At 64.0% G+C, this 57671-nt stretch carries 44 protein-coding genes and 1 tRNA gene (2 of these 45 cut by a window edge); 22 read left to right on the top strand and 23 right to left on the bottom strand.

Features of this window, described 5'->3' with window-relative positions; genetic code table 11:
- Both DWV00_RS07345 and DWV00_RS07350 read right to left on the bottom strand, forming a co-directional pair.
- Positions 1-602, bottom strand: partial view of an ATP-binding protein gene (locus tag DWV00_RS07345; protein ID WP_115532924.1) — the start only. Its footprint begins 820 nt before the window's first position; the window shows 602 of its 1422 coding nt (coding positions 1-602); it begins with the start codon at positions 600-602; the stop codon falls past the left edge of the window.
- Positions 602-1267, bottom strand: a complete 666-nt coding sequence (locus tag DWV00_RS07350) for a response regulator (protein WP_115532925.1) — start codon at positions 1265-1267, stop codon at positions 602-604. Before DWV00_RS07350 ends, DWV00_RS07345 begins: the two co-directional genes overlap by 1 nt.
- A gap of 141 nt (positions 1268-1408) precedes the next feature.
- On the opposite strand from DWV00_RS07350, the gene dsbG reads away from it, so the two are divergent.
- Positions 1409-2062, top strand: a complete 654-nt coding sequence (gene dsbG / locus DWV00_RS07355; RefSeq protein WP_115532926.1) for a thiol:disulfide interchange protein DsbG — start codon at positions 1409-1411, stop codon at positions 2060-2062.
- Between the two features lie 77 nt (positions 2063-2139).
- Here the strand turns inward: dsbG and DWV00_RS07360 are convergent, their stop codons facing one another.
- Complete coding sequence (locus DWV00_RS07360) at positions 2140-5058, bottom strand: bifunctional diguanylate cyclase/phosphodiesterase (protein WP_115532927.1); 2919 nt, start codon at positions 5056-5058, stop codon at positions 2140-2142.
- The gene (locus DWV00_RS07365; RefSeq protein WP_115532928.1) at positions 5055-6371 is read right to left on the bottom strand and encodes an ABC transporter substrate-binding protein; all 1317 of its coding nucleotides are present in this window, start codon (positions 6369-6371) and stop codon (positions 5055-5057) included. Before DWV00_RS07365 ends, DWV00_RS07360 begins: the two co-directional genes overlap by 4 nt.
- Positions 6372-6819: 448 nt before the next feature.
- On the opposite strand from DWV00_RS07365, the gene DWV00_RS07370 reads away from it, so the two are divergent.
- The 3 genes from DWV00_RS07370 to DWV00_RS07380 all read left to right on the top strand — a co-directional run bounded on the left by DWV00_RS07370 (position 6820) and on the right by DWV00_RS07380 (position 10449).
- On the top strand, positions 6820-7773 hold the full coding sequence (locus DWV00_RS07370) for a LysR family transcriptional regulator (RefSeq protein ID WP_115532929.1): 954 nt from the start codon (positions 6820-6822) through the stop codon (positions 7771-7773).
- Positions 7774-8086: 313 nt separating this feature from the next.
- Positions 8087-9586 carry an aminotransferase class V-fold PLP-dependent enzyme gene (locus tag DWV00_RS07375; RefSeq protein ID WP_115532930.1) on the top strand — a complete coding sequence of 500 codons (1500 nt, stop codon included), beginning with the start codon at positions 8087-8089 and terminating at the stop codon, positions 9584-9586.
- Positions 9583-10449: an MBL fold metallo-hydrolase gene (locus DWV00_RS07380; protein ID WP_115532931.1), complete on the top strand. Its 867-nt coding sequence runs from the start codon at positions 9583-9585 to the stop codon at positions 10447-10449. The genes DWV00_RS07375 and DWV00_RS07380 overlap by 4 nt, the downstream gene beginning before the upstream one ends.
- Positions 10450-10510: 61 nt before the next feature.
- On the opposite strand, the gene DWV00_RS07385 is transcribed toward DWV00_RS07380, so the two are convergent.
- The 3 genes from DWV00_RS07385 to DWV00_RS07395 are packed head-to-tail and all read right to left on the bottom strand — an operon-like array spanning position 10511 to position 12497.
- Entirely contained in the window at positions 10511-11119 is a 609-nt protein-coding gene (locus tag DWV00_RS07385; RefSeq protein WP_115532932.1) for a hypothetical protein, read from the bottom strand.
- 58 nt (positions 11120-11177) lie between these two features.
- On the bottom strand, positions 11178-11951 hold the full coding sequence (locus DWV00_RS07390; RefSeq protein WP_115532933.1) for a molybdopterin-dependent oxidoreductase: 774 nt from the start codon (positions 11949-11951) through the stop codon (positions 11178-11180).
- 24 nt (positions 11952-11975) lie between these two features.
- Entirely contained in the window at positions 11976-12497 is a 522-nt protein-coding gene (locus DWV00_RS07395; protein WP_245964778.1) for a cytochrome b/b6 domain-containing protein, read from the bottom strand.
- A gap of 234 nt (positions 12498-12731) precedes the next feature.
- Here DWV00_RS07395 and DWV00_RS07400 point away from each other — a divergent pair, with 234 nt between their 5' ends.
- Together DWV00_RS07400 and DWV00_RS07405 are read left to right on the top strand one after the other, a co-directional pair.
- On the top strand, positions 12732-13403 hold the full coding sequence (locus DWV00_RS07400; RefSeq protein WP_115532935.1) for a heavy metal response regulator transcription factor: 672 nt from the start codon (positions 12732-12734) through the stop codon (positions 13401-13403).
- On the top strand, positions 13400-14821 hold the full coding sequence (locus DWV00_RS07405) for a heavy metal sensor histidine kinase (protein ID WP_115532936.1): 1422 nt from the start codon (positions 13400-13402) through the stop codon (positions 14819-14821). The genes DWV00_RS07400 and DWV00_RS07405 overlap by 4 nt, the downstream gene beginning before the upstream one ends.
- A 37-nt stretch (positions 14822-14858) precedes the next feature.
- Here the strand turns inward: DWV00_RS07405 and DWV00_RS07410 are convergent, their stop codons facing one another.
- The 10 genes from DWV00_RS07410 to DWV00_RS07460 form a co-directional block, all read right to left on the bottom strand.
- Positions 14859-15017 carry a VOC family protein gene (locus DWV00_RS07410; protein WP_220274665.1) on the bottom strand — a complete coding sequence of 53 codons (159 nt, stop codon included), beginning with the start codon at positions 15015-15017 and terminating at the stop codon, positions 14859-14861.
- Positions 15018-15176: 159 nt separating this feature from the next.
- Entirely contained in the window at positions 15177-15860 is a 684-nt protein-coding gene (locus DWV00_RS07420) for an SDR family NAD(P)-dependent oxidoreductase (RefSeq protein WP_115532937.1), read from the bottom strand.
- A gap of 46 nt (positions 15861-15906) precedes the next feature.
- Positions 15907-16695 (bottom strand): DeoR/GlpR family DNA-binding transcription regulator, encoded by a 789-nt coding sequence (locus DWV00_RS07425; RefSeq protein WP_115532938.1) that lies wholly within the window; start codon positions 16693-16695, stop codon positions 15907-15909.
- Between the two features lie 146 nt (positions 16696-16841).
- Positions 16842-18011, bottom strand: a complete 1170-nt coding sequence (locus tag DWV00_RS07430) for a sialidase family protein (protein ID WP_245964779.1) — start codon at positions 18009-18011, stop codon at positions 16842-16844.
- Positions 18012-18146: 135 nt separating this feature from the next.
- Positions 18147-19559, bottom strand: coding sequence for a sodium:solute symporter family protein (locus DWV00_RS07435; protein ID WP_115532940.1), 1413 nt, complete (start codon positions 19557-19559; stop codon positions 18147-18149).
- Positions 19560-19655: 96 nt separating this feature from the next.
- Complete coding sequence (gene pdxA, locus DWV00_RS07440; RefSeq protein ID WP_115532941.1) at positions 19656-22064, bottom strand: 4-hydroxythreonine-4-phosphate dehydrogenase PdxA; 2409 nt, start codon at positions 22062-22064, stop codon at positions 19656-19658.
- Positions 22061-23230 (bottom strand): iron-containing alcohol dehydrogenase, encoded by a 1170-nt coding sequence (locus DWV00_RS07445; protein WP_115532942.1) that lies wholly within the window; start codon positions 23228-23230, stop codon positions 22061-22063. Before DWV00_RS07445 ends, pdxA begins: the two co-directional genes overlap by 4 nt.
- Positions 23231-23356: 126 nt before the next feature.
- Positions 23357-24244, bottom strand: a complete 888-nt coding sequence (gene dapA, locus DWV00_RS07450) for a 4-hydroxy-tetrahydrodipicolinate synthase (protein ID WP_115532943.1) — start codon at positions 24242-24244, stop codon at positions 23357-23359.
- 96 nt (positions 24245-24340) lie between these two features.
- A complete protein-coding gene (locus tag DWV00_RS07455; protein ID WP_115533054.1) occupies positions 24341-25492 on the bottom strand; it encodes a porin in 1152 nt (383 codons plus the stop codon).
- A 364-nt stretch (positions 25493-25856) separates the two neighbouring features.
- Positions 25857-26318 (bottom strand): Tautomerase enzyme, encoded by a 462-nt coding sequence (locus DWV00_RS07460; RefSeq protein WP_115532944.1) that lies wholly within the window; start codon positions 26316-26318, stop codon positions 25857-25859.
- 96 nt (positions 26319-26414) lie between these two features.
- On the opposite strand from DWV00_RS07460, the gene DWV00_RS07465 reads away from it, so the two are divergent.
- The 3 genes from DWV00_RS07465 to DWV00_RS07475 all read left to right on the top strand — a co-directional run bounded on the left by DWV00_RS07465 (position 26415) and on the right by DWV00_RS07475 (position 28679).
- Positions 26415-27023 (top strand): TetR/AcrR family transcriptional regulator, encoded by a 609-nt coding sequence (locus tag DWV00_RS07465; protein WP_245964767.1) that lies wholly within the window; start codon positions 26415-26417, stop codon positions 27021-27023.
- Positions 27024-27053: 30 nt separating this feature from the next.
- Positions 27054-28229 carry a DUF1176 domain-containing protein gene (locus DWV00_RS07470; protein WP_115532945.1) on the top strand — a complete coding sequence of 392 codons (1176 nt, stop codon included), beginning with the start codon at positions 27054-27056 and terminating at the stop codon, positions 28227-28229.
- 111 nt (positions 28230-28340) lie between these two features.
- Positions 28341-28679, top strand: coding sequence for a hypothetical protein (locus DWV00_RS07475; protein ID WP_115532946.1), 339 nt, complete (start codon positions 28341-28343; stop codon positions 28677-28679).
- A gap of 213 nt (positions 28680-28892) precedes the next feature.
- Here DWV00_RS07475 and fabI read toward each other — a convergent pair whose 3' ends face one another.
- Positions 28893-29687 (bottom strand): enoyl-ACP reductase FabI, encoded by a 795-nt coding sequence (fabI, locus tag DWV00_RS07480; RefSeq protein WP_115532947.1) that lies wholly within the window; start codon positions 29685-29687, stop codon positions 28893-28895.
- A 118-nt stretch (positions 29688-29805) separates the two neighbouring features.
- Between fabI and DWV00_RS07485 the strand changes: the two genes are divergently transcribed.
- The 5 genes from DWV00_RS07485 (at position 29806) to DWV00_RS07505 (ending at position 36438) form a co-directional block, all read left to right on the top strand.
- Positions 29806-31713 carry an extracellular solute-binding protein gene (locus tag DWV00_RS07485; protein ID WP_115532948.1) on the top strand — a complete coding sequence of 636 codons (1908 nt, stop codon included), beginning with the start codon at positions 29806-29808 and terminating at the stop codon, positions 31711-31713.
- A 60-nt stretch (positions 31714-31773) separates the two neighbouring features.
- Positions 31774-32820, top strand: coding sequence for a microcin C ABC transporter permease YejB (locus DWV00_RS07490; RefSeq protein ID WP_115532949.1), 1047 nt, complete (start codon positions 31774-31776; stop codon positions 32818-32820).
- Between the two features lie 83 nt (positions 32821-32903).
- Entirely contained in the window at positions 32904-33935 is a 1032-nt protein-coding gene (locus DWV00_RS07495; RefSeq protein WP_115533056.1) for an ABC transporter permease, read from the top strand.
- The gene (locus DWV00_RS07500; RefSeq protein WP_115532950.1) at positions 33932-35569 is read left to right on the top strand and encodes an ABC transporter ATP-binding protein; all 1638 of its coding nucleotides are present in this window, start codon (positions 33932-33934) and stop codon (positions 35567-35569) included. Before DWV00_RS07495 ends, DWV00_RS07500 begins: the two co-directional genes overlap by 4 nt.
- Before the next feature lie 125 nt (positions 35570-35694).
- Entirely contained in the window at positions 35695-36438 is a 744-nt protein-coding gene (locus DWV00_RS07505) for a C40 family peptidase (RefSeq protein ID WP_115532951.1), read from the top strand.
- Positions 36439-36550: 112 nt separating this feature from the next.
- Here DWV00_RS07505 and DWV00_RS07510 read toward each other — a convergent pair whose 3' ends face one another.
- Entirely contained in the window at positions 36551-37534 is a 984-nt protein-coding gene (locus tag DWV00_RS07510; protein WP_115532952.1) for a patatin-like phospholipase family protein, read from the bottom strand.
- A 249-nt stretch (positions 37535-37783) separates the two neighbouring features.
- Here DWV00_RS07510 and gltX point away from each other — a divergent pair, with 249 nt between their 5' ends.
- The 3 genes from gltX to DWV00_RS07525 all read left to right on the top strand — a co-directional run bounded on the left by gltX (position 37784) and on the right by DWV00_RS07525 (position 39886).
- Complete coding sequence (gene gltX, locus DWV00_RS07515; protein ID WP_115533057.1) at positions 37784-39193, top strand: glutamate--tRNA ligase; 1410 nt, start codon at positions 37784-37786, stop codon at positions 39191-39193.
- Positions 39194-39299: 106 nt separating this feature from the next.
- Positions 39300-39375, top strand: a tRNA-Ala gene (locus DWV00_RS07520).
- Between the two features lie 220 nt (positions 39376-39595).
- Positions 39596-39886, top strand: coding sequence for a nucleotidyltransferase family protein (locus DWV00_RS07525; protein WP_115532953.1), 291 nt, complete (start codon positions 39596-39598; stop codon positions 39884-39886).
- Positions 39887-39946: 60 nt separating this feature from the next.
- On the opposite strand, the gene DWV00_RS07530 is transcribed toward DWV00_RS07525, so the two are convergent.
- A complete protein-coding gene (locus tag DWV00_RS07530; RefSeq protein WP_115532954.1) occupies positions 39947-40672 on the bottom strand; it encodes a TetR/AcrR family transcriptional regulator in 726 nt (241 codons plus the stop codon).
- 144 nt (positions 40673-40816) lie between these two features.
- On the opposite strand from DWV00_RS07530, the gene DWV00_RS07535 reads away from it, so the two are divergent.
- Positions 40817-42346: an MDR family MFS transporter gene (locus DWV00_RS07535; RefSeq protein ID WP_115532955.1), complete on the top strand. Its 1530-nt coding sequence runs from the start codon at positions 40817-40819 to the stop codon at positions 42344-42346.
- A 129-nt stretch (positions 42347-42475) separates the two neighbouring features.
- On the top strand, positions 42476-43333 hold the full coding sequence (locus tag DWV00_RS07540) for an FkbM family methyltransferase (RefSeq protein WP_220274666.1): 858 nt from the start codon (positions 42476-42478) through the stop codon (positions 43331-43333).
- 68 nt (positions 43334-43401) lie between these two features.
- On the opposite strand, the gene DWV00_RS07545 is transcribed toward DWV00_RS07540, so the two are convergent.
- Positions 43402-44688, bottom strand: a complete 1287-nt coding sequence (locus tag DWV00_RS07545; protein WP_245964768.1) for an autotransporter strand-loop-strand O-heptosyltransferase — start codon at positions 44686-44688, stop codon at positions 43402-43404.
- Positions 44689-45220: 532 nt separating this feature from the next.
- Between DWV00_RS07545 and DWV00_RS07550 the strand changes: the two genes are divergently transcribed.
- Positions 45221-53353 carry an AIDA repeat-containing protein gene (locus DWV00_RS07550; RefSeq protein WP_115532957.1) on the top strand — a complete coding sequence of 2711 codons (8133 nt, stop codon included), beginning with the start codon at positions 45221-45223 and terminating at the stop codon, positions 53351-53353.
- A gap of 30 nt (positions 53354-53383) precedes the next feature.
- Here DWV00_RS07550 and DWV00_RS07555 read toward each other — a convergent pair whose 3' ends face one another.
- Complete coding sequence (locus DWV00_RS07555) at positions 53384-54175, bottom strand: helix-turn-helix domain-containing protein (RefSeq protein ID WP_181885386.1); 792 nt, start codon at positions 54173-54175, stop codon at positions 53384-53386.
- 70 nt (positions 54176-54245) lie between these two features.
- Here DWV00_RS07555 and DWV00_RS07560 point away from each other — a divergent pair, with 70 nt between their 5' ends.
- Positions 54246-55232, top strand: coding sequence for a threonine dehydratase (locus DWV00_RS07560; RefSeq protein ID WP_115532959.1), 987 nt, complete (start codon positions 54246-54248; stop codon positions 55230-55232).
- A gap of 98 nt (positions 55233-55330) precedes the next feature.
- On the opposite strand, the gene DWV00_RS07565 is transcribed toward DWV00_RS07560, so the two are convergent.
- Entirely contained in the window at positions 55331-56761 is a 1431-nt protein-coding gene (locus DWV00_RS07565; RefSeq protein ID WP_115532960.1) for an aminotransferase-like domain-containing protein, read from the bottom strand.
- A gap of 160 nt (positions 56762-56921) precedes the next feature.
- Between DWV00_RS07565 and DWV00_RS07570 the strand changes: the two genes are divergently transcribed.
- Positions 56922-57671, top strand: the start of a protein-coding gene (locus DWV00_RS07570; RefSeq protein ID WP_115532961.1) for an FdhF/YdeP family oxidoreductase. Its footprint extends 1587 nt past the window's final position; 750 of the gene's 2337 nt are visible here — the first part of the coding sequence; the start codon lies at positions 56922-56924; the stop codon falls past the right edge of the window.

Raw genomic sequence — 57671 nt, forward strand, 5'->3', positions numbered from 1 at the left:
TCGTCGCCTGGAGCACGTGCGGCCACGATCTTTCGGATGCGCTCGAGCGGCGCCAGCCCGCGAGACACGCCGATCCAGATCATTGCTATAACGCCGAGAATGGCTATCGAGAACGGCACGAGCGCGGTGAACGCCAGATCGCGTATCAGCATCGAGCGAACCGACATGCGATCCGCAGTCGTGACGCGCAGGTTGCCGACGACGAGCGAATAGGCGCGCCAGCGTTCGCCGGCGACCGCTTGGGTGGACAGGCCCGGCGCGAGGTCGCCCCAGTGAGGGCTGTCGGCGGAGCGGGCGATGGTCCGGACGACCTTCCCGGCGCTCAGCAAACTGATCTCGCACGACTCGCTATCGGTGCGGCTTGCGTGAGCCTGCGGGGCCGCCACCGCCTTGCTCGCGAAGTCTTCACGCGCGCTTTCCGATTGCCTAGCCAGCATGCCGGCAACCATATGGGCCGATGCGGTAAGGCGCCGATCCAACGTGCGGGTCAGTTCGGTTTGGACGGCATGGAACAACCATAGGCTCATCGCACCGGTCAGCAGCACGGTGGAGATTCCGATAATGGCGAACAGCCTGAACCGGAGACTTCGGAGATCGGGCATCACTCGGCTTTCCCCAGACGGTAACCGATGCCTCGGACCGTTTCGACGATCTGCGCGCCGAACTTGCGCCGCAGGTGATGGATGTGAACGCTGAGCGCGTTGCTTTCGACACCGTCATCCGAGCCGTATAGATAGGCACGCAATTGATCGGCGCTGAATACCGCTTGCGGCTGTCGGAGCAGCACACCCAGCAGCACGGTCTCGCGGCGCGAGAGCACGACGGGTTCTTCATCGAGCCAGGCGGCACTGTCCGAAAGAGAAAAGCGTAGCCGCCCATGCTGCAACATGTTCTTGCTGACGGCGGTGGCTCGCCGAATGAGCGCGTGCACGCGGGCAATCAATTCGCCGAGATCGAATGGCTTGATCAGGTAGTCGTCGGCGCCGGAAGTCAATCCTTCAATCCGATGTTCAATAGCATCTCGCGCCGTTACGACCAGAATCGGCGTGGCGATTTCCTGTGCGCGCCAATCCTTCAGCACCTCCAGTCCATCCTGGTCCGGCAACCCGAGATCCAGTAGCACGAGGTCGAAGTGCTTTTCGCTCATGGCGATGTGCGAGCGTGCGGCCGAACTCACGCGCTCGACGGTCAATCCCGCCATGCGTAAGCCGGCGCTCATGCCGATGGCGAGCGAATGGTCGTCTTCGACGAGAAGAATGCGGAACATCGGATGCGTCTTGGTCAATTTCCGGATATGAGGTGCTTGCCATGGTAGCGGATCGCGCGTTAACCCACCGTTAACGCGGTCGCCTTATCGTCGGCGCTACTCGAACCCGCAGCGTTTCAATAAACAAAATGGAGGAAAGCAATGACTTTTCGAATCGGGCGCATCGCGTATGCGGTGGGGGCATTCACGCTGGTCGCGGGAGCATCGGCGTTGGTCGCGATGGCAGCGGAGCAGGGCGGCGATATGACGAAGCCTCCGCTCGAAATGGCCGGCGCAGGGCAGGTGAGCGCAGGCGTATTAGGGCAACTCGAACGAAGTCATTGGATCGCGGAGGGTAACCCCGACGCGAAGCGCATCGTCTACGTCTTCACGGATCCCAATTGTCCGTATTGCAACCGCTTGTGGGTGGATATGCAGCCATGGGTAAAAACGGGCAAGGTTCAGGTGCGCAATATCGTCGTCGGCATTTTGACGCCGACCAGCTATGGAAAGGCTGCCGCGCTATTGGAGGCTCAGCATCCGCGGCAAGCGCTTCATGACCACGAAGTGACCCAGTGCAAGGTCAATGCGCACAGTGAGCCGGGGCATATGAAGTCGCTCGATGCGACCGGCATCGCGCCGCTCACGACCATCGATGCAGCGACGAAGCAAAAGCTCGATGAAAACGCGAAGCTGATGACGGCACTCGGTATCGAAGGGACGCCCGCGATCTATTGGGAAGATGCAAACGGTCGGCTGCGGAGGTCGTTAGGTGCCCAATCTTCGCAACTGCCCGCTATTCTGGGTCCACAGTAGGAGTGGGAAACGACGAGGCTCGCCGCGACCGGCACGACCTTGAAGGCGCACGGTCATTTCGCGGCGCCTTTCTCCCCTCAAGCCACCAGCACAGTAGCAAACCGAGCCTCGAACCTCTCCGGCGGAATCGGCTGCGAATACAAGAATCCTTGTGCAAAATCGCAGCCGATCCCCCGCAGGAAATCGCGCTGTTCCGTCGTCTCGACCCCTTCCGCGATGACCTCCAGCCCGAGCTTGTGCGCGAGAACGACCATCGCCTCGCACAGCGCCTGATTGTCGGCGTCGAACCCGAGGTTGTGCACGAACGACCGGTCGATCTTGAGGTAATCGATGTCGAACCGCTTCAAATAAGCCAATGACGAGTACCCGGTGCCGAAGTCGTCGATCGACACACGGACCCCGGCGTCACGGAACGTCAGCAGCTTCTCGTTCAACTCTGCGTCGAGCAGCAGCCCCTCGGTGATTTCGACCGCGATGGCCTGCCCGGGCATTCCTTCCTGCGCGAGATGCTCCGACCAGTGGGCGCACACGAGGCTGTCCTGCCGGATCTGCACGGGCGACATGTTCACGCTGATCTGAAACGCCGGCCCGAACAGCGTCCGCCACCGCCGCGCCTGCTGCACCGCCTGCCGGAACACCCAATCGCCGATCGGCACGATGAGTCCCGTTTCTTCCGCCAACGGAATGAACTCGGTTGGGTTGATCATGCCGCGCTCGGGGTGCATCCAGCGAATCAGCGCCTCGGCTTTCCGAATCTCACCGGTCGCGAGTGCGACGATCGGCTGGTAGTAAAGCTCGAACTGCTTGCCGATGATGGCGGAGCGCAAGTCGCTCGTGAGCCGCAGCCGCTTTTCCGCCACCACGCGCAGATCTTGCGTGAAATACCCGACGCGGTTGCGCCCGGCGTTCTTTGCCGCGTACATCGCCTGATCGACGTTCTTGAAAAGCACGTCGAGTTCGGTCGCATCGTCGGGATAGATCGTGATCCCGACGCTGGCCGAGATGAACGCTTCGTCGGTACCGAGCGTGAAGGGTTCGGCCAGCTTTTCGACGATGGCGCCCGCGATCCGTCTCACGCCATCGGTCCCCTCGAGCATCGGAAGAATGACCGTGAATTCATCGCCGCCGAGGCGAGCGACCGTGTCCGATTCACGCACGCAAGAGCGGATGCGCTTCGCGGCCTCCACGAGTAGAACGTCCCCCTGGTCGTGCCCAAGCGAGTCGTTCACCTCCTTGAAGCGATCCAGGTCGATCAGCATCAATGCCATGCGCTTGCCGTCGGCACCCGACATCCGGGCTTCGTGTTCCAGACGATCATGAAACATCTGCCGGTTCGGCAGATTGGTCAGTGTGTCGAAGTTGGCCTGCTTCCAGATCGTTTCCTCGAACGCCATGCGATCCGACAGATCGCGCCCGGTCGCCAACACGGAGTTGATTTTGCCGGACGGGTCGATCTCGGGCGTCAGTGAAATATGGGTGCACTGTTCCCGCTTGTTCGAGCCGACCCATTTCAACTCGAGGTGCGCGCTCTTTCCGGTCGCAATCGCTTCGGTGATCTTTTGCTCGTAGGCGAGGGTGCTCTCGCCGCCAGGCACTTCCGACGGCCGCTTGCCGAGCACGTCCTTCAAACTGCGCCCGGCAAGCAAGCAGAACGCCGGATTCGCATAAGTGCGGCGCAAGTCGCGGTCGTAGCGCGCAATCGTGTCCGGGGAATTCTCGATCAGCGTACGGAAATCTTGCTCGCTCCTGGCGAGTTCGGCTGTTCGTTCCGTTACGGTCTCTTCGAGGCGCGCGTTGATTTCGTTGATCTTCTGGATCTTCTGGCCGATCGCCGCGCTCATGCGGTCGAACCGCCGGGCCAATCTTCCGAGTTCATCGCTGCGATGCGCGCCGCAGGGTACCTCGTCAGGCACGTCGGCTTCCGCGCCCGCGTCGTTGCCCGTGTCGTCCATCTTCTGCACGAGCCGCTTCAGCGGAACGGTAATGCTGTGCGAAATGAAGTAGGCCAGAAAGATCGAAAGCAGAAAGCCCGCGATGCCGACCAGCACGATCTGGTTGCGCGCGGACTGCGCCTGCGCCGTCAGTGCCTTTTCCGATGTCGTGCTCACGACGAACCAGGTCGTGCCGGGAATCGGGTCGTAGGCCGCGAGATAGCGTCCGCCGCGCCGGCTCTCGAACTCGACGATGCCGCCCGTGTCGCTCGCGGCCTGCGCATGAGCGATCTGTTCCATCAACTTCGGTTCGGCCACGCGGTCGGCGTCGAGCGCGGTGCCGTTGGCGCGCACGATCACCTGGCGATTGCCGGCGTCGAGCACGTAGATATTGGCGCCGCTCCCCGAGGCGAAATCGCGGAAGACGGTAGAGAAATGCTCGGGCCGAACGACGAGCACGAGGCTGCCGATTTGCCGGTTGGCGCTTTTGCCGATGATGGCGCGGACCATGCCGAGATCGCGTTGGCCGAAGCCGCTGTCGTAGCTGCCCCAATAAGGCCGGCCGTCTTGGCGATGCGCCTGTTCGACCAGCTTGACCACGCCATGCGTCAGCCGCGCGAACGCCTGCGTGTCCATGACTCGGTTGTCGCCATCGAGCAGATACTTCTGATTGACGTAGTCGATCGATCCGTAGTGGTCGAGCAGCAGCCGCGTCATGTCCTCGCGCGCCTCGATCTGCTCTTTCGCGTTGCCGTTCGTGACTTGCGTGAGATCGCCTTGCACGCGATCGGACAGAACGAGCAGGCTACTGTCGATCTCGATCTGCTCCATGCGCAGCGCGATGTTGCGCGAGACCTGCTTGACCGCCCCCCGCGAAAAGATCTCCGCCTTCTCCTTGATCGCCGCGGTCGACTTCGCATAGGCGATAAAGCCCGAACTCACGAGCGGCAGCAGCGAAAGCAAGACGAACGCGGTGATCAGCCGATATCGGATTTCAACGCGGCGTAAGACGTCGAGCGAAAGGTAGGCGAACACGCGTCGCAGTGGGGCAATGATCGCGCTCATTTGTAGTGCATCGTTGCCTGATTCTTGATCGACTCGTCAAGCAGCTTGGCGGCTTGACGAGGCGAAATCTTCTGGAGCAGCACGTCTTGCATCAACCGGTGCAATTGCTCGATGGAGTTCGAAGGCAGCACCGAATAGTACGGGCTCGACGTGACACGGTAACGACTGACCGCGTTCGTGTAGTCGACCATCGCCTGATCCGTGACGACCGTGCCCTCGACGTGCTTGAAAGGCGGAATGTTCCGGCGTTTGTGCTGAAGAATCGGGAAGCCCTTGCCGGCGATGAACTCGAGAAAGCGCATGGCCGCCGCCTTATTCGGCGTATCGCAGACGGCGAACCCCGTTTCGCTGCCGATAACGGGAACCACTTGCTGTCCGGGTGCGTTCCAAGGCGGGATGAAGATGCCTACTTTGAAACGATTGCCGTGCAGCAAGAGACCGGCGGCCCAACTGCCGTGGAAAGCCATGGCGACCTTTCCATCCTTGAACAATTGGATCCCGCCGTCGTAGTCGGTCGCCATGAACCCTTTCTGCACGTATCCGCGCTCGGGTATCAACGCGATCTTTTCAAAGATATCGGCACCCGCGGGCGTGTCGAGTTTCAACGAACCATCGGCGATCTTGCGCTTCCAGTCGGGCTCTCGTGCCACGATGTCGTTGGCGAAGCCGGAGGCGAACGGCCCGTTTCCGAGCATGTTCGGGAAGCCGCCGTTCCACATGATCGGCACGAAGCCCGCCCGTTTCAACTGCTCGCAAACACGGAGGAAGTCTCGGAAGTTGGTCGGCAGTGTCTTGATCCCTGCCTTCGCGAACATGGCCTCGTTGTAATAGATCAGCGTCGTGGCTACGCCGCCGGAGATCCCGAATTTCTTGCCTTGCCGGCTTGTCCAATCGCTCTTGAGCGCGCCCAGCATGTTCTGCCACGCGGATGTCCCGCCCACGTCGGCGAGGACGCCCTGATCCGCCAGTTCCGCCGCATACGCATTGGGGTTCACACTGACGAGATCGGGCAGGTTGCCGGATGCGACACGAGGTTTGATGTTCTCTTCGACCGAATTGCCGATCATGAACTGCACGTTCACGTGGATATCGGGATTGAGCTTGCCGAATTCCTCGGCGATCTGGAGCATCTGTTCGGGCCAATCGGGCGCCCAGATCAACGCGGTGATCGTGGTGCGGGCCGGCGCCGATGCGTCGCTCGCGGTAGAACGGTCGTACTGGTCTTGCCGGTCATGGTGCCGGCAGCCGCACAGCGACACCAGCGCCAGTGCGGCAATGCCTGCCAAGAGGAGGGCGCGGTGGAGGTATCGCACGTCAGTTCGCTCCTCGATTCGAGGCGAGATCGATCGGAGCCGGCGGCGTCACGCAAGCAGTCGCAATCGGCAAATGCCGGCACGGGTCGAAGCGCGTGAGTGTGTCCATGGCGGCGGATAGTGCGAGCGAATCGGTATCTGCATAACGGCATCGCGCGATCAACCTTTAGCGGCGATTCGGTGTGCCGAATCGGGTGCCGAGGCGGTCTTGCAGGCGCCGTGGGCGTCGCGTGGGGCGCTACGCACAACACCTTACGGAAAACTCCCTAGGCGGTCAGCGCGCTTATTCAAGCTTTATGCGGCCGGCGGCGCGTCACGATGCCGGGGAACGCGTGCGGCGCGGGCATCGGCGTGCTTCATAGCCGCCCTTCGATGGATGGCGGCTTTCCTGGTATGACGATATAGTTCGCCCTAGACCAAGGCAGCTTAATGTTTAGAGGCGACGCATATGTATTCGCTAATAGGTAAGACGGCGACGTTCCGGCAACTGAGGGCGCTGGACATGGTGGCGCGGCTCGGCAGTGTCTCGCGTGCCGCGGAAGAACTGAATCTGACCCAGCCCGCCGTTTCGCTGCAGATCCGGCTGTTGGAAGAGGCCGTCGGCGCGGCTTTGCTTCAGCGCGTCGGACGGGGCGTGCAGCCGACCGCCGCGGGCGAAATCGTCGGCCGCTATGCGCGCGAAATTCTGCATTTGTGGAGCGAGGCCGGTGACGAAGTCGCGGCGCTGACGGGCGACCTAGGCGGCACGCTTCGAATCGGCGCGATCACGACGGCCGAATATCTGATCCCGCCGCTGCTCGTGAAATTCACGGCGACGCGTCCTCACGTCAAGAGCTACTTCAAGGTTGGAAACCGCGATGAGATCATCCGCATGCTGGCCGCGCACGAGATCGATCTCGCGGTCATGGGAAGTGCGCCGAAGGAGTTGCGCACCCATGCCGTCGAGTTCGCGAAGCACCCCATGGTGTTCGTCGCCGCGCCGTCGCACCCGCTCATGCGGCGCAAGCGGGTGAGCTTGACGGATCTCGAGGCGGCGCATTTGCTTGTGCGCGAGCGCGGCGCCGGCACGAGAACGACCGTCGAAAACCTGTTCAAGTCCTCGGGCCACAAGTTTCATATCGGTTCGGAGCTGTCGAGCAACGAGGCGATCAAGCAGATGGCCGAGGCCGGTCTCGGCGTGGCGTTCCTATCGCTGCATGCGTGCGCGCTCGAATTGCGGACCGGGTTGTTGGGGCAATTGCGTTTCCCCGGAAGCCCGATCGAGCGTGAGTGGTATGTGGTCACGCTTGCCGACCGGCGTATCTCGCAGGTCACGGCGCTGTTTCGGGACTTTCTCATCAAGCAAGGCGCGCCCGTGATGGACGGTGTGATCGCGAAACCGCCGGAGCGGCATCGCGCCTGAGGGAGCTGCGACTGCTGGCGTTCCTTGACGTGCATCTACTCGTCGCGCTTAAAAGCCCCGCTATCCATCTTGCCTTCGATTCGAGCACACGCTTGCCCGAGCTTCGTTTCGGCCCAGGTAACGGCTTCCGCGCCCGTCGTCAGGTTTCGAGACGACGGGGATTTGCAGTCGCGGGCGTGGATTCGTGTCGCCGCTCAGGGAGGGGTGAGTAAAAAATTTTTCTACGAACGATCCAACTCTCAGCTAATTTTGGAGACTTTTTCCTTCTGGGCCACCGTATCATTTCCCCATACCTGAGTGGCGAAGAAGGATCATGAGCGAACACGATACGTTGCATTACCTCGACTATGCGGCAACCACACCGGCAGATGCGCGGGTGATCGAATCGATGACGGTGTGTCTCGGTGTGGACGGCGTATTCGGCAATCCCGCGTCTACTTCGCATGCGGCCGGCACGCAGGCGCGGGCCAAGGTGGAACGGGCGCGAGAGCAGGTCGCCGCCCTCATCGGCGCGAGCGCCGACGAAATCATCTGGACGTCAGGCGCGACCGAGTCGAACAATCTCGCGCTCAAAGGCTATGCGGATGCCGCAACCGGCAAGCGTCACCTGATTACGAGCTGCATTGAGCACAAGGCCATTCTGGATACGATGGCGAGCCTCTCGAAGCGCGGCTTTTCGGTTTCCTATCTGTCGCCGACGCCTAACGGCGAAATCACCGCCGGCGCCGTGGCCGCCGCGATCGGCCCGGAAACGGGGCTCGTGTCGCTCATGCTCGTGAACAACGAACTCGGCACGCTGACGGACATTGCCGCGATCGCTCGGATCGTGCACGCAGCCGGCGCGCTGCTCCACGTCGACGCGGCGCAGGCGCTCGGCAAAACGCCGATCGACGTGCAGGCGCTTGGAATCGACATGTTGTCGATGTCCGCGCACAAGGTCTATGGACCCAAAGGTATCGGCGCGCTATTCGTCCGCCGCGACATCACCGCCCGTATCGCGCCGCAGATGCACGGCGGCGGACACGAGCGCGGCTTGCGCTCGGGTACGCTCGCGACGCACCAGATCGTCGGGATGGGAACGGCGTGTGAGGTGGCAGCGTCGGAACTCGACAGCGACGCGGCACGGATCGCCACGCTGAGTACTCGGTTGGTGGATGCCGTTCTCGCACTGGGAGACGTCACCCAAAACGCCGCCACGGCGCGCCGTATTCCTCATACCTTGAGCTTGACCGTGGGTGTGCCCGGCTTCTACCCGTTCATGCTCGGCGACGCGCTTGCCGTGTCGTCCACGTCCGCATGCAATTCGGCGGCCGGTAAGCCATCCCACGTGCTGACGGCGAGCGGCCTGGATGCCGATGCGGCGGGCCGGACCGTACGCGTGAGCTTGGGCCGCTTTACGACGGAGCAGGACGTCGACTTCGCCGTTTCCTGTTTCCGCCGCGCCCTCGAGCAATGCCGGTCGACTGCTTCGAGCGGTTTTTGCGCCTCGCGGCAAATCACGCCCGCCGATCTGAAGGCCATTCACGACGCGGGCTTCCGCTCCGTGATCTGCAATCGGCCCGACGGGGAAGGCGCCGATCAACCGGCCTTCGAGGAAATCGCCGCGGCCGCGCGTGAACTGGGCATGGATGCGCGCTATCTGCCGATCGTGCCCGGCCGCATCGGCGATGCGGAAGTCGATGCATTCGGCGCCTTGGTCGACGCTTTACCCAAGCCCGTTCTCGCGTATTGCCGAACCGGAAACCGATCGGGCGCGCTCTGGAGCCGTTTGGCGACGCGCGTCCATGCTTCGACGGGAGCGTCCAGCCTATGATGATCGAAGGCCATTTCGATTCGCGCACGTCGACCGTCAGCTACCTCCTGTGCGACAGCCGGACGCGCGAGTGCGCGATCGTCGATAGCGTGCTCGACTATGACGCGAAATCGGGGCGCACGTGGACGGAAAGCGCGGATAAACTCGTGGCCCGTGTGAATGAACTCGGCGCGAAGGTGCGATGGCTCTTGGAAACGCACGTGCATGCCGACCACCTCTCGGCCGCCCAGTATCTGCGTGAAAAAATCGGCGGAAGCATCGCGATCGGCGCGGGGGTTGTCCAAGTGCAGGAGATTTTCGGGCCGGTCTTCAACTTGACCTCCGACTCGACCTGCGACGGAAGAGAATTCGATCGGCTTTTGGACGACAACGACACCCTGCAGCTCGGGACGCTCGAGATCAAAGCCGTTCATACGCCCGGCCATACACCGGCCTGCATCACCTACGTGGTGACGGACGGCCCGGATACGGCGGCTTTCGTGGGCGATACGCTGTTTGCGCCCGACTACGGCACGTCGCGCTGCGATTTCCCCGGCGGCAATGCCGGAGCACTGTACCGCTCGATCGAAAAAATTCTCGGCTTGCCCAAGGACACGAAACTCTTCACGTGCCATGACTACCAACCGGGCGGCCGCAGCGTCGAGTTCATGAGCACGGTCGCACAGCAGCGAGAGGAAAACATTCACGTTCGCGAGGGAATCGACGAATCGACGTTCGTGGCAATGCGCACGGCGCGGGACAAGACGCTGGATATGCCGGCGCTGCTGCTTCCGTCCGTTCAGGTGAACATGCGCGCCGGCCGCATGCCGGACGCGGAGAGCAACGGCGTGAGATACATCAAGATTCCCCTCAATGGCATCTAGATAGACGTCGCCCGCCGGCATGACCCGGCGGGCGTATCGGCTTCATCCGATGCGCGCTCGCTTACATCGGTGGCTTGACACCATCCTTCTCCACCACGATGCGTTGCGCCGTATAGTCTGCGCCTGCCGGAGCCGCGACCACGAACACTTGCTTGCCGGGCTTCAGGTCGGCATGCGTGGCCGGTGCGAAGGTCACGATGGGCACATTCTCCGGCACGGTCACCGCATTCGAACCGCCTTTGTACGAAAGCTTCAGGTTGCGGCCGTCGGTACCCTGGACCACCTGATCGACGTTTGCGTTGGTCATCGTGCTGCTCGGGCCCATGTCCCACGCGTAGTGGCCTTCACCCGTGCCGCGCGCAGCTTCGGGGAACACCAGCACTTCGGTCGCGGTGAGCTTGCCGTCGACGCCGGTCATCGCGGCCGTGCCGACGAACGAGCCCGGCTTGATGTCCTGCAGCTTGATGTTCTTGAGCGCGGTGACGGGCGTGTCGGCCTTCACGGCGATTTTCACGGTGTCGCCGCTGCGGCGATGGACGGTGAGCGTGTCGCCGGACAGCGAAACGATGTCGCCGCGGATCCGTGCCGGTTTTGCCGGGGCTTGAGCGAAAGCCGCGGACGCGAGCGAAAGCGTGAGTGCACTGACGGCCAGCTTGATTCGAGTCGACATGGAATCTCCTTGTGGTGTCGAACGTGAGTGAATGGTGAGTAAATGCGAGGCGATGGCCTCATGAACCGCCGAACCAGTTGTAGCCCTGGTTCTCCCAATAGCCGCCCGGGTATTCGTTGGTGACGGTGATCGCGACGATATGCTTGGGGTTCTTGTAGCCGAGCTTGGTCGGCATGCGCAGCTTCATCGGGAAGCCGTATTTCGGCGGCAGGATCTGGCCGTCGTAAGTGAGCGTGAGCAGCGTCTGCGCATGGAGTGCCGTCGGCATGTCGATGCTCGTGGAGTAGTTGTCCGCGCAGTGAAAGGCCACATACTTCGCGCTTGTGTCCGCACCGGCGAGAGCCAGGAAACGCGCGAAACGCACGCCGCCCCATTTGCCGATCGCGCTCCAGCCCTCGATGCAAATGTGCCGGGTGATCTGGCTTTCCTGCGGCATCGCATGCAGCTCGTCGAGCGTCCACACGCGTTTGCCGATCGCTCGGCCGCCCACCGTCAGCTTGTAGGTCGACGGATCGACTTCGGGCACTTCATCGATGTCGTAGAACGCGTTGAACGGAAACGGCCGCGTGATCATCGACTCGGGGTAGGTCGGCGCGAGTTTGTTCGGATCGAACAGGAATGCCTGTGCCTCGTCGTTGAACGAGGAGATCTTGCGCAGCATGGCGTTGACGGACTTGTCGTCGCTGATGCTGCAGCCCGACAACATGGCAAGCCCCCCGAGCGACAGGATGCGCTTGCCGAATAGGCGGCGGGCGGGCGCTTTCAATTCCTTCGCCGCGTCCTTGATGATGAGGTCGGCGTCCGGTCTGGCGTTGAATAGTTTGAGCGACATGGTCGAAAGTTCCTTGGAGAGGCGCTAGCGCCCGCGGATCATCAGCACGAGCGAGCGCGGCACGAGGGCAACCATGGCCACATGCACGACGAAGAAGGCGACTAGAAAGCTCATGCCGAAGAAGTGCACGACGCGGGCGTTGTCGTAGCCGCCCATCAGCGTGCGAAGCGCAGGGAATTGCACCGATTTCCAGACGACGAGGCCCGAGAGGATGACGACCACAAGATCCAACACCACGGCCAGATAAGCAAACTTCTGAACGGCGTTGTAATGCGAGAGATCGTCGTGGCCGAGTTTGCCGCGCAGCGCGGCATAGGCATCGCCGAATACGCGCTTGATGCTCAGCGGGAACATACGGCGCCGGAAGCGTCCGGTTGCGATGTTCATGGCGAGATAGACGATGAAGTTCGCCACCAGCAGCCACATTGCCGCGAAATGCCACTGGATCGCGCCGCCGAGCCAGCCGCCCAGCGTGACCGCAGGCGGAAATGTCAGCGACTTGAAGATCGGGGAGGCATCGTAGATCTGCCAGCCGCTCGTCACCATGATCAGAATGGCGAGCGCATTGAGCCAATGCGTGATGCGCAGCCACAGGGGTTGGACGGGTTGAAGCGTTTGCCTTTGCACGTCATGCCTCGCGTTCGATCGAGCCTAAACGCTTCGCATGGTAGAGAGCGGCCGCTGATCGATCGATGACCCGTCCATGACTTTTTTGTCATTTTTCGCGGGAATCGCGTGCCGTCGCTAGAATGTCGCCAATGCAATCAGGGTTGCGCCAGCATGACCATTCTCGTTATCGAAGACGACCGCAAGACCGGCGATTATCTGAAGAAAGGCCTCACCGAGTCCGGCTATCAGGTCGATCTCGCGCGCAACGGCACGGACGGTCTGCATCAGGCATTGGCCAACCCGTACGAGTTGATCGTGCTCGATGTGATGCTGCCGGGCATCGACGGATGGCAAGTCATGTCGGCATTGCGCGCGAAACGTGACTTGCCTGTCATTTTTCTGACCGCGCGCGATCATGTGACCGATCGTATCCATGGTCTAGAACTCGGCGCCGACGATTACCTCGTCAAACCGTTTTCGTTCACCGAACTCGTCCTGCGTATCCGCACGCTGCTCAGGCGCGGCGTGATGCGCGAGTCGGATACGTTCACGATCGCGGATCTGCACGTCGACGTCCTGCGCCGCAAGGTCATGCGAAAGGGGCTCGACATCACGCTGACCAACAAGGAATTTGCGCTGCTGCATTTGTTTTGCAAACGGAAGGGCGAGGCGCTGTCGCGCACGCTGATCGCCTCGGAAGTTTGGGACATGAACTTCGACAGCGATACCAACGTTGTCGACGTCGCCGTGAAGCGGCTGCGCGCGAAGATCGACAATCCGTTCGATCTGAAGCTGATTCACACGGTGCGCAGCATTGGCTATTCATTCGGGGAAGATTCGTGAGACGGCCTTCTCGTTCGCTTGCGGTACGTATCGCACTTTCGTTTGCCGCGATCGTATGCGTGGTGGTGGGCATGGTGGGGGCGGCGCTGTACCATGCCACGAACCTGGCATTGTCCACGCGAGCCGACTATCAACTGATCGGCCGCGTCGAGCATTTTCGCTCGCTGCTGCACGATCTCTACACGATCAAGGAAATCGAAGCGCGCCCCAAGCTCTTCGAGACGATGCTCGGCGACAGCCAGGACGTCATTATTTTCCGGCGCCCTGGCATGGCCCCGATCATCGACGTGAACCCCGATCATATGGCGCTGCCGCCGTTCCATATCGTGCCCGTTGCGCGCAGCGTCGGGCTCGACGCATTGTACGAGGGCAAGCGTCCGGACGGCGTGCGTATGCGCTGGGTCGCCGCGCAGGCGCAAATCGGCGACAGCGGCGAGGTGGTGCAGATTATCGCCGCGCACGTGATGACGCAGGAGGCGCGCGTGCTGCATGTCTATCTCATCCGGGTGTGGATCAACGTCATTTGCGCGGTGCTGGTCACGCTAGCGCTGGCCTATTGGGTCACGAGCCGCGGGTTGATGCCGCTCAGGCTGATGGCGGACAAGGCCGCGGAGATTTCACCGAACCGCATGTCTGCTCGCCTCGAAGTGGCTCGTGCGCCCGCTGAACTGCAAAGCCTGGCGGCGTCGTTCAATGCGATGCTCGATCGTCTCGAGCACGGCTACGAACGTTTGCTGCAGTTCTCCGCGGATCTCGCGCACGAGTTGCGCACACCGATCGGCGTGCTGATCGGCGAGACGCAGGTCGCTCTAGCGCATGAGCGAAGCGTCGCGGAATACCGAGGCGTGCTCGAGTCGAATCTCGAGGAACTCGAGCGGATTGCGCGTATCGCGCAAAACATTCTGTTTCTCGCGCAGGCAGATCACGGGCAGCAGCGTATCGATCGCGAGCGGATCGATATTCGCGATGAACTCGAGTCGATAGTCGAGTACTTCGACGGCATTGCGGACGAGCGAGGCGTTACGTTTCAGGTCGATGCCAGCGGCGAAATTGTTGCGAACGCGATCATGTGCCGGCGTGCGATCAGCAATGTGGCCGTCAACGCCGTGCGTTACGCGGAGCCGGGCACGGTGGTGCGGATGCGCGGGAAAGAGGACGAGACCGGCGCGTGCATCGTGATCGGCAATCGCGGGCCGCGAATCGAGCGCGACGAACTCGCGCGCTTGTTCGACCGCTTCTATCGCGGCGACACGGCCCGCAGCAATTCCACCGAATCGAGCGGGCTCGGTTTGTCGATCGTGCAGGCCATCATGCGCCTGCACGACGGCAGCGTGTCGGCGGATTGCACTCAGGACGGATGGGTCGAATTTACGCTGCGCTTTCCGCGGGAGACGGAAAGCGCGGTGGTGCAGGCGTAGCCAGGTGGCCGGACCTAGCGGTGTCGGCAGCGCGCTTCTAATGCCCGCTATACGGGCGCGTCAGTATTTCAAGCAGATGTCCGTTCGGATCCTCGAAATACGCTCCACGCCCGCCGTCGCGCGTGTTGATCTCGCCCTCGCGGTGCTGTGCCGGATCGGCCCAGTACCGAACTTTGCGGGCCTCCATGCGGCCCATGATTTCCGTGAATTCGGCCTCGCTGACAAGAAACGCGTAATATTGGCGTGCCGCCTTGCCCGAGCCTGGTCCTCGAGAACGCGTCTCACGTCGATTTTTCTGCCCCTGATGCCGCACACGCCGACGCAAGGAAGTATTTGCCATCGCTGCAACACTTGCTCACAACGAACTCCCCCCACAAACCATAATCTGCTGCCCGGTAATCGCCGCGGCGGCATCGCCGATCAAGAACGCCACGAGCGCTGCGACTTCCTCCGCCTTCACATAACGCCCGATCGGCGGCACTACCGGCGCGCTCGACGCGCGATTCCCATCCTTCAGCATCGGCGTCTCAGTCGCAGCCGGCGATACGACATTCACCGTGATCCCGCGCGGCGCCAGTTCACGCGCCCACGAGCGCGCCATCCCGACCATTGCGGCTTTCGCCGCCGCATATTGACTGCGCCCAGCCGCGCCGTCCGACACCCGGCTGCCGATCAGCACGATTCGGCCGCCGTCGGGCATGGCCGGCAGCAACGCGTCTGCGAGCGCCGCGCTCGCACCGACGTGCAGCCGCCACATCGCTTCGCCGCTCGCCGCATCCAGTTGCCCGAGCGGCGCGGTCTTCATGAAACCCGCCGCATGCACGAGCCCATCGACTGCGCCGAGTTCAAAAGCGAGCGGTGAGATCGATCCAAGATCCCCAAGATCCACCGCCCGATGCTCGAAGCGCGGATCCGCCAGATCCGGCGCGGTGCGGCTCAGCCCAACCACGCGATAGCCGTCCGAGAGCAGACGCTGCGCGATCGCATGCCCGATTCCCGAGCTCGCGCCCGTCACGACGATTCGTTTTTCCGATTCCACTTGCAGTCCCGCCGTTCAACGCGAAGCCGCTTGAGGCGGCTTCGATTCAATTCAACGCGACGTCGTCCGCCGCGACCGATTCGATCGCGACACCCGCGAGCGTCTCGAACGCATGCAGGCTCGGGTGCGACGGCGTCGCGTCCGTAATCAGCGTCCACGGTTTTTCGATGGGCGCCCAGTGTTGCTGGCTGTCGCGGTTGAGCTTGTCGGCCGTCACCAGCACGAATACGCTCGCGGCCTGCCGGATCACGCACTCCTTCAGGTAGGCCTGCTCGGGCGTCGCCTCGCACAATCCGCGCCCCGGTACGACACCGTCGGCACCGAGAAACGCCTTGTCGACCGTAATCCGCGTCAGCGCAAGTTGGGCCAGCGCACCGAGCGTGCTCATGCTCGACTCGCGCACCTCTCCACCGATCAGCGTCAGCGGCACATGGCTGCCGGCCAAGCTCTGCACTGCAAGCAGGTTGTTCGTGATCACGTGAATATCGCGCCGGCCGGCAAGCGCAAGTGCTCGCGCCAGCGCCGCCGTCGTCGTGCCGCCGTCGAGGAACACCGTGTCGCCGTCGGCCACATGCCGCGCCGCCGCGATGCCGATGGCGTCCTTCTCCGCCTGAAAGCTATGGCGCCGTTCTTCGAGCGACTCTTCCGGCGCATGCGCGCTGACCGAGGCCGCGCCGCCGTACGTGCGCAGGATCAGTCCTTCATCGGCGAGCGCGCGCAAATCGCGGCGGACGGTAGCTTCCGACATCCCGAAGTGGTCGCACAACGCGGCCACCTCGGTCATGCCGGACAGGACGGCCTGGAGCATCGCTTCGCGGCGGCGGGCAACTTTCATGATCGAATCGGCGGAGGGTAGGGAGCACCGCGCATCGGCGCGGCGGGCTGCGGCGCCGATGCGCCGGCGCCGACGTAGTGTATCCATTTTCTCCACACTATCCCGCGCGCGCCGCATCCGAGCCACCCGCCACCCGCCGCCCGTTGCTATGCGGCGGCGACGCGTTCGCCTGCCGCCACCCAATCCTCCGTAACGCTCACGTACTTGATCCGTTGCCGGAAATAGGTGAACGCGACATGCAGGCGGCCGTCGGCCGACTGCACGATCGTCGGATACGAGAACTCGCGGTTCAGCTTGTCCGTCGAATTGTTCGTCATGCAATAGCCGTCGCCGGTTTCGAGGTTTCGCATCAGCGGCCAGGTGCGGCCGCCGTCCTTCGAGATGGCGACGGTCATCGGCGCTCGGGGCGCACCCCAAAATGCCGTCCCGTGCGCCGAGGCAGCCTGTGTCGCCAGCTCGCCGCTGTCTTCGGAGTCCTCGATGTCGTCGTACAGCGATGCACGGCGGCCGGTGCTCTGCGCGGCGCTGCTCGGATTGAATACGAGCGCCAGATGCCCGTTCGAAAGCGTGACGCATTGAATCGACGAGTTGTTGTTCGGCAGATCGAGCGGCTTCGGCACGTCCCATTCGATGCCGTCGCGCGACCGGCTCAAGTAGACATGATCGGCCCAGCGGCTACGGAATAGGGCGACGAGCGAACCGTCGGCAAGCGGCTGGATGCTCATGTGCACGCAGCCGACGCTGCCCGGCACCTCATGCCGGTGCCACGTCGCGCCGTTGTCAAGCGAGCGCATCACGACGCTGATATCGTCGTTGCCGGACCAGCGCTCGCCCGGCGCGACACGGCACAGAAACACGGGACACAGCCACGCGCCGTCCGGCGCAACGACGATCGGCTGCCGCACGAACGTGCCCGGCGTATCGAACAGCGTTTCGATCGGCCCCCACGTGCGGCCGTTATCCGACGAGATGCGGCGGCGCACGATCGACGTGTTCTGATGGCCGGACAACTGCGCGGTGTAGATCAGCCAAAGCTTGCCCTCAGGCGCTTCGAACAGGATCGGATTTTGCTCGGAGCGAGTCGGATCGTCCGACAGCCGCACCGGGGCGGTCCATGCGCTCGAGCCTGCGTCGAGGCGCGAGAGGTAGACGGAGATGTCGGGCACGCCTTCCTGCGTGCCGCCGAACCAGACGCACAGAAGGTCGCCGTTTGTCAGCGAGATGAGATTGGCCGCGTGATTCTGCACGGTGGCGGCGGGCAGGTAGGCGTCGATGCGAATATCGTCGCCTGCCGCAGGATGCAGGCGCCCGGGCATCGTCGTCGCCTCGTCGGGCAACACGGAAGAACTTGTCATGATCGAACCTCGTTTGCTTTCCACCAACCGCCGGTGCCATTGCCCACGCATGCGGACATGCGGGCGGGCAGGCCCCGGCGGGTCATTCGATTGGGATTACGCGTCGGACTGAGTCGCGTGGCGCACGCTGCTGCCACCCCCTTGAGAGCCGAACAGGCGCTCGAGACACATCACGATCGCCGGCACGACGAGCGCGACATACATGTTGTCGATGCCGAGGGGGTTGTGCAGCAGGTACCAGACCGTGGTCGCGATCGTCGCGACCACGAGCGCCCAAATCGCACCGCGGCTGCTGTTGAACAGCGGCAGATAAATGCCCATCAGCGCGACGACGGTGACCGTCAGACGCAATGCGCGGGTGAAGAACGACAGCGCGAGGATCTGCGGCACGAACAGCACGAAGATCAGCGGCACGAATCCGACGGCGAGCGAGATGAGCCGCGTCGCGCGCAATTCGCGTTCAGGCGTGGGCCGGTAGCGCGGCACGTAGAAGTCCTTGACGACCAGCGACGCGATGGCGAGCGCAACCGTGCTGACGCTCACGAAGATCGATGCAACCAGCGACACGGTCACGAGACCCGACAGCAGCGGGTGCATATGCTGCAGGAACACGGGCAGCGCATACAGGCCGTTCATGTTCGGAAACAGGAACTTCGCGGCAACCCCGAGCAGGCCGAGCGCGATCCCGATCGGCACGCAAAGCGCGGCGGCGATCAGCGTCGCATTGCGGGCATCGTTGGCGGATTTCGCGCCGCAAATTGCCTGGATGATGAACTGTGTCGAGAAGATCGCGCCGGCAGTGCCGATGATCCACGCGCCGATCGTTCCGCCGCCGAGCGAGCCGTTCCAGGTGAAGTAGTGCGCGGGCATCGCCTTGACCATCGGCGCGATGCCGCCCGTCATCGACAGCGCAACCCAGACGAGCACCGCAATACCGACGAGCTTGACCGCGCTATGGAAGATCGTCACGTACGCAACGCTTTTCAGGCCGCCGTATGCGAAGTAAATGGTGCTGACGATCGCGGTGATCAGCGCGGCGGTGGGCAGGTTGACCTTCAGCACGGTCGAGATCGCCGCTGCGCCGCTGACGTAGTTGCCCACGTTTACGATCAGCAGCGCGTAGATCATGACGGCCGACACGACGAGCTTCGCCGTGTTGCCGTACTTCTGGGCGATGAAACCCGAGATCGTGAATTCACCGGATTGATAGAGCCGCTTCGCCATGAACAGGCCGAACAGCAGGAAGCCGATCGAGGCGGCGAACACCGACCACGCGGCCGATACGCCGACCTTGAACGCTTCCTGCGACGTGCCGATCGTCGACTTGGCGCCGATGAATTCGGACATCAGCAGGATGGCGACCACGATCGCCGGCGTGGCGCGGCCGGCCACCATGAACTGCTCGGTCGTGCGACTGCGTAGCCGGATGCTGACCCACGCGGTGACGACGATATAGACCACGACGATCGCGACGATGATCGCGGTATCCCAGTCGTTGAACGTATTCATTCATGTCTCCGAATATTGGAAGAGTCGGACGCGCACGTCGTGCGCGTCTCGGCGGTACGGCCGCGCCTTGGGCCTTGAGCCCAGGCCTTAGGCCGCCTAGACCGTTTGAACCGCGCGCCGCGTCGCCAGGTCTCGTGCCTGTTTCAACGCTTCGAGCATGCTGCGTTCGTCGGCGATGCCTTTGCCCGCGATGTCGAACGCGGTGCCGTGATCGACCGAGGTCCGGATCACGGGCAGCCCGACTGTCACGTTCACGCCGGCCTCGAGGCCCATCACCTTGACGGGGCCGTGACCCTGGTCGTGATACATCGCGACGACGACGTCGAAATCGCCGCGCCCCGCGCGGAAAAACAGCGTGTCGGCCGGCAGCGGCCCTTCGACGTCGAGGCCGCGCTCGCGCAGCACCTTGACGGCCGGGATGATCTTTTCTTCTTCCTCGCCATAGCCGAACAGGCCGTTCTCGCCCGCATGCGGGTTGATCCCGCAGACGCCGATGCGCGGCTTTTCGATCCCTGCGCGAACGAGGGTTTCCTGCGCGCGCTCGATCGTCCGCTGCACGAGACCGGGCTCGATCTTGCGGATGGCATCGATGAGGCCGATGTGCGTCGTCACGTGGATCACGCGCAGCTTCGGCGCGACGAGCATCATCGACACCTCGGGGATGCCGGTCAGATGCGCGAGCATTTCGGTGTGGCCGGGGAAGATGTGGCCGCCGGCGTGCAGCGCTTCCTTGTTCAGCGGCGCGGTGCAGATGGCGTCGAGTTCGCCCTTCGAGGTCAGCTCGACAGTGCGCGCAATGTATTGGTACGCGGCATCTCCGGCAATCGAGGAGAGCTTGCCGTAGGGCAGGTCGTCCGGGATCAGGGCGAGATCGATGCAGTCGACTTCGCCGCATCGGAACTGGGCTTCGGCAGGCGAGGCGATCGAACGAATCGTCAGCGATACGCCCGCGCGGCGGCCGGCATCGACGAGACGCTTCGCATCGCCGATCACGAGCGGACGGCATGTCTCGTACACGGATTCGTGCGCGAGACTCTTCATGATGATTTCCGGGCCCACGCCGGCGGCATCGCCCATCGTGATGCCGATTACGGGACGATATGTCATGGTTGTTTCTCCGAGGGGTTCTTGCGGTACGGACGTATCCGCTGCGCGCGTCGCGGCAAGCGCTCGCCATGCGCGGCTGAGTGAGTCGGGCCGGCCGAATCCGCCGGCCTTCGTGACGACGGGCAGCAGGCGGCCCGCGTCGAGGGCGGCCATGCGCGGCACGCCGGTTTCGATTTCGTCGATGACGCGCAGCGACGTGACGCCGAGCGCGGACAGCAAGGCGCGCGCGGTTTCGCCGCCCGTGGCCACGAGGCCCGCTGCGTTGCGCGCGGCGGGCGCGAGATGGTCGGCCAGGCGCCGTGCGAGCAGCGCGCCGTCCGCGAGCGGCGCGCGTTGCGCCTGGCTCAGCGCGACGATCACGTGGCGGCCGCGCAGCAGTGCGTTCGATACGCGGGCCGTCAATGTCAGCGCGGCCGCGCTGACCGGGTCGAGCAGCGTCGCGGCGTCGATGTCCACGCGCTCGAGCGTTTCGCCGGCATCGCGCTGCAACGCGTCGATTTGGCCGTGGGAGACACTCGACATGCTGCCGACGACGACGAGCACGCCACGCGGATGCGCGGAAGTGCTGCCTTCGATTTCGCGTAACGTCGCAGTAGGGGCTTGTGCGATTGCCGTGCTGCTCGCATCCGCGTGTCCGCCCGTCGAAATGGATTTGGCCGACTCGACAAGGCGATTCCCGCCTCGGTCGTCGTCGTCGAAGCCCGCGAGCGTCGCGACGAGCGGCGCCGCGAGTCCGGCCGATCCGACCCAGTACACGTGTTCGAGCCGTGCCGATGCATCGGCGACGGCTCGCAGATCCTCATCGCTTTCGCTGTCGCAAACGACGGCATCGATGCCGTCGGTGAACCAGGCTTGCAACCGTGCGTTCAGTGCGTCCGCGCCGCCGCGCACCAATGTCAGATCCGCATGGGCGACGCGCAGGCTCGCCGAGGCCAGCATCGCGATCAAATCCGCCTTCCCGTCGAGGGCCTCGTTGCGCCACACTTCGGACGCTTCGACCGGCACGCCGAATACGAACTGCCGGCCGCCCACCGTCGTGCGGCCGGCGGCGGGGAACGCGGGCGCGACGATTGCCATGCCGGCACCGACCAGCGCGGCGATTTCGGCGGTGACATTGCCGCGCAGCGTCGAATCGATTTTTTTGTACAGCTTGCGCCCGGCGCCATGTGCGTGCCAGACCGCGACCGTCGCTCGTGCGGCGTCGGCCGCCGCGGCGCGGCGCGTATCGGTGTCGATGGCGAGCACTGCGGCGTCGGTGGATCCGCCGGCTGCCTGCACGCCAAGTCCGACGACACTCGCCAGGCCGATGGCGGCGCAGGTCACCGCGCAGTCGGCGGTGCCCGACAAGTCATCGCCGATCATCAGCAGCGATACGGGGGCGTTCGAGCGGGAAGTCATGGCAGCAGGCGCGCGTAGATCGATTTGATGTCGTCGTGCGTCAGCGTCTTCGGATTGTTGCCGAGCAGGCGCTTGACCTTCAGCGCGGCAACCGAGAGCGCGTCGAGATCCTGCTCGCCGACGCCGAATTGACGCAAATCCTGCGGGATGGCCAGCGCGGAGGTCCATTGGCGCAGGCGTTCGAGGAACGCTTCGGCGGCTGCCTGATCGGTGTCGTCATGCCGGGCGATGCCGAGCGCGTGAGCGACGTTCGCGAGGCGGCCGACGATCGCGTCGAGATTGAACGCCATGACGTGCGGCAGCAGCATCGAGTTGGCGACGCCATGCGTGATGTTGAACATCCCGCCGAGCGGATAGGCGAGCGCATGGACGGCAGCGGTGCCGGCCGCGGTCAGCGCGAGGCCGCCGTACATCGACCCGAGCAGCATCGCCTCGCGCGCCGCGAGCGAATGGCCGTTCTCGTAGGCTTGCACGAGATTCGCGCCGATGAGCCGCATCGATTCCATCGCGAACATGTCGCTGATCGGGTTCGCCTTCGTCGAAATGTACGATTCGAGCGCATGGATGAACGCGTCCATCCCGGTTGCCGCCGTGATCGGCTTCGGCAGATCGAGTGTCAGCGTCGCGTCGAGGATGACCAGTTGCGGCAGCAGATGGCGGCTCACGATGCCGACTTTGAGTGCTTCGTCCGGCAGGGTGACGATCGCGTTCGGCGTGACTTCGGAGCCGGTGCCCGACGTTGTCGGCACGAGGATCAGCGGCACGCCCGGCGCGGCGATCAGATCGATGCCGAGCCACTCGCGCAGCGGTTGGCTGTTCGTCAGCCGCACGGCGAATAGTTTCGCCGCGTCGAGCACGCTGCCGCCGCCGATCGACAGCACGGCGTCGGGGGCGAACGGTTCGATCTGCTCGTGAAACACGGTTTCGACGTTTTCGATCGTCGGCTCGGGTTGCACGTCGCGGACGATCAGCGTTTCGACGTCACGGCTGCGCAGTGCATCGACAACGCGCGCGATGACGCCGTTCGCTTCCATCACCGGCTGCGTGATCAGCGCGATGCGGCGCACCGGGCGGTCGAGCAAGGCAAGGCGCTCGGGCAGTTGATCGAGGCTGTTGGGCCCGTGCACGACGTGCTTGATGGTTTGGAAATGGTAAACGGTGCTCATGATTGCGGTCAGTCGATAGGGGACGAGGGGTGGCCGGGAGGGAGACTCGAGCGTGCGATTCGCCGCGTCGCTTGCGATGGATACGGTCGCTGCGGTTGCTGCGGTCGCTGCGGTCGCCGTGGTCGCTCAAGCTACGCGCGGGTAGTTCGCGAGCGCCTTCGCCAACCGCTCGCGAGCGGCTGCGTCGAGCGGCTGCGCCGGCGAACGAGCGGGGCCGGCCGGCATGCCGAGCATCTCGGCCGCCGTCTTCAGCACGACCGGCAGCGTGCCCATCGCGAAGGCGTCGCGCAGCGGCCGCAACGCTTCCTGCGCCGCGCGCGCGCCGGCGACGTCGCCAGCCTGGAAGCGCTGCCAGATCGACATCACGACGGACGGCACGGCATTGGTGGTCGCGGCCACCGCGCCGTCGCCGCCGGCGATCAACGTCCACAGAATCATCGAATCGGTGCCGGTGAAGACCGCGAAGTCGTCGCGACGCAGGTTGATGAGTTGCAGCAGACGATCGAAATCTCCGCCGCTGTCTTTGATGCCGCGGATGTTCGGAATCTCCGCCAAGCGGCGGACCGTGTCGATGTTCAGCGTCACGCCGGCTTTCGCGGGGATCGTATAGAGCATCACCGGCAGCGGCGTGGACGCCGCGATCCGTTCGTAGTGCGTGAACAGTTCCTGCTGCGTCGCACCGTTGAAATACGGCGTGATGACCGACACCGCATCGACGCCGGCGTCGTGCATCTTCGCGTTCAGCGCGATCACGTCGCGCGTGGCATACGCGCCGGTGCCGGCGATGACCGGCACGCGCCCGCGCGCTTGATCAACGGCGATCCGCGCGACGCGCAGTTTCTCGTCCTCGGTCATGCCGATGAACTCGCCGTTCGTCCCGAGTACGAACACGCCATGCACCCCCGCGTCGATCAGCCGGTCGACGAGCATGCGCAATCCGTTCTCGTCGATCTCCTCGTCGCGCGTCATCGGCGTGATCAGCGCCGGCACGATGCCTTTGAAAGTGATGGTCATGCTCGATACTCCGTGTTTGCCCGAGCGCCTCATCGCGACCGGGCGAATTCATCCTGCGCATCCGGCGCAACGAGCGCGCCGAGATGCGTCAAAACATCAGAACTTATGCCGCAGGCCGAGCGCGGCGACGATCTGATGCGAATTGCTCGACGCGGCGATCGGCCACAATTCGGCCACCGCCGTTTTGCCCGTCGAGTCGATACCGCTCGCCCGCTGGTAGGCGGCCGTCAAGTAGACGTCGGTGCGCTTCGACAGAAAGTAGTCGGCGCCCGCGTTGACTTGGTTGTAGTGTGCGTCGCTCGCGCCGTGACTGCGCGTGTATTCGTAGGCGAGACCCGCGAGGAGTGCCGGCGAGAGCTGGTAGCTGAAGCTCGCCTCGACGTTGTCGAACACGGGGCTCGCGCCGGCGAAGCGTGCGATCGGCGCGGCGGCGGCTGCCGATCCGAGGTCGTCGAACCGCGAATTCGAGTACACGAGGCCCACTTTCGCGGCGCCGAACGTGTAGTTGCCGCCGACCGTCACGACGCGCTGCGTCCGCGCCGAGGTGTATCCGGAAAAGATCGGCGTGTTGTTCGGCGAGATGGGCGCGGCGCCCGCTGTGCCGTCCCACAGCGCGGTGTTCGGGCGCGACGTGTCGATGTAGGAGGCGCCGAGCGCGAGCGGGCCGCGGTTATAGCCTGCGGCAAAGCTCCAGATGCGATTGTTGTTGAAATCGCCGGCCGTGCCGCCGAGGCTGAACAGTGCCGCGAAGCGCAAGCCGCTGTAATCCTGGCTCATGTACTTGATGCTGTTGCTGATCCGCGAATTCACGTACAGGTTGTCGGTGTCGCCAGGATGCGCGCCGATCCCGCCCGCCCATTGATTCGCGATGACGAGCGGGCCGACGAAATCGGCGGACGGCTCGTTCTGGCGGCCGAGCGTGACCGTGCCGAACGGCGACGCGAGACCGATCCAGGCGGCGCGGCCGAATTCGCGGCCGTTCTGGCCGAGCGTGCCCGTCGTGCCGCTGAAGCCGTTTTCGAGCTGGAAGATGGCCTTCAGCCCGCCGCCGAGATCCTCGGATCCCTTCATGCCCCAGCGGCTGCCGGACAGGGTACCGCTCGACATCTGATAGTTGCTGCCGCCTTTCTGGTTGTTCGTGTACACCAGCGACGTGTCGATCAGGCCGTACAGCGTCACGCTGCTTTGCGCGTGCGCCGCGGTGGCCGCTCCGATCAGGCTTAGCAGCACTAACGATGCCTTCTTCATCCGAGTCTCCATTGTTCTGTGTGAGGATTGAGCGATTCGATCATTGTTTCAGTGATTTCCCGACCATCTCGCGCTGCGTTCTGATCGGTGTAGTCATTATATGGGCTTGAATGATCGATTGGCTCAGTGTTTACCCTTTTGTTTGATTGAATCGATCAGAAATGATAGATCCTCTTGATCGGAGCGATCGAAGTGCGCAAGACACTGAGTCCGTTCTTGGAGAAAGGGCGGGGCGAGGAAGCGAGCGGGAATCGATGCGCGGGTATGACAAAGGCAAAGACAAAGCCCCGCGGGCCTTGAAGCTCGCGGGACTTTGCGCAGTCAGCCCGTCACCGGCCGGTGAGTTCGGGCAATGGTGTACTACCTAAAGCTTGTTTACAGCTTGTCGCGACGATTGGCCCCGTGACCGCGCGGCAGCCTGAATCGCGTTGCCCAAGGCGGCGTTGTCGTATCCGCGCCCGCCGATTCCCCACGCACCGTCCTCGGCGTACACGACGTTCACCCAGATCCGTTCCTGTACGAGTTTGCCGCTCGACTCGCGCGCGACGATCTCGGTAGCCTGCTCGATGAAGCGCCGCTTGGCTTCAGACGATGCGAGCGCCACGGCCGGCAGCTTCAGTTCGACGAACGCCGCGGCCGCCGCGGCACCGCCTGAGAAGATCCGGTTTCGGGGTAGAACGTTCAGCGTGCCCACGACGTTCGGCACCATGAACGCATTGTCTTGCAGCCCCTCGATTTCAAGCAGGGCGTTGGTCAGTTCGGAAAATACCTTCGCTTCGGCGTCGGAATTGAAGACGCCTTCGGGTACGGTCAATGTGATGGGCATGGCAATACCTCCAGATGGGTTGACTGGGACGTGTTATAAATAGCGATCGCTCTCTATAGAATACATACCAACCGCTCTCTATGCAATAGAGAGCAGATGCTCTATAAAATTTTTATGCGTTACTCGATCGAACACAAGCATGAGACCCGCGAGCGGATCCTCGACGCGGCCGCCCGCCTATTCCGGCGTGAAGGGTATGGCGGCTCCGGTATCGGGCCGCTGACGAAGGAAGCCGGCGTGACCAACGGCGCGTTCTACGGCCATTTCAAGTCGAAGGGCGAGGCGTTTCGTGCCGTCGTGCTGGCGGGCATGGAGCAAGTGAAGCAGGCGATCGCGATGCTGAAGGGCGAGCAGGGCGCGACGTGGCGCCGGTCGTTCATCGCGTTCTATCTCGGTCAGCGGCGCACTTGCGATCTCGGTGAAAGCTGCGCGCTCGCGAGCCTATCGCCGGAGGTGATGCGCGCCGACGACGAGACGCGCGAAGCCTATGAGCAGGTGCTGTCGTCGATCTTCGAGGAGGTCTCCTCGGGCTTGCGCGATTTGCCGGGCGACGACCACGACGATCGGGCGATCGCGCTGATGTCGCTGCTGGCCGGCGGTGTTACGCTGGCGCGCGCGGTGCGCGATCCCGCCATGTCGGAACGGATCGCGAGTGCGGTCGCACGCTATGCGACCGCGCTGACGGAGCCGGAGAAAGGGGATTGATGGGTGATTGACGATTGACGGGGGATTGACATGACCATGACCATGCTTGTGGCGCGCCTCGTCCGGCGCTCGAGCGCGGCACTCGCCGCGGGCGCTTTATGCGTGTTCTGCACATCGGTGGCGATGACACCCGCGCAGGCCGCCGGCGCGAAGCGCGAAGGCACCTATGTCGGCGATTTCAAGGGCTGGGAGGTCGTCTGCGACAACATCGAGCGTTGCACGGCAGAGGGCACCGATGACAGTGGAAACGGCGATGCGCTGGTCGTCTGGCTGCGGCGCGATGCGGGCGCCGACGGCGCGGCGAGGTTGCAAATCGCAAACGATAAGCCGTTCGATGGAAGCCACATGCACCTGGACGGTCATCCGTTCGCCGTCGATCGATCGAAATGGACCGAGTGGAAAGACAAGGACGCGCAGACATACGCGTACCGTCTCGCGACCGAGGATCCCGGCGTCATTGCCGCATGGGTGGCGGCCGCGCGAGATGCGAGCACGCTGAGCTTCGGCGGCACTTCCTCGGCCTCCGTACCCAAGCTATCCCTTGCAGGCTTGAGCGCGGCGCTGCTCGCCGTCGACGACAAGCAGGGCCGAGTCGGGACCGTGACGGCTTGGCGGCGCGCGGGCAACGCACCCGCATCGACGGTGCCGGCAGCCAAGCCCATTTCCATCATCGGCCCGGCGAAGCCGGTGCCCGATCTCTCGCCGGCCGAGCAGCACCGGTTGATCGCGGCGACGTTCGCGCGTTTTCATACCGACGTCAAACGTTGCATCGACGATGAAGGCAATGCCGACGACGGCAAGGCCGGACCTCCCGATGGCAGCACGGCCTCCGCGCTGACTGCCGACGAGGCGCTCGTCTCGCTCGGATGCGGGGATAGCGAGGCCTACAACCCCACGAGTCTCTGGTATCGCGTGACGCGTCATGAGCCGTTTTCGGCGAAGCCGTTCGATTTCGGCGCGCAGGCCCGCAACGGTAATGGCGACGACAACGACGTACCGCCGAACGAACTGACGAGCGCCGGCTACGAATCGAGCAAAGCCGAACTGAGCGTTTTCGACAGAGCACGAGGGATGGGCGATTGCGGGGCGATGACGACGTGGATCTTCGACGGCGCGAAGTTCGTGATGGCGCGGGAACGCTTCCAAGGAGAATGCGTCGGTCTCTTCTCCGACGATTGGCCATGGCTCTATCGAACGAAGCCATGAGCCTCGGCTGTCAAGACGTTCTGCAGCAACAGTTACAAGTTTGAAATACGACTATCGGACACGCCGCGCTATAGTTCCACCCAACCACGCTACGTATTCGAAGGTGAAACCATGAAATCACTCACAAGCATCGTTTCGTTGGCCGTCGGCGTACTCGCCGTCGGCGTCTCTACCTCGGCAATGGCACGGGTGGATATCGGCGTCAACATCGGCATTCCCGCTCCGGTGTACGTCGCGCCCGCGCCCGTTTATGCGCCGCCGCCTCCGCCCGTCGTGTATCAACCGGCTCCCGTCTATGCGGCGCCCGTGGTCGTGATCGGCTGGCATGGCGACCGCTACTGGGATGGCCGCCGCTGGTGGGGGCGCGATGAATGGCGCCATCATGGCGGCTGGGATCGCGATCATGGCCGCGGGTACGACCACGATCACGGCCATGGCTGGGGTCACTGACCGACAACGGGCCGATCGTAGGCAATCCTAAGCAGCAGGCAATCAGGGAAGACGTTCGGCGCATGCCTCGCGGCACGCGCCGGCACAAAAGAGAAACCGCCTTCGGCGTCACGCCGCAGGCGGTTTTTATTTGCAGCGTGCTCAGCGGTTCGCGCGCCCACCGAAAGCCGAATACAAGGCGAGGCGCGAGCGCGGCGTCGAACGAGCCGCGCGTTACTCGGCCGCTTCGGGTGCCATCCCGCCGACGACCGTGCTGAAACCGCTGTCGACGTGCATGATCTCGGCAGTCACACCGCTCGAGAGATCCGACAGCAGGAACGCGGCGACGTTGCCCACTTGCTCGAGCGTCACGTTGCGCTTGAGCGGCGCGTTCGTCGCGACGAAGTCGAGGATCTTGCCGAAGCCCTTGATGCCGCTTGCCGCAAGGGTCTTGATCGGGCCGGCCGAGATCGCGTTCACGCGCATGCCCTTCGAGCCGACCGAGGTGGCCATGTAGCGCACGCAGGCCTCGAGCGAAGCTTTCGCGACACCCATCGTGTTGTAGTTCGGGATGACCTTCTCGGCGCCGAGGTACGAGAGCGTCAGCAGCGAGGCGTTCGCCGACAGCAGCGGCAGCGCGGCCTTGGCCATGGCGGCGAAGCTGTACGCGGAGATGTCGTGCGCGATGCGGAAGTTCTCGCGCGTCATGCCTTCGAGAAAATCCCCGGCAATGGCTTCGCGCGGCGCGAAGCCGATCGAATGCACGAGGCCGTCGAACGAGGGCCAATGCTGGCCGAGCGAGGCGAACAGCGCTTCGATCTGCGAATCTTCGGCGACGTCGCACGGAAACACGAGTTCGCTGCCGAATTCGGCGGCGAATTCGGTGATGCGGTCCTTGAAGCGATCGCCGACATACGTGAAAGCGAGTTCGGCGCCTTCGCGCTTGCAGGCCTGAGCGATGCCATACGCGATCGAGCGGTTCGAGAGCAGACCGGTCAGCAAAATGCGTTTTCCAGCGAGAAAGCCCATGAATTCTCCTAGTCCTAGTGTTGTCGGTGCCTAGTGCCGCGTGCGTGCAGGCACGGCGCGGCAGTGGCGGATACAGGTTTGGGTAGAATTCTCTCACATTGCCACTTCCGATCTTCCGATGAAGGCGACAACGACGATTGGCCGACGCTCCTATTCACCGCGCGGCGCCCGCAAGTTTTGCACTCGGCATCTGCTGCTCGCCTGCTGTTTCGCCTGGTTGTTCGGCGCGGCCGCGCCCGCCCACGCCGTCTATGCGATCGCGCAATTCGGAGAGCCCAAGTACCCGCAGGGGTTCAAGCACTTCGACTATGTGAACCCCGACGCGCCGAAAGGCGGCACGCTCGTGCTGGCCAATCCGAACCGGCTCACGAGTTTCGACAAGTTCAATCCGTTCACGCTGCGCGGCAATCCGGCACCCGGCATCGAGATGTTGTTCGAGAGCTTGACGACCGGCAGCAGCGACGAGGTGGCATCCGCCTACGGCCTGCTCGCCGACGACATCCGCGTTGCCCCCGATCGCCTTTCGGTCACGTTTCATATCAATCCGCTCGCGCGATTTTCGAACGGGGATCCCGTGACGGCCGAGGACGTCAAGTACTCGTTCGACACGTTGAAGAGCCCGCAGGCGGCGCCGCAGTTCTCCGTCTTCTACGGCGATATCACGAAGGCGGTCGTCGTCGATCCGGCCACGATCCGCTTCGAATTTCGCCAGCCGAACCGCGAGTTGCCGCTGATCGCGGGCGCGATTCCGATCTTCTCGCACAAGTGGGGGCTCAAGAAGGACGGTACGCACGTGCCGTTCGATCAACTCGCGTTTCAGCAGCCGATCGGCAGTGGCCCGTACGTCATCGATCATTACGACGGCGGCCATACGATTACGTATCGGCGCGATCCGTCGTATTGGGGCGCGTCGCTGCCCGTGCGCGTCGGCACGAACAACTTCGACCACATTACCTACAAGCTCTACGCCGACCCCACCGCGCGGCTCGAGGCTTTCAAAGCTGGGGAATACGATGCGCTCGTGGAGTACATCTCGCGCAATTGGGCCCGGCGTGACGTCGGCAAGCGCTTCGACAACGGTGAACTGGTCAAGCACGAGTTTCGCCAGCACAACGGCGCCGGCATGCAAGGTTTCGTGATGAACCTGCGGCGGCCTTTGTTCAAAGACGTGCGCGTGCGCAAGGCGCTCGATCTGGCATTCGACTTCGAGTGGCTGAACCGGCAGCTTTTTTACGGCGCGTACACGCGGCTCGACAGCTACTTCGCCGACAGCCCGCAGCAGGCGTCCGGCATGCCGACCGCCGGCGAACTCGCCATTCTCGATCCGCTGCGGGCTCAACTCGACCCTGCCGTGTTCGGGCCGATGACGGTGCAGCCCAATACCGATCCGCCGGGCTCGCTGCGCGCCAACTTGCTCAAGGCGCGCGCGTTGCTGGCCGACGCAGGCTGGCACTATCGCGACGGGGCGCTGCGCAACGCGCAAGGGGAGCCGTTCAAGTTCGAGATTCTCGACGATTCGGGCGCGGCGATGGAGCCGGTGGCGCTGGCCTACATCCGCAACTTGAGCAAGCTCGGCATCCAGGCGAGCTTCCGCACGGTCGATTTCGCGCTGATCCAAAAGCGCTACGACTCGTTCGAATTCGACATGACCTCGCTGCGCTATCCCGACGTGCAGGTGCCGGGGACGGAGGAGGTCTCGCGCTTCGGCAGCAAGTCGGCCGACGAGCACGGTTCGGACAATCTGATGGGCCTGAAGTCGCCTGCCGTCGACGCGATCTTGCAGAAGCTCGTGCATGCGCAAACGAAGGATCAGCTCGTCGACGCGGCGCGCGCGCTCGATCGCGTGCTCATGCAGGGCTACTACGTCGTGCCGCAGTGGTTCAATACGACGCACCGCATCGCTTTCAAGCGCACGCTGCGTTACCCCGCGACGCTGCCGCTGTACTATTCGGCGGAAGACTGGATCGTGTCGACGTGGTGGCTCGCGCCGCCCGCGTCCGGCGGGAATGCCGCCGTGTCACACTGAATGCGGATCGCGATCCGCGCGTTTGCTTAGCTCGCTTAGCTCATCCACGGGTGCTCGATTATGTGGGGCTACATTCTCAAACGATTGCTGCTGATGATTCCGACGCTGCTCGGCGTGCTGACCGTGACGTTTGCCGTCATCCAGTTCGTGCCGGGCGGTCCCGTCGAGCAAGCGGCCTACGAGTTGCGCAAGGGCACGACCCAAGAGGGGCAGGCGCCGCCGTTCGGCCTGCGCGCGCACTCGGGCGTCGACGCGCAGCAGCTCGCGCAATTGAAAGCGCTGTACGGCTTCGACAAGCCGCCGCTCACGCGCTACTGGCTCATGCTCCAGCGCTTCGCCCGCTTCGATCTGGGGCAGAGCTACTTTCACCATCAGAGCGTCTGGTCGCTCGTCGTCTCGAAGCTGCCCGTGTCGATCAGCATCGGCTTATGGACGTTCTTCCTGACCTATCTGATATCGGTGCCGCTCGGCATCGCCAAGGCGATTCGCAACGGCTCGCCGTTCGACGTCGCCACGAGCCTCGTCGTGCTCGTCGGCTACGCGATCCCAGGCTTCGTGCTCGGCGTGCTGCTGCTCGTGCTGTTCGGTGGCGGCTCGTTCCTGCAGATCTTCCCGCTGCGCGGGCTGGTGTCCGACAACTTCTCGCAGTTGAGCCTGCTCGGCAAGGTCGCCGATTACCTCTGGCACATCGCGCTGCCCGTGACCGCATCGGTCGTCGGCAGCTTCGCCGTCGTCACGATGCTGACCAAGAACGCCTTTCTCGACGAGATCAAGAAGCAATACGTGCTGACGGCGCGCGCCAAAGGGCTGAACGAAAAGCGCGTGCTCTGGAAGCACGTGTTCCGCAACGCGATGCTGCCGCTCGTGGTCGGTTTTCCGGCGGCGTTCATCGGCGCGTTCTTCACGGGCAGCCTGCTGATCGAGACGCTGTTCTCGCTCGACGGTCTCGGGCTGCTCTCGTATGAATCGGTCGTGCGCCGTGACTATCCCGTCGTGCTCGGCACGCTGTACCTGTTCACGCTGATCGGATTGGCCACGAAGCTGATCTCGGACCTTTGCTACGTCTGGGTCGATCCGCGCATTCAATTCGAACGACTGGAGCGCTAACGTTGAGTCAAGTTCGCCCCCGTACCGGCGCCGATGCCGTGGCGCGCAGTGGGTTGCCGAGCGTGCTCGCTTCGCCGTCGCCGATGCGTCGCGTCTGGCTGCGCTTCAAGGCGCAGCGCCTCGGCTATTGGAGCCTCGTGGTATTCGTTGTCGCGTTCGCCGCGAGTCTGGCCGGGCCGCTCTGGTCGAACGACAAGCCGCTCGTCGTCCGCTACGACGGCCATTACTACTTTCCCATCGTCAAGACGTACGCGGAGACCACCTTCGGCGGCGATTTCCCGACGCCCGCCGATTACCTCGATCCCTATGTTCAGCATCGCTTGGCGTTGCCGGGCAATTTCGCGATCTACCCGCCGAACCGCTATTACTACGACACGCTGAACTACTTCTCGCGCGAGCCGAACCCGGCACCGCCGTCGCACGCGAACTGGCTCGGCACCGATGCCCAAGGGCGCGACGTCTTCGCTCGGCTTTTGTACGGCTTTCGCGTGTCGGTCGAGTTCGCCTTGGTGCTGACGCTGATCGGCAGTGTGCTCGGCATCCTTGCCGGTGCCGTGCAAGGGTATTTCGGCGGCCGCATCGACATCGTCGGCCAACGTCTGATCGAAATCTGGAGCGCGTTGCCCGAGCTATATCTGCTGATCATCTTCGCGTCGATTTTCGAACCGAGCTTCGTGCTGCTCGTGGTGCTGCTGTCGCTGTTCGGGTGGATCGGCTTGTCCGACTATGTCCGCGCCGAATGCCTGCGCAATCGGACGCAAGACTATGTGCGTGCCGCGCGTGCGATCGGGCTTTCGAACTGGCAGATCATTTGGCGCCATGTGCTGCCCAACAGCATGACGCCCGTCATCACGTTCCTGCCGTTCCGGATGAGCGGGTCGATTCTCGCGTTGACGAGCCTCGACTTCCTCGGCCTGGGCGTACCCGCGCCGACGCCGAGCCTCGGCGAGCTGCTCTCCGAGGGCAAGGCCAATCTCGATGCCTGGTGGATTTCGCTGTCGACGTTCGGGGTGCTCGTCGTCACGCTGCTGCTGTTGACGTTCATGGGGGATGCGCTGCGCAACGCGCTCGATACGCGCATCGCCGACGCGATGCGCGCGGGAGGCAATCAATGAGCGCACCGGTCATCGCACCAGGCGTTCCCGACGTGGCCGGCGAGCCGCTGCTCGAAATGGAGCATCTAGGTATCGCATTCGGCGACACCGTGGCCGTCGACGATCTGACGTTTGCGATCGGGCAGGGCGAGCGCGTCGCGCTCGTCGGCGAATCGGGGTCGGGCAAGACGGTTACGGCATTGGCGATCCTGCGGCTGCTGGGCGATGCGCGCGTCACCGGCGCGGTCCGCTTCGAAGGAGACGATCTGCTCGGCAAGAGCGAGCGGGCGATGCAGGGCCTGCGCGGCTCGAAAATCGCCATGATCTTCCAGGAGCCGATGACGGCGCTCAATCCGCTGTTTACGATCGGCGAGCAGATTGCCGAGACCATCGTCGCGCACGAGGGCGTGTCGGCGCAGCAGGGACGGGTGCGCGCCGTCGAGCTGCTCGCGCGCACGGGCGTGACCGACCCCGGAAAGCGCGTGCTCAGCTATCCGCATCAGCTGTCGGGCGGCCAGCGGCAGCGCGCGATGATCGCGATGGCGCTGGCGTGCCGTCCGCGCCTGTTGCTGGCCGACGAGCCGACGACGGCGCTCGACGTCACGATCCGCGCGCAGATCGTCGATCTGCTGCTCGAAATCCAGCGCGACGAGGCGCAGCGGCGCGGGATGGCCGTCCTCTTGATCACGCACGACCTGAATCTCGTGCGGCGCTTCGCCCAGCGCGTGGCGGTGATGGAAAAGGGCGTGCTCGTCGAAAGCGGCCCCGTCGAACGCATCTTCGAAGCGCCGCAGCATCCTTATACGCAGCGGCTGATTGCGAGCCGTCCGCAGCGGCACGTGACGCCGGTATTGCCGATCGCGCCCGTGCTGCTCGACGCGCAGGCCGTGTCGGTATCGTTCGCGACGAAGGCGGCCGGCCTGCGCGGGTGGTTCCGAGCGGGCCGCTTCGATGCCGTGTCGGACGCGACCTTGAACGTGCGTCAGGGAGAAACGCTCGGAATCGTCGGCGAATCGGGGTCGGGCAAATCGACGCTGGCGATGGCGCTGCTCGGCTTGCAGCGCACGGCGGCAGGCGCGATCGAATTCCAAGGGCGGCCGCTCTCGAGCTACCGCGGGCGCGAGCAAACGGATCTGCGCTCGAACATGCAGGTCGTGTTTCAAGATCCCTTCAGTTCGCTTTCGCCGCGGCAAACCATCGAGCGTATCGTCGGCGAGGGGCTGGCGCTGCATCGACCGCAACTGGACGCCGGCGCGCGTCGCGAAAAGGTGATCGCGGCGCTCCGTGAAGTGGGGATCGATCGAACGGCGCTCGCGCGCTACCCGCACGAGTTCTCTGGGGGGCAGCGGCAACGGATTGCAATTGCGCGGGCGCTGGTGCTCGAACCTCGCTTACTGGTGCTCGACGAGCCGACGAGCGCGCTCGACGTCTCCATTCAGCAGCAGGTGCTGACCCTGCTGACGACGCTCCAGCACAAATACAACCTCGGTTTCGTATTCATCAGCCATGATTTGGCGGTGATTGGCGCGATGGCGCATCGCGTCGCTGTCATGCAAAACGGAGCCATTGTTGAAACGGGGGACGTGGAAAGGATATTCTCCAATCCGACCCATCCGTATACGCGAAAACTCCTCGACGCGAGCCTGCAAGGGTAAATCCTGGCAATTGTCTGGGTAACCCGATTGTTTTTTTTAATTTGTTTTGACAATCGGTTACATCGTGGCTAGTATCGTCCAAACTTTTCACAATCCACTGATTCTTAAGCAAAACCTACCGACCAATGCAGCACCGATATATTGCCCAGGCTTGTACGCGTGTCGTCGCCGGGATGTTCATTGGCGTGTTGATGACGGCAGCAAACGGCGCGTTCGCAGACGTAACGAACAATTCACAACAAATCGCTTCTCCGGCCCTGACTCAAACCGAGTCGGACGCATCGTCCTCCTCTTCTTCCACGTCGAATACCGTAGCGGCAGCGGCGCAATCGTCTGATGACACGACGACGAGCGGCCGCGCCAAGGCGTTCCTGTCCGGCGTGGCCGGCAAGGCCGGCGATGTCGTCGTCGGCGCGCTGAATATGATTGGCGTGCGCTATCGCTGGGGCGGCAGCTCGCCCGATTCGGGTCTCGATTGCAGCGGCTTCGTGCGCTACGTGTTCCAAGACACGCTCGGTTTGGCGCTGCCGCGCCGCGCCGAGGAGATGAGCCGTGTCGGAGAAAAGGTCCGGATGGCGGATCTGAAACCGGGCGATCTCGTTTTCTTCAATACGATGCGCCGCAGCTTCTCGCACGTCGGCATCTACATCGGCGGCAACAAGTTCGTGCATTCCCCGTCCACGGGCAGCACGATTCGTGTCGACGATCTGGATGACGGATATTGGGAGAAGCGCTTCGAGGGCGCGCGCCGGATCGAAACGGCATTCTCGGCGAGCAAAGTCGACGATCTGCGCAAGCGCATTAGCGTGACGATCGGCGGCCCCGATCAGAGCGGCGCAGGCGACGCGGCTAGTATCGGTAGCAATTGATAATCGACGCGGCCTTGCGGCTGCACGCGCTATAACCGGTTTCGGCCGGAGAACGAAAAAGCCCGCTTCATTCGCAGCGGGCTTTTTGCTTTGTTGCGGCCGGGAGCAGGAATCAAGCCGCGGTGGCCACACCCGCGCGTCGTTCTGCGAGCTTGCGCTCCAACGCCGCATAGAGCTGCGAGACGGCGACTTCGCCAGCGAGGATTGCTTCGTTGCGATGCCCGAAGTCGCTCCCGCTCATCGCGGCCAGATTGGGACGAATGACGAAGTCGGCGTATTTCTCGAGCTCGTAGGTCTTGATCGTCTGTCCCATGATCGTAAACGTCTGCAGCAGCACGTCGAACGAGTTCTGTGTCAATGCCGATTGCGGATCGGCGGAGATGTCCACGGCGATGACGAAATCGGCGCCCATCTTGCGCGCGAAAGAAGCCGGCACGGGGCTAACCAGCCCGCCGTCGACATACTCGTGCCCGGCGATCTTGACCGGCTCGAAGATCGACGGAACGCTGCACGAAGCGCGTACCGCGATGCCGGTGTCACCTCGCTGGAAGAGGATCGGCTGGCCGCTGCGCAGATCGGTGGCGACGACGCCGAGCGGCTTGACCATCTTTTCGATCGGCCGATGATGCAAGGTGGTATCGACGTAGTTCTGCAGCGCGACGCCTTGCAGGAAGCCGCGCGTGCGGAACGGCATGGCCCAATCGCTGATCGACGCTTCGTCCATCGTCAGGGCCAGCTTATTGATTTGCAGACCGCTCATCCCCGAGGCATAGAGCGCCCCGACGACCGACCCGGCGCTCGTGCCGCAGACGATATCGATCTGCAGCCCGCGCGCTTCAAGTGCTTTGATGACGCCGATATGGGCGAAGCCACGTGCCGCGCCGCCGCCCAGCGCGAGCCCGATGCGAAGCGGCTTCGGCGGGGCTGCCGGCGGCCGGGCCGGCGCGGCGTTCGATTCGTTCGTGCGAGTGGCGGGCGATGCGCAGGCCGCGAGCAGGGCCGAGGCGCACGCAATCGAAAATCCGCGGCGGGTGAGGCGGGGGGAAGACGGTTTCAACGGTTTTCTCCGGCGGCGCGCCGAACCTTCGGCACGCATCGATGCGCCGGATGGAATTTGAAAGCCAGGCCGGCACGCCGCGCGGGACGCGGCGCGCGCACATCATACGGCAAAGCGATCGGGCGCGGCTGAGTGGCTGCTCGGCTCGGCGCGCCGTGCTCGGCTTGTTCGGCGCCGGGCGTTCGGCGCAAGGCGCCGGGTATAATCGGCGTCTATTTCTCTTTGCTCGACGGCACGCCGCTTTTTGCTTTTGTGGATGCGGATGCCCTCGAACTATCGACGCTACCTATGACCACCGTCCGTACCCGTTTCGCTCCGAGTCCCACCGGTTTCATCCACCTCGGCAACATTCGCTCCGCGCTTTATCCGTGGGCGTTCGCTCGCAAGATGCAGGGCACGTTCATCTTGCGGATCGAAGACACGGACGTCGAGCGCTCGACGTCGGCATCGGTCGATGCGATTCTCGAAGGGATGGAGTGGCTCGGCCTGAACTTCGACGAAGGCCCGTTCTATCAGATGCAGCGCATGGACCGTTATCGCGAGGTCGTCGCGCAGATGCTCGAGCAAGGGCTCGCGTACCGCTGCTATATGTCGATGGAAGAACTCGAGGCATTGCGCGAGCGCCAGCGCGAGGCCGGTGAAAAGCCGCGCTATGACGGCACGTGGCGTCCTGAACCCGGCAAGACGCTGCCGACGCCGCCGGCCGGCGTCGAGCCCGTGATCCGCTTCAAGAATCCGCTCGACGGTGTCGTCGCTTGGGACGATGCGGTCAAGGGCCCCATTGAAATCTCGAACGACGAACTCGACGATTTGGTCATCGCTCGGCCCGACGGTACGCCCACGTACAACTTTTGCGTCGTCGTCGACGATCTCGATATGCGCATCACGCACGTGATCCGCGGCGACGATCATGTCAACAACACGCCGCGGCAGATCAACATCCTGCGCGCGCTCGGCGGGCAGACGCCCGTCTATGCGCACTTGCCGACCGTGCTTAACGAAGCCGGCGAGAAGATGAGCAAGCGTCACGGCGCGATGAGCGTGATGGGGTATCGCGACGTCGGCTATCTTCCCGAAGCGGTGCTCAACTATCTGGCTCGCTTGGGCTGGTCGCATGGCGACGCCGAGATCTTTACGCGCGAGCAGTTCGTCGAGTGGTTCAATCTCGAGCACTTGGGCAAGTCGCCCGCGCAGTACGACCACAACAAGCTGAACTGGCTCAACAACCACTACATCAAGGAAGCAGACAACGCGCGGCTTGCCGAGTTGGCTAAGCCTTTCTTTGCCGAACTCGGTATCGCTGAAGCCGCGCTTGCGCAGGGCCCCGATTCGGCCTCCGTCATTGCATTGATGAAGGATCGTGCGACGACGATCAAGGAGATCGTCGAGAACGCAGCGATGTTCTATCGCACGCCGGCGCCGGAAGCCGAAGCGCTGACGCAGCACGTGACCGATGCGGTGAAACCTGCGCTTGCCGAACTCGCCGCCGCGCTGCGCGGTTGCGAATGGACGAAGGAGGGCGTGGCCGCTGCGCTGAAGGCGACGCTCGCCGCACACAAGCTCAAGATGCCGCAACTGGCGATGCCCGTGCGCTTGCTCGTGGCCGGCACGACGCATACGCCGTCGATCGATGCGGTGCTCGTGTTGTTCGGGCGCGAGCGTGTGGTGAGTCGCATCGAAGGCGCGCTGTCGGCGTGACGAGCTAGTCTCTTCGTCGATCGTTTTGCAGCGATATGCAAAAAGTTCGGCGAAGGGTATTTACAAGACGGATAGAGACTTATATACTCTCATTTCTGTTCTGCAAGGGGGTATAGCTCAGCTGGGAGAGCGCTTGCATGGCATGCAAGAGGTCAGCGGTTCGATCCCGCTTACCTCCACCAAAACCGCAGACAGTCTCAAAGAAAAGCTCTGGATTTCCAGGGCTTTTTCTTTTTCTACGGTCCGTAGAGTTCTCCTCGTATTCTCGCGTTTGCGTCCGCGTTGCACGCAGCGTACCTCGCACCTAAAATGAGCTTCGGCATGCTTGCCGCACATCGCGGCCGGCCTTTCTCTCGCACGGGAACCCAATTCCCTACGGGAGCCACGTACTAGGAGAGGACGGTGAAGCCCTCTGAGGCATTGAGCCAACATCGAGACGATATCCGGCGTATCGTCGCTGCCAACAAAGCTGTGAACCCCCGCGTGTTTGGTTCGGTGGTACGCGGCGAGGATGCGGATGGCAGCGATCTGGACATCCTCGTCGACCCGCTTCCCGAGACGTCGCTGTTCGATATCGGTGGCATCCAGTACGAGTTGCAGGATCTGCTGGGCGTGCCGGTGGACGTGCTCACTCCGAAAGGCCTCTCGATCAAATTCAGGGCGGCGGTATTGGCGGAGGCTGTGCCTGTATGAATGCGAAGCAACGACGGATGAGGCTGCCGGACTACCTTTCGCATATCCGTGGGGTTGATGTCATCGCGAGCTGCTGATCCCATGCGTCAGTAATGCAATCACGTGCCGACCGATCTCGCGCGCGCTCAGACTGCGCCGCGCGGCGGTCGTATTCCAAAGTCCCGACGTGGCCAGCGGCAGCATCGTCAATCCGACCGCCGATTCGATGATGAGCGACGGCTCGAGATGTGCATTGAGCAGGCCTTCGCGCTGCCATCGCACAATGCGGGCGAGCGCCGCGTTCTGATCGGCATCGCCATATCGATCGTTCATCCGCTGACGAAGTATCCCCCCCTCGCTGACGACTTCGCGTATCCACAGCGGCGCGAACCAGGGATGGTCTTCCGAAACCTTCACCAAGCGTTCGACGAGGTCGGTGATCGCGGCTACCGGATCGTCAAGATGCTCGAACGCGCCGCGTATCGTTTCCCGTAGCGGGATAAAGCGCTCGTCGATGAGCACGTCGATCAACTGCTCTCGCGTGTGGAAGTAGTAGTGCATCATCGCCGACGTCACGCCGGCCTCGCGGGCGATCTCCCCGAGCGTCGTTTCGACGATGCCTTGCCGTGCAAACAAGCCGAGCGCGACGTCAAGTAGTTTCTCCCGCTGCAGCGGACCTCGGGCGGTGCCCGACGGCCGGCCGGGCCGGCGCCGCGGTGCCGCCGGTTCCGCGGATTTGGACACAACGCTAGCGCGGCGGCCTGCCACGCGCTCCGGCCCGGCGGATTCTGGTTTTCGTTCGGACATGCTTGTGTTTCGGTTTGGTGCTGTCTACGCGGTGGAGCGGTGACACGGTGAAACATAGTCTCACGATTCGTCATTTGACAGCAGGCCGTCTCGGGGCATATATTAATTTTCGAGTTAATTAATATTGGCGCCGGACCACGAACCATGGAATTGCAAACATCGCCGCACGCCGCGGCAGGCCGCGTGGCAGAAGAGGCCGACCTGCCGCGGTTTCCGCCACTCAGGTTGCTGTTTCCTGCATTGCTGCTTGTCATGCTGCTGGCGGCGCTCGACCAGACCATCGTCTCGACCGCGCTGCCCACGATCGTCGGTGAGTTGGGCGGCCTTGACCAACTATCGTGGGTTGTCACGGCCTATCTGTTGTCGTCGACGATCGTCGTTCCGCTCTACGGGAAGTTCGGCGACTTGTTCGGCCGGAAGATCGTGCTGCAAATCGCGATCGCCATATTTCTAGTCGGGTCGGCGCTTTGCGGGCTCGCGGAAAACATGCCGCAGCTGATCGCGTTGCGCGCGTTGCAAGGGCTCGGCGGCGGTGGGTTGCTCGTCGTGACGATGGCTGCGATCGGCGATGTGGTGCCGCCGGCCGAGCGCGGACGCTACCAAGGCATCATCGGCGGCGTATTCGGCCTCGCGACGGTGGTCGGTCCTTTGCTAGGCGGATTTCTGGTCGAGCATTTGTCCTGGCGCTGGATTTTCTATATCAATTTGCCCTTGGGCGCGGTCGCGCTTGCGGTTGTCGGCGCGGTGTTCAAGCCGCGTACCGCGCTCGTCGAACATAGAATCGACTACATGGGGGCGGCGTTTCTTGCCTCGGCGCTGACTTGCATTATTCTTTTCACGAGCGAAGGCGGCACCGTCATGCCTTGGTCGTCGGCGGAGCTTTGGCTGACACTGGCGCTCGGAATCGTATGCGGATGCGGCTTCGTTTACGAAGAAAGGCTGGCTGCCGAACCGATCATTCCGCTCGAGCTGTTCCGTCAGCGGACATTCGTTCTGTGCAGCTTGATCGGGTTCATCATTGGCGTGTCGATGTTCGGGGCGGTGACGTTCCTGCCGCTTTATCTGCAGGTCGCGAAGGGATCCACGCCGTCCGAGGCCGGTATGCAGATGATGCCGATGATGGGTGGGTTGCTCGCGATGTCGGCGCTTTCCGGCCAGCTTATCAGCCGCATCGGCAAGTACCGGATGTTTCCGATCGTCGGCACGTTCCTGGTCGGCGTGGCCATGACGCTGCTCGCCACGGTGCAACTCTCGACACCGCTGCGCGTGATGTATGCCTACCTGGGGCTGCTTGGCTGTGGCATCGGATTGGTCATGCAGGTGCTCGTGCTGGCTGTCCAGAATACGGTCGAATTCAAGCACATGGGGGTGGCGACATCGGGAGCCACGCTATTTCGTTCGATTGGTGGCTCAGTGGGCGTGGCGGTGTTCGGCGCGCTGTTCTCGCATGGACTCGAAGCGCGGCTCGCTGCGATGGCCGGGCCCGACACCGAGCTGCCGCAAGCGCTCACGCCCTCGGCGATCGCTCAACTGCCTGCCGATCTGCATGACAAGTACCTTTCGGCTTTCGCCGGCGCGATGCACGCGGTGTTCGTCGCTGCGGCGATCATCGTCGTGTTTGCATTCGTACTCGCCTGGCTACTCGAGGATGCGCCGCTACGGGCCGCGCAATGACTTTGTCCAGATCGGCGGCGGGATTGACGCGCTCCAAGTAATCCGTATAGGGTATCCACACCGTCGGAGACGGATTCGCCGCCATCCCTGGTCCCGGTCTGGCGACACCGATTACCAGACATTGGATACATGACAGACTCATTCGAATCACGTTCGGCGCGCCATATCCCGGTCGCGCCGCCCCATGTTCTCGTTCAGGCGCGCCATGGTTGGCTGCTCGCCAATCCCAACGATTTCTTTCTGGGGCGTGCGATCGTCGAATACGGCGAGTATGGCGAAATCGAGGCGCAACTGCTGGCCCAGTTGTTCGTTCGGCCCGGCGCCGCGGTCGAAGTGGGGGCCAACATTGGAACGCACACGGTGGCGCTGGCGAAGCGCACGCGCGAGTTGGGGCGCACCCTGATCGCGTTCGAACCACAACCGTTCCTGTTCCAGAATCTCTGCGCCAATCTCGCGCTAAACAGCCTGACGAACGTGCGTGCGTGGCCCTGGGCATGCGGCGCAAAGGCCGGCACCGTGTATTTCGATGTGCCCGATTATGAGTCGCCCGGCAACTTCGGTGCCGTTGCCATGACGCAGGATCCCGGGCCCGCGTCGTTGGCCGTTCCTTGCGTCACGTTGGACGATGCGATCGGCGGGCAGGCGGTTGGGCTGCTGAAGATCGACGTCGAAGGCGCGGAGCTGGACGTGTTGCGTGGGGCTGAGGCAGTGATCGAGAAATCGCGTCCGGTGCTGTACGTCGAGAACGACCGGATCGCGCTTTCGCGTGCGTTGATCGAATGGATCTGGGCTCGAGGTTATCGGCTATGGTGGCACTTTCCCCCGCTATTCAATCCCGAGAATTTCTTCGGCAATTCGAACAATCTCTATCCCACGGTCGTATCGTGCAACATGCTTGGACTGCCGCGCGAAATGACTGTCAATGTGGTAGGCCTCGAGGAGGCCACCGATATCGACTTTCACCCCTTGGTGGCATACGCACCTTAGCTAAGCAAAGCCGGCCTCCGCGCAATGCATCGTCGCGCTCGTGGGTGACGGCTTCGCTTCAGCTACCGCTACCGCTGCCGCCGCGAGCGTGCCGTTCGCGCCTTGACCGGTTCGGCGAAGCCGGGGATCCGCATCAACGTCGCCTTGACCTGCTCGGGCGTAATGAGCCGCGTACATTCGAACTGGCGCGGCGTATCTTTATGGCGCGGACACCAGAAGAAATCCTGATGATCGAAACGGTGCCGCACATCGTTCCAGCAGCTATTGCACGTGTGATAGTTGATGACGCGAAACGGCGTAGCGAACTCGTTGGTTTCGTGCGTGAAGCCGCTAATCATCACCACCGGCGTGCGCGCGGCCCAAGCGAGCCAGGCGAGCCCGCTCGATAGCCCGACGAAGAGGCTGGCGTGCTTGAGCCAGCGAGCGCGCTCCTGGATAGGTCGATCGCCGGTCTCGTCCTCGGCGCCGTGCGGAATGTGGTTCCAGACGAGCCCGAACCCATGCGTCGGCTTCTGGTCGATGCAAACCACACGATATCCCTGCTGCTTCAGAAAGGCGACGATCTCGCGCCAGCCAGTAGGGTGGTTCCAGTATTTGCATTGCGTCGAGCTTTGCACGGCGATCACGGCATAGGGCTCTTCCATGGGCCGGCTATCGTCTTCGAGCGAAAGCAGCGGCGGCTCCTCGGTCGGATCGACGCCGAGAATGTAGCCCGCGGTGCGGTGCAGGCCGACATGCCGGAAATCGCATGGCTGCCAGATGTGATCGTGGTCGTCGAAGAACAGTCCGATGTTGTAGGTCGCGTAATAGCGCTCGGGCCGCACCTGCTCGTGCGTCACGAACTCGATCTCCGGATAGGCGCCCGCGAACAGCGGGATGAGCTTGTCGGACATCGCACAGGTGAGGGTGCAACCGTGCTTGCGCTGAAATTTGACCGCGTAGGGAAACCAGCCGACGAGATCGCCGAGCGTGCCCACGGGGAATTGAATCAGCACGGGGCGATCGGCCGCGTCGTACACATGTTTGAGCAGCGGCTCGGAATCGGCGGGCGCGCTGCGATTCCAGACTTCGATCGAAAAGCGCACGTAGTACTTTTTGCTGCTGGCGACGAATCCGGCCGCGAGCTCGGTCTGAAAGAGGATGTTGCCGGTCTCGACGTCGCGCAGGCACACGCGCCAGTCGCCTTCGGGCAGGGCCACGCGGCAGCCGTCGTTGAAGTCGAAGCGGATGCCTCGTGGGCCCGTCTGCGTTGGAACCTGGGCCGGCGCGGGAAATGCCGGCTTGATGGTCGGATCGCCGGGGTGTCCCGACGCGGGCTCCGCGGTGACTGACGGCTCGGCGGCCGATGCGGACATTTCCGAAGCCGCTGATGCTGCGGGCAAGTCGGTGACGGAAGTTGCCGGAACGGACGAATCGGCCATATTCATGTACTCGGGTGGGCGGCGAGCCCGCGGCTCGCAGCGGTTATCGATGGCTAGGCACACGCCGCACACGGGGTTTCGTCCGCGGAAAACGACGGGGCGCATGCATCTTAACGGACCGAGCAGCGGAAAAGTTTATGTCGATCGGCCTCGGAGATGTCCGCCGATCGCTGGGGCGATTCTTAAAAATTTTTCGCAAACCCCTTCAGATTTCATAAGATATGCCGATTAGAAGCTAACGTGTCCCCGCGCTGTCGCCGGCCGAACAACGGAAAAAAACGCCACGAGTCCGCAAGACCGACTCGTTTTGATGCTCTGAGCCCTTGACTTGACCCGCATCCTCCATGCCGCGATCCGTGCTGTCTGACCTGCGCGCAGCATGCCTGCCGATTTCGGTGGTGTCTGACGCCGCGTGCGTCGTCGGTCGGGATGACCTTGCTGCCTGTTCGGGCCGCGCCGCGCTCGGATGAAGCCGATCACTTTTCGCCGCAAGTACGGCATACACCGCTTCGGCCAACGCCGCGCACGCCTCCCGGGCCTGCTGCTGTCGCTGCTCACGGCACTGACGGTCGCCGCTTGGACGGCCCGGCCCGCCCGGGCGCAAACCGACGTCTACGTCTCCTCCGGCAGTAACGTCGCCGACTACACGGTCTCCGCCAACTTCTCGCAAATCATCAATGCGGGAGGCGCAACCACCAGCACTACCGTCAGCAGCGGCGGGACGCAGGTCGTTTCGTCGGGCGGCGTCGCCAGCACCACCGTGATCAGCACCGGCGGCCAGGTATTCCTCTCGGGCGGCGCGACGGTCGGCACGCAGGTCAGCAGCGGCGGCTATCAGGAGGTCGATGGCGGCGGCACCGGAAGCGGTACCGTCATCAACAGCGGCGGCGTCGAAACCCTGATGAGCGGCGGCAGCGAAACCGGCGCAACGATCTCCGCCGGCGGCACGCAAAACGTCAGCAGTGGCGGTGTCGATTCCGCCGCGCAGATTGCGGGTTCGCAAACCGTCTACTCAGGCGGCCTGGCCGTCAGCGCAACCGTCGGTAGCGGCGGCGGGCAGCTGGTCAGCTCGGGAGGGACGGCAAGTGCGACGACGCTGCTGTCCGGCGGCCTGCTGACCGTCAGTTCGGGCGGCTCGGCGACGGGCATCGCGCAATCCTCCGGCGGCGCACTGATTACCGACACGACGGCGGCGCTGATCAGCGGCACGAATGCGCTCGGCGCGTTCAGCATATCGGGCGGCATCGCGTCGGGGCTGCTGCTGGAAGACGGCGGCCTGCTGACGGTGTCGTCGGGCGGGACCGCGAGCGCGACGACGGTCGGGTCGTCCGGCCAGCAGATCGTGTCGAGCGGCGGCACCGCATCGGCAACCGTGGTCAGCAGCGGCGGCATCGAGACCGTGCGGAGCGGCGGCACAGATAGCGGCACGACACTCTTCGGCGGCCAGCAGAATATTTCGGCTTCGGCTACGGCGTTCAGCACCCTCATCGGCCCGGGCGCGACGCAGACCGTGTTCTCTGGCGGCCGGGCTTCGGCTGCCATCGTGAGCAGCGGCGGAGCCCAGTTCCTCGCCAGCAACGGCCTCGCGTTCAGTACGACTGTCTTTAGCGGCGGCGAGCAAAGAATGAGTTCGGGCGGTTCGGCGGTCGGCACGAAATTGAGCGGCGGCCAGCAGTTAGTCATGACTGGCGGCGTGGCGAGCACGACGACGGTTTACGTCGGCGGCAGCCAAGTCGTATCGAAAGGCGGCATCGCGTCCAGCGCGACGATCAGCAGCGGCGGCACGCAGATCGTCAACTCGAACGGTTCGGCGGTGGCCGCGGTGGTCAGCAGCGGCGGCGAGCAGATCATCGCAGCCGACGGCGTCGGCAGCAAAACGACGATTTCGGGCGGCGGCGCGGTGGTCGTTTCGAACACCGGGTTCATGATAAGCACGACGCTGCTCAGCGGCGGCAGTCTGACCGTCAGCGCCGGCGGCGCTGCGAGCGCGACGTTCCAGTCGAGCGGCGGCGCGCTGATCGCCGACACCAACGCGTTCCAGGTCAGCGGCACCAACGCGATCGGCTCGTTCAGGATTTCCGGCAAACTCGCGTCGGGCGTGCTGCTGGAGAACGGCGGCGTGCTGACGGTGTCGTCGGGCGGCACCGCGAGCGCCACGACCGTGCGCCTTGGCGGCAACGAAAACGTGCTGTTCAGCGGCGGCGATTTCAGCGCGACGATCAGCAGCGGCGGCGTGCAAACGGTGATGTCGGGCGGCAAGGCGACCGCGACGACGATTCGGACCGGCGGCCAGCAGTTCGTCAGTTCCGGTGGCATCGCCTCGAGCGGCCTGGTCAGCAGCGGCGGTACGCAGACCGTGCTGAACGGCGGTATCGCGACGAGTTCGGTCGTCAGCAGCGGCGGTCAGCAGAACGTTTCGTCGGGCGGCAGTTCGCTTGACTCGAAGCTTTCGGCGTTCGGCACGCAAAGCGTGTTCGCCGGCGGCATCGCGACTTCCACGACCGTGCGCAGTCTGGGCGACCAAAACGTCTACTCCGGCGGGATCGCGTCGGGCACGCTGAATCTGGGCGGGGTGCAGACGATCAGCTCGGGCGGGTCGGCCGTGTCGGCCACAGTGAGCAGCGGCGGCGGGATGATCGTCAGCTCGGGCGGGGTGGCGAGCGGTACGGCGTTGGTCAGCGGCACGCTGACCGTCTATGCGGGCGCTGCCGCATCAAATACCGCCATCAGTGGTGGTGGTTCGGCCTATCTGTCGGGCGGCGCGGCGAACAGCACGGCCATCAACAGCGGTGGCTATCTGGAGGTCGATGCCGGTGGCACCGCCAGCAATACCACGGTCGGCAGCGACGCTAACGAAGCTGTGATGAGCGGCGGCGTCGACACGAGCGCGACGATCGACGGCAACGGCATGCTGACCGTCAGCAGCGGCGGTATAGCCACTGGCGCCGCGATCCTCACCGGCGGGGCGCAGACAGTCATGTCCGGCGGCGCGACCACCGGCAGCATCATCGCCGGCGCGCAGACGATTTCGTCCGGCGGTTCGGATACTTCGGCGACGGTCAGCTCCGGCGGCGTGCAGACCGTGCTCGCCGGCGGCTCCGCATCGAGTGCAACGGTGCTGTCGGGCGGGACACAAACGCTAGAAGGGGCCGATTCGTATGCGTCGATCGCCGCGGGCGCCACGCAGAGCATCGGCAGCGGTGGCGTCGATACCAGCGGCGGCATCGCCGGCATCCAGAACATTTCGTCGGGCGGCGTCGCTAGCGGCACGCTGATATTCGTCGGCGGCACGCAGAATATCTACGGCGGCGGCGCGGCAGTAAACGTCCTGGTGTCGGGCACGCAGAACGTGTCGTCGGGCGGTGTTGCGTCGAACACGACGATCGGCACCGGCGCCGTGCAGAACATTTCCGCGGGCGGCTCTGAGACCGGTACTCAGATCGAGGGCACGCAGAACATTTTCTCTGGCGCCGCGGACAGCGGCGCGGTGGTGGCGTCAGGCGGTGCGCAAGTCGTATTCGCCGGCGGCACGGCAAGTGGTGCCACGGTGGCGTCCGGCGGCGCGCAGAACCTATCCGGCGGCACCGCGAGCAGCACCACGATCGCCGCCGGCGGAACGCAGACGATCTATGCGGGCGGCTCGGCGGCCAATGCAATGGTGTCGGGCTTGCAGATCATCGCATCGGGCGGCGTCGACAGCGGCGCGCAGATCGTCGGCGTGCAAACGGTATCGTCGGGCGGCACGGCGACCGGCGACGTCGTTTCGGCGGGCGGTGTGCAGAACGTTTCATCCGGCGGCGCGGCGAGCGGCGCGACGATCGGTTCCGGCGGCGTGCAAACGCTGTTCGGCGGGGGCGCCGCGTCGGGCACCGTGGTCAACAGCGGCGGGGCGCAGAACCTGTCGGGCGGCGTCGATGCCGGCGCGACGATCGCCGCGGGCGGGACGCAAACCGTGCTGGCCGGCGGTTCGGCCGGCGGGGCTGCGGTTTCCGGCGTACAAAACGTTTCGTCCGGCGGCGTCGCCGCCAGTGCGACGGTTGCCGCAGGCGGCCTGCAGAACGTCTATGCGAGCGGCTCGGCGAGTGCGACGACGATTGCTTCGGGCGGGACGCAGAACCTGTCGGGCGGCGTCGATTCCAGCGCGACGATCGCCGCAGGCGGTACGCAAGCTGTGCTGGCCGGCGGTTTGGCCGGCGGGACGGTGGTTTCCGGGGTACAAAACGTCTCGTCCGGCGGCGCTGCTTCGGGCGCGACAGTCGCCGCGGGTGGCGTACAGAACGTCTATTTGAGCGGTTCGGCGAGTTCGGCGACGATTGCTTCCGGGGGGACGCAGAACCTGTCGGGCGGTTCCGCGACCAGTGCATCGATTGCCTCCGGCGGTGTGCAGAACGTGCTGTCCGGCGGCCTCGCGATCGATACGATCGTCAGTAGCGGCGGGACGCAGAACGTGTCGTCGGGCGGCACAGTTAGCGCGACCGACTTGATGTCGGGCGGTATCCAGAATCTGTTCAGCGGCAGCGTTGCCGAGGGTGTCGCGGTCGGTAGCGGCAGCACGCAGAACGTGTCGGCCGGCGCGACCGTCAGCAGCGGCACTGTCGCTGCCGGCGGCACGCAAACCGTGTCCGCCGGCGGTTCGGCGGTGACGGTGCAAGTGTTCGGTACGCAGAACGTATTGTCCGGCGGCGTCGCTTCGGGTTCGACGATCGCAGCGGGCGGCGTCGAGAACATCTCGTCGGGCGGCACCGACATCGGCACGAACGTGTCCGGCGGCACGCAGACCATCTCGGCTGGTGGCGTGGCGAGCGGCGCGATGGTGCTTGCCGGGGGCATGCAAGCCGTGTCGTCCGGCGGCAGTGTGTCGGGCGCGACGATCGCGTCCGGCGGTACGCAGAATGTATCGGCGCAGGGCAGTGCCTCGAATACGACCGTCGGATCCGGCGGCGTCCAGAACGTTTCGTCGGGCGGTGACGACATCAACGGGGTGATCTCGGGCGGCACGCAGAACCTGATGGGCGGCGGCATCGCTTCCGGAACAGCGGTGTCCTCGGGCGGTGTGCAAAACGTCGATTCAGGTGCAGTGGCATCGGCCGCGACGATCGGCGGCGGTGGCGTGCAGAACGTCTCGGCCGGCGGCAGCGCATTCGGCGTGAATCTGTTCGGCGGCACGCAGAACGTCTCGTCCGGCGCGCTGCTGTCGAACGTGTCGATCGCGTCCGGCGGCTTACAAAACGTGTTGTCGGGCGCGGTCGTCAGCGGCATGTCGATCGGCAGTGGGGGCACGCAGGCGGTGTTCGGCAGTGCTTCGGCTACCACGCTGACTGCCGGAGCGACGCAAATTCTGTCGAGCGGCGGTACTGCGACCGCGACCGGCGTCGGCTCCGGGGCGGCGCTGCTCGTCTCATCCGGCGGTAGCGCGAGCGGTACGACGATTGCGGCGGGCGGCGTGCAGACGATCGTTGGCGGCAGCGATGCAGGCGCCCTCGTTTCCGGCACGCAGAATGTTTCGTCGGGCGGTTCCGCGAGCAACGCGACGATTGCATCGGGCGGTGTGCAGACGATCTACGCGGGCGGTTCGGCGATCGCTGCGACGGTCTCTTCGGGCGGTACGCAAAATATCTCCGACGGCGGCGTCGCTGGCGGTACGACGGTTGCCTCGGGCGGTGTGCAGAACGTGTATGCGAGCGGTTCGGCGAGTTCGGCGACGATCGCCTCCGGTGGCACGCAGAACCTGTCGGGCGGTTCCGCGACCAGTGCGTCGATCGCCTCCGGCGGCGTGCAGAACGTGCTGTCCGGCGGCCTCGCGATCGATACGATCGTCAGTAGCGGCGGGACGCAGAACGTATCGTCGGGCGGCACGATCAGCGCGACCGATTTGATGGCGGGCAGTATCCAGAATCTGTTCAGCGGCAGCGTTGCCGAGGGTGTCACGGTCAGTAGCGGCAGCACGCAGAACGTGTCGTCCGGCGCGACCGTCAGCAGCGGCACCGTCGCTGCCGGTGGTACGCAAACCGTTTCCGCCGGCGGTTCGGCGGTGACGGCGCAGGTGTCCGGGACACAGGACGTCTCGTCCGGCGGCGTCGCCTTGGGCTCGACGATCGCGTCCGGCGGTACGCAGAACGTATCGGCCCAGGGCAGTGCCTCGAACACGACGATCGGATCCGGCGGCGCGCAGAACTTGTCCGGCGGCACCGGGAGCAGCACCACGATCGCCGCTGGCGGCACGCAGACGATCTACGCCGGCGGCTCGGCGGTCAATGCGATGGTGTCGGGCACGCAGATCGTCGCGTCGGGCGGCGTCGACAGCGGAGCGCAGATCGTCGGCGTGCAGGCGGTGTCGTCGGGCGGTACCGCGATCGGCGATACCGTTTCGTCGGGCGGCATGCAGAACGTCTATGCGAGCGGTTCGGCGAGTTCGGCGACGATCGCCTCCGGGGGCATGCAGAATCTGTCGGGCGGTTCCGCAACCAGCGCGTCGATCGCTTCCAGCGGCGTGCAGAACGTGCTGTCCGGCGGCCTCGCAATCGATACGATCGTCAGTAGCGGCGGGACACAAAATGTGTCGTCCGGCGGCAACGCGCGCGGTGCGACGGTCGCGGCGGGCGGCGTGCAGACGATCGTCGGCGGCAGCGACGCCGGTGCGCTCGTTTCCGGCACGCAGAATGTTTCTTCGGGTGGTTCCGCGAGCAACACGACGATTGCATCGGGCGGCACGCAGACGATCTACGCGGGCGGTTCGGCGATCGCCGCGGCGGTCTTTGCGGGCGGCACGCAAACCATCTCCGGCAGCGGCTTCGCCTCAGGCACGCAGTTGAACAGCGGCGCTACCCAGATCGTCGCTTCGGGCGGCGTCGCGTCGGGTACGGTGGTCAACGGCGGCGGCTTGCAGACTATCTCCGGCGGCGGTGCCGCGGCCGGCGTCACGGTTGGGAACGGCGGCAGCGCGCAGGTATTCGGCGCGGTATCGGGGTTGACCGTGCAGTCCGGCGGGCAGGCTTTGCTCGGCAGCGGCGGCGCGACCGCCACGCTAGCCGGCGGCGTGATCGACAACGGCACGCTGTTGCTGAACAACGGCAGCGCGACGACCTACAGCGGTACGCTGTCGGGCAGCGGTACGCTGGTCCAGCAAGGCGGCGGCACCACGGTGATCGCCGGCGCGAACAGCGGGTTCTCCGGGCATACGGTGGTGTCGTCCGGCAGCCTGATCGTCGGCGAACTCGGCGACGACAGCGCGTCGCTCGGCGGCGACGTGACCGTCGTGTCGGCCGGCCTGCTGCGCGGGCACGGCTCGATCGACGGCGCGGTCGCGAACAGCGGCAACGTCATGCCCGGCGGCACGATCGGCACGCTGACGGTCAACGGCAATTACACGCAGGCGTCGAACGGCACATTGACGATCGAAGTCAGTCCGACTTCCGGATCGCAACTGAAAGTGAACGGGAGTGCGACGCTGAACGGCGCGCTCGCGCTGCTCTACGATCCGGGCACCTATGCCGCGCGTAGCTATACGATCCTTACCGCTTCTTCGGTCAGCGGTCGCTTCAGTCAGATTTCGTCGCAAGTGCAGCCGGGGGCAAATCTGAACGGCGCTACGCCGACGGTCGAATACCAGTCCGACGCGGTCGACCTGCTGCTCTCCACGACGATCGCGCCGGTCGACGTGAGCATTTTCCCGGCGCTGGGCTCGGTGGCCGTGCAGAACGCGCAGAGCGGCAACGCGGCGCTGCTCGAACGGCTGGCGGCACCGCCGTCGGCCGCCGCCGCGGGGCCGCGCAGCTATGCCGCCGCGCGCGACGCCGGCTGGGTCACCGCCACCGGCGGCTATGCGAAGGCTGGCGGCAACGCCGCCGCGTCCGGCTACGGCGCGCACGAATACGGCTTCACCGCGGGCCTCGACCGTCACTACGGCGACTACCTGGTCGGCACGGCAGTCAGCTATACGCACGCCGACGTCGGTGAAAGCGGAACGCCCGATTCGGCGACGCTCGACGCGCTGCATGGGTCGGTCTACGGCGGCCGCTGGGTCGGTCCGGTGAATCTGGTCGCGCTGCTCGGCTACGGTTTCGACTTCGGCGCCATCAAGCGGCCGTTCGGCGCCGGTTCCACCAATACCGCGCAGGGCAACCCCGATTTGCAGGAAATCACCGGCGCATTGCAGGCTAGTTTGCCGATGCTGTTGCCCGGCAGCGTCACGCTGACCCCGCGCGCCGGGCTGCGTTACGCGTACGTGCACGGCCAGGCGTTCGCCGAAACGGGTGCCGGCGGCCAGGATTTGACGGTCGGCGCCGACAATGCGCACAGCGTGCAGCCGTTCGTCGGCGTGTCGCTTTCGCATGCGTTCGGGACGGACGCGCATCCGTCCTCCGTGCATCTGGATCTCGACTACTCACACGAGTTGGCCAACGTGAACCGCACGGACACCGTCGTTGCGCAAGACGGCACGGTATTTCGGGTGCTCGGCGCCGGGATGCCGCACAACCTAGTAGACGTCGGTGCGGGCGTCGATGCGCAACTGAGCAAATCGCTGTCGGTCTCGGCCGATGCGTCGACGCAGTTCAGCGCGGGTTCGCAGGTTTCGCTGCGAGTGCGCTACAGCTATTGATTTGCCGCTTGAGCACGCCGGCCGCGTGCTTCACATTCGGGTGTGTTCGGATAGGCGGTAGTGCCGTGGCGTGATGCCCAGCACTGACCGCATATGGCGCGTCAGATGCGCTTGATCCGCGAAGCCGCATTCGAAGGCAGTGTCGGCAATCGGCAACCCCGATTCGAGCAATGCGCGCGCGTGAGCAAGCCGCCTTTCCATGAGATAGCGATGGGGTGTCGTGCCGGCTCCCCGTTTGAACGCACATACGAGAAAACCCACCGATAGCTCGAGTTCCGCGGCAAGCTGTGCAACCTCGATCCGCTCGTGCAGGTGGGCGTCGATGAACCGGTCGATGGCAGTCAGCCTACTGTTCGTCAGCCACTCGGTGGGCGCCGTCGCGCCGGGAGCAAAGTGTGCCAGGAGCAGTGCGCTCAGGTTGTCGAGTATGGCGCGCAGGTCGACATCGCGCCCGGACATGAGTGCGCGCCGCAGGCCATGAGCGGTTGCGATCGCTTCCTCATCTACTAGGTTGGTAATCGACCGCTGCGTCGCGTCGGCATGGCCGATCGTATCGGCCCTCACATTCTGAATGACGAGATATTCGCCGCCTGCCGACGAACTGGAATAGACCGGACAACCCGGCGGAACCCATGACAGGCTATTGACGCGCCGATGGAATGGGCGCCGCCTGCCGGTATCGATCGCATCGATTCCTGCCTGGGTTGCGAACGCGAATCCCGCGATGCCGAGCGCTCGCGTGTCATCGACTTCGTAGGCTTGAGCGGGCCACAGTTCCGCCACGATTCCGCCTGTTTCGCTTTGGGCTATCGGCTCGCTCATATGCATTTCGTTCAAGAAATGAACTCGAGGCCCATCGTACCATTCGCCATCGATTGAAGGAGAAGCGACGATGAGCGATAGCGCGAGTGGTTTTTCAAAGGCGGAATTGTTCGACGCATGCGAGTGGGTGCACGCCCAAATGCCAGCCACGCCCCTGCATTTTTGGCCGCAACTGTCGACGGCAACCGGCGCCCGAGTTTGGATCAAGCACGAGAACCATGCTCCCACCGGAGCCTTTAAGGTGCGTGGCGGTATGACGTTTATCGGCTGGCTTAGGCGAAGCCATCCCGACTGCCCTGGAATCGTGACCGCAACCCGCGGCAATCACGGCCAGAGCCAGGCCCGTGCTGCGACGGCGGCGGGCATGCGCGCCGTGATCTTCGTGCCCCACGGCAATTCGATCGAGAAGAACGCAGCGATGCGCGCCTATGGCGCCGATCTTCGCGAAGCCGGACAGGATTTCGACGAAGCGCGGCAGGCAGCGATGCGCGTTGCCGATGAAGAAGGACTCTTTCTCGTCCCGCCGTTTCATCGAGCAATCGTGCGAGGTGTCGCGACCTATGCGGTCGAAATGTTCCAGGCGAAACCCGACCTCCATACGGTGTATGTGCCGATCGGTTGCGGCTCGGGCATCTGCGGTGTGATTGCCGCACGCGACGCGTTGGGCGTGCGCACGCGCATCGTGGGCGTAGTCTCCACGGAAGCGCAAGGGGCGCTTTTATCAGTCAAAGCGGGGCGCGTGGTCGAGACGCCCAGCGCAAAAACGTTCGCCGACGGCTTGGCTGTACGGATACCCGTTCCCGAGGCTTACGAGATTTACTCGAGGGGAGCCGACGACTTCATCGCCGTATCGGACCACGAGATCGCGGATGCGATGCGGCTGCTTCACCGGGCCACGCATAATCTTGCCGAAGGAGCGGGTGCCGCGGCGCTGGCCGCTGCGCTCAAAGACAAGGATCGGATTGCCGGCCGCGATGTGGGAATCGTTCTGTCGGGCGCGAACATCGATGCTGAATGGGCGAGCATGATTCTCGCGGGTGGCACCCCTGCGCTTTAGATTCGGTGTGCCCGGTACGAAATGCCAAGTACGCACGCGATGAATGAACTAGGTCGACACGTTACGGATCGGTCACGTCTAGTCGATCACGATCACGATCACGATCGCCCACTCGGCTGCATCTCGTGAACCAGCCGCCCGAGCGTCCGCAATGCCGACTCGATGGCTTCCGACCACGGATAGCTGTAATTGAGCCGAATGAAATGCCGGTAATCCCCCGTGGCGGAAAACATATGTCCCGGCCCGATCGTGATGTGCTCGGCGAGTGCCGCTTGATAGAGCCGCATCGCGTCGATGCCGCCGGGAAGCTCGACCCACAGCACATACCCTCCCTGGGGCTGCGATAGCCGCGTGCCCTCGGGAAAGAACCGCCTGACCATCGCGCTCGTCAAATTCGACTGCTGGGTATATTGCCTGCGGATGCGCCGCAGATGATGGTCGTATCCGTCGTGCTTGAGGTATTCGGCGATCGCAAGCTGCTCGATTGCCGGCGTCGCGAGCGTATTGAGGAATTTGAGCTTTTCGACGCGATCGCGAAACCGCCCCGGCATCGCCCAGCCGATCCGATAGCCAGGCGACAAGCTCTTCGAAAACGACGCGCAGTGCAGCACCAGCCCTTGGCGGTCGAACGATTTCAGTGCGCTCGGCCGAGCGTCGCCGTAATAGAGTTCGTGATAGACGTCGTTCTCGATCACCGGCACCTCATGGCGCGCGAGCAAATCGACGAGCGCCGCCTTGCGTGCGTCCGGCATCTGAAAGCCGAGCGGGTTCTGGAAGTTCGGCATGACCATGCAGGCCGCGATGCGCTCGCGCTCCAGCACGCCGGCGAGCGCATCGAGATCGATGCCGAGATGGGGATGCGTCGCGACTTCGATGGCCCGCATCCCCATCCGTTCGATCGCGTGCAGCATCGCGTAGAAGGTCGGCGATTCGACGGCGATCGTGTCGCCCGGCCGCGCGACCGCCTGCAGGCAGAGATTGATCGCCTCGGTCGCGCCGATCGTCACGACGATTTCGTCCGGCTCGACCGCGATCCCGCGCTCGACATACCGCCGTGCGATTTGCCGCATCAACTCGGGATTGCCCGGCGGCAGGTCGTCGATCACGCCCCAGCGCGTGCGTCTGCGCGAGATCGACTGTGCGTGCCGAGCCAGGCGCTGCACCGGAAACTGCGCGGCGTCCGGATACGGCGAGCCGAGCGGCATCGTATCGTCGCGCGCGATGGAGCGCAGCGTCGACAGCACGAGTTCGCTGACGTCGACCGCCGCCGATGTCCCGAGCGGCGCGGAAACGTGCAGCTCGGCCGCCGGCGAGGGCTGCGCGCGCCCCTTCACGAAATAGCCCGATTGCGGCCGGCTCTCGATCAGGCCGCGGCTCTCGAGAATCACATAGGCCCGAAGCACGGTCGTGATGCTGAGCCGCTGCTGAAGGCTGGCCTGCCGCACCGACGGTATCCGCTCGCCGGGCCGATACACGCCGCGTTCGATCTGCATCGCGAGATCTTCGGCCAGTATTTCGTAGCGCTTCATTTTGTGCCTTAAAAGTACAGCTTTTCGATGCGTTGCAGCATTCGGCGAAACTGTACTCTTTTTTTCGACGGGCAGGTGTACGTACACGGGCTGCGGCGGCGGTCGTACGCTGCGGGCATTCCCGATAAACACCTGATCGACGAGAAGAGGATTTCCCGCCGTGTCGAAGAAAGCATCGCCTGTCGCCAAAATCGAGCCCTACACCCATCCGGCCGCGGGTTGGGGCGCGTTGAAGTCCGTCACGGTCAATCTGATCAAGGAGAGGGTACCGGGCGCGCATTACAGGGCGCTACTGCGCCAGAACCAGCCGAACGGCTTCGATTGTCCCGGCTGCGCGTGGCCGGACCGCAAGCATGCGTCCACGTTCGAGTTCTGCGAGAACGGCGTGAAGGCGGTCGCCGCCGAAGCCACGGGCAAGCGAGCGACGCCTGCGTTCTTCGAAGCACATTCGGTTACGGCGCTGCTCGAGCAATCGGACTACGAACTCGAGCAGCACGGCCGCCTGACCGATCCGATGATCTACGACGCCGAGACCGATCGCTACCGCCCGATCGACTGGGACGATGCCTTCAAGCTGATCGCGCGTCATTTGCGGGCGTTGCCCGATCCGAACCAGGCGGCGTTCTATACCTCGGGCCGCGCCAGCAACGAGGCCGCGTTCCTGTATCAGTTGCTGGTGCGGCGATACGGCACGAACAATTTCCCCGATTGCTCGAACATGTGCCACGAGGCGACGAGCCGCGGATTGCCGGCAACGGTCGGTGTCGGCAAGGGCACGGTCACGCTCGAGGACTTCGAGACCGCCGATGCGATCTTCGTGTTCGGCCAGAATCCGGCGACGAACCATCCGCGCATGTTGAGCGAGCTTCGCGAGTGCGCGAAGCGCGGTGCCGCGATCGTCTCGATCAAC

Origin of the sequence: Trinickia dinghuensis (genome assembly GCF_003367175.1) — a bacterium.
In the GTDB taxonomy this organism is placed as follows: domain Bacteria; phylum Pseudomonadota; class Gammaproteobacteria; order Burkholderiales; family Burkholderiaceae; genus Trinickia; species Trinickia dinghuensis.

What these genes read in the sequence shown, in the direction of transcription:
- DWV00_RS07425 (WP_115532938.1), bottom strand. Translation starts at nt 16,695, where the DNA reads ATGAAAGTTGCCCGCCGCCGCGAAGCGATGCTCCAGGCCGTCCTGTCC.
- DWV00_RS07455 (WP_115533054.1), bottom strand. Translation starts at nt 25,492, where the DNA reads ATGAAGAAGGCATCGTTAGTGCTGCTAAGCCTGATCGGAGCGGCCACC.
- dapA (WP_115532943.1), bottom strand. Translation starts at nt 24,244, where the DNA reads ATGACCATCACTTTCAAAGGCATCGTGCCGGCGCTGATCACGCCGATG.
- DWV00_RS07395 (WP_245964778.1), bottom strand. Translation starts at nt 12,497, where the DNA reads ATGGTGACGAGCGGCTGGCAGATCTACGATGCCTCCCCGATCTTCAAG.
- DWV00_RS07435 (WP_115532940.1), bottom strand. Translation starts at nt 19,559, where the DNA reads ATGAATACGTTCAACGACTGGGATACCGCGATCATCGTCGCGATCGTC.
- DWV00_RS07360 (WP_115532927.1), bottom strand. Translation starts at nt 5,058, where the DNA reads ATGAGCGCGATCATTGCCCCACTGCGACGCGTGTTCGCCTACCTTTCG.
- DWV00_RS07490 (WP_115532949.1), top strand. Translation starts at nt 31,774, where the DNA reads ATGTGGGGCTACATTCTCAAACGATTGCTGCTGATGATTCCGACGCTG.
- dsbG (WP_115532926.1), top strand. Translation starts at nt 1,409, where the DNA reads ATGACTTTTCGAATCGGGCGCATCGCGTATGCGGTGGGGGCATTCACG.
- DWV00_RS07495 (WP_115533056.1), top strand. Translation starts at nt 32,904, where the DNA reads ATGCGTCGCGTCTGGCTGCGCTTCAAGGCGCAGCGCCTCGGCTATTGG.
- DWV00_RS07560 (WP_115532959.1), top strand. Translation starts at nt 54,246, where the DNA reads ATGAGCGATAGCGCGAGTGGTTTTTCAAAGGCGGAATTGTTCGACGCA.
- DWV00_RS07470 (WP_115532945.1), top strand. Translation starts at nt 27,054, where the DNA reads ATGACCATGACCATGCTTGTGGCGCGCCTCGTCCGGCGCTCGAGCGCG.
- DWV00_RS07550 (WP_115532957.1), top strand. Translation starts at nt 45,221, where the DNA reads ATGAAGCCGATCACTTTTCGCCGCAAGTACGGCATACACCGCTTCGGC.
- DWV00_RS07530 (WP_115532954.1), bottom strand. Translation starts at nt 40,672, where the DNA reads ATGTCCGAACGAAAACCAGAATCCGCCGGGCCGGAGCGCGTGGCAGGC.
- DWV00_RS07555 (WP_181885386.1), bottom strand. Translation starts at nt 54,175, where the DNA reads ATGAGCGAGCCGATAGCCCAAAGCGAAACAGGCGGAATCGTGGCGGAA.
- pdxA (WP_115532941.1), bottom strand. Translation starts at nt 22,064, where the DNA reads ATGACTTCCCGCTCGAACGCCCCCGTATCGCTGCTGATGATCGGCGAT.
- DWV00_RS07410 (WP_220274665.1), bottom strand. Translation starts at nt 15,017, where the DNA reads ATGGGCCGCATGGAGGCCCGCAAAGTTCGGTACTGGGCCGATCCGGCA.
- DWV00_RS07545 (WP_245964768.1), bottom strand. Translation starts at nt 44,688, where the DNA reads ATGTCCGCATCGGCCGCCGAGCCGTCAGTCACCGCGGAGCCCGCGTCG.
- DWV00_RS07460 (WP_115532944.1), bottom strand. Translation starts at nt 26,318, where the DNA reads ATGCCCATCACATTGACCGTACCCGAAGGCGTCTTCAATTCCGACGCC.
- DWV00_RS07505 (WP_115532951.1), top strand. Translation starts at nt 35,695, where the DNA reads ATGCAGCACCGATATATTGCCCAGGCTTGTACGCGTGTCGTCGCCGGG.
- DWV00_RS07445 (WP_115532942.1), bottom strand. Translation starts at nt 23,230, where the DNA reads ATGAGCACCGTTTACCATTTCCAAACCATCAAGCACGTCGTGCACGGG.
- fabI (WP_115532947.1), bottom strand. Translation starts at nt 29,687, where the DNA reads ATGGGCTTTCTCGCTGGAAAACGCATTTTGCTGACCGGTCTGCTCTCG.
- DWV00_RS07380 (WP_115532931.1), top strand. Translation starts at nt 9,583, where the DNA reads ATGATGATCGAAGGCCATTTCGATTCGCGCACGTCGACCGTCAGCTAC.
- DWV00_RS07500 (WP_115532950.1), top strand. Translation starts at nt 33,932, where the DNA reads ATGAGCGCACCGGTCATCGCACCAGGCGTTCCCGACGTGGCCGGCGAG.
- DWV00_RS07400 (WP_115532935.1), top strand. Translation starts at nt 12,732, where the DNA reads ATGACCATTCTCGTTATCGAAGACGACCGCAAGACCGGCGATTATCTG.
- DWV00_RS07475 (WP_115532946.1), top strand. Translation starts at nt 28,341, where the DNA reads ATGAAATCACTCACAAGCATCGTTTCGTTGGCCGTCGGCGTACTCGCC.
- DWV00_RS07540 (WP_220274666.1), top strand. Translation starts at nt 42,476, where the DNA reads ATGACAGACTCATTCGAATCACGTTCGGCGCGCCATATCCCGGTCGCG.
- gltX (WP_115533057.1), top strand. Translation starts at nt 37,784, where the DNA reads ATGACCACCGTCCGTACCCGTTTCGCTCCGAGTCCCACCGGTTTCATC.
- DWV00_RS07350 (WP_115532925.1), bottom strand. Translation starts at nt 1,267, where the DNA reads ATGTTCCGCATTCTTCTCGTCGAAGACGACCATTCGCTCGCCATCGGC.
- DWV00_RS07390 (WP_115532933.1), bottom strand. Translation starts at nt 11,951, where the DNA reads ATGTCGCTCAAACTATTCAACGCCAGACCGGACGCCGACCTCATCATC.
- DWV00_RS07385 (WP_115532932.1), bottom strand. Translation starts at nt 11,119, where the DNA reads ATGTCGACTCGAATCAAGCTGGCCGTCAGTGCACTCACGCTTTCGCTC.
- DWV00_RS07485 (WP_115532948.1), top strand. Translation starts at nt 29,806, where the DNA reads ATGAAGGCGACAACGACGATTGGCCGACGCTCCTATTCACCGCGCGGC.
- DWV00_RS07375 (WP_115532930.1), top strand. Translation starts at nt 8,087, where the DNA reads ATGAGCGAACACGATACGTTGCATTACCTCGACTATGCGGCAACCACA.
- DWV00_RS07430 (WP_245964779.1), bottom strand. Translation starts at nt 18,011, where the DNA reads ATGCCCGGGCGCCTGCATCCTGCGGCAGGCGACGATATTCGCATCGAC.
- DWV00_RS07535 (WP_115532955.1), top strand. Translation starts at nt 40,817, where the DNA reads ATGGAATTGCAAACATCGCCGCACGCCGCGGCAGGCCGCGTGGCAGAA.
- DWV00_RS07465 (WP_245964767.1), top strand. Translation starts at nt 26,415, where the DNA reads ATGCTCTATAAAATTTTTATGCGTTACTCGATCGAACACAAGCATGAG.
- DWV00_RS07510 (WP_115532952.1), bottom strand. Translation starts at nt 37,534, where the DNA reads ATGCGTGCCGAAGGTTCGGCGCGCCGCCGGAGAAAACCGTTGAAACCG.
- DWV00_RS07565 (WP_115532960.1), bottom strand. Translation starts at nt 56,761, where the DNA reads ATGAAGCGCTACGAAATACTGGCCGAAGATCTCGCGATGCAGATCGAA.
- DWV00_RS07370 (WP_115532929.1), top strand. Translation starts at nt 6,820, where the DNA reads ATGTATTCGCTAATAGGTAAGACGGCGACGTTCCGGCAACTGAGGGCG.